The organism is Enterobacter soli ATCC BAA-2102 (assembly GCF_001654845.1).
Classification (GTDB): domain Bacteria; phylum Pseudomonadota; class Gammaproteobacteria; order Enterobacterales; family Enterobacteriaceae; genus Enterobacter; species Enterobacter soli.
In genome coordinates, this window is sequence record NZ_LXES01000024.1 from 1 (window position 1) to 57,122 (window position 57,122).

Genomic DNA, 57,122 nt, shown 5'->3' on the forward strand with positions numbered 1-57,122 from the left:
TGGAGAGGGAGCCGTCCGTGCTCGTATTTTTTGTGGGGATCCCTCAACCCTATGGGGGAGGGTTAGGGTGAGGGCATCAGGCTACACTCTGTGATCTTCTTCTTTTTATTCCGCTCCATAAGCAAAAACTCCTTCCCTTCACCTGCCGCTGGGGTTATGGTCGGGTAGTTTTTTGACCATTCGCTCAAAATAAAACGATAACAAACTGAATATTCAGGGGAAAATATGCGCAAGATCACACTGGCGCTCAGCGCCGCCTGCTTATTGTTCTCGCTTAATAGTGCCGTCGTTGCGCGAGCTTCCGCGCCCACACCGGTTTACACCGGAACCACCGCCGCCATCCTTGCTGAACAAGCACCGATCCACTGGGTTTCTGTGGCACAGATTGAAAACAGCCTGATGGGTCGCCCGCCGATGGCCGTGGGGTTTGATATCGACGACACCGTCTTGTTCTCAAGCCCGGGCTTCTGGCGCGGTAAAAAAATGTACTCACCAGACAGCGAAGCCTATCTGAAAACCCCGGAATTCTGGGAAAAAATGAATAATGGCTGGGATGAATTCAGCATTCCTAAAGAGGTCGCTCGCTCGCTAATTGCCATGCACGTTAAGCGCGGCGACAGCATTTTCTTTGTGACCGGACGCAGCCAGACCAAAACCGAAACGGTATCCAAAACCTTGCAGGACGATTTTCTGATCCCTGCTGCCAACATGAACCTGGTGATATTTGCGGGTGATAAACCCGGTCAGAACACCAAAACGCAGTGGCTGGAGCAGAAAAATATCAAAGTATTTTATGGTGATTCAGATAACGATATCACCGCCGCTCGTGATGTCGGTGCCAGAGGGATCAGGGTGTTACGCGCCTCTAATTCGACCTACCGACCGCTGCCAATGGCGGGGAGTTTTGGCGAAGAGGTGATTGTGAATTCTGAATACTGAGGTATGCTGATTTTTTGTACAAATCAGGCCTGCCGGGTTTACCTTTTGTCGTCTTGCTGCACACTTAAAGAGGCAGGTACTCAGGTCGCGTTCAACCCATTTACAGGTGAGCAAAGATGACAATCTCGGAGATACTTCAATATTGCATGAATAAGCCCGGCGCAGAGCAAAGCGTCCACAGTGACTGGAAAGCCACGCAGATAAAGGTTGGCGATGTGCTGTTTGCCATGGTGAAAGAGGTTGAAGGTCGCCCGGCGGCATCGCTGAAAACCAGCCCGGAGCTGGCTGAACTGCTACGCGAGCAGCACCATGATGTCCGGCCAAGCAAGCATCTCAATAAAGCCCACTGGAGCACCGTCTATCTTGATGGCTCGCTGCCCGGCTCGCAAATTTACTATCTGGTGGATGCGTCTTATCAGCAGGCCGTTGAGCTGTTGCCGGAATCGACCCGACAACAGCTCTCCGTGTGACGATTACAGCAAAGGCTTGAGGAAACGTGCGGTGTGCGACGCTTCGCACTCTGCAACGGTTTCTGGCGTACCGGATACAAGAATTTCGCCGCCGCCGCTACCGCCTTCCGGACCGAGATCCACAATCCAGTCTGCGGTTTTAATCACGTCGAGGTTGTGTTCAATCACCACAATGGTGTTGCCCTGATCGCGCAACTGATGCAGCACGTCGAGCAGCTGCTGAATATCCGCAAAGTGCAGACCAGTGGTCGGTTCATCCAGAATGTACAGGGTCTGGCCGGTGCCGCGCTTGGACAATTCGCGCGCCAGCTTCACGCGCTGCGCCTCACCGCCGGAAAGCGTGGTCGCTGACTGCCCAAGACGGATATAGGTCAGCCCCACATCCATCAGCGTTTGCAGTTTACGCGCCAGCGCAGGCACGGCATCAAAGAACTCGCGCGCCTCTTCAATGGTCATATCCAGCACTTCGTGGATGGTCTTGCCTTTGTATTTAATCTCCAGCGTTTCGCGGTTATAACGCTTACCTTTGCACTGGTCGCACGGCACGTAAATATCTGGCAGGAAGTGCATCTCTACCTTGATAACACCGTCACCCTGACAGGCTTCACAACGGCCGCCGCGTACGTTAAAGCTGAAACGTCCTGGCGTATACCCGCGTGAACGCGATTCCGGCACACCGGCAAACAGTTCACGTACAGGCGTGAATACACCGGTATAGGTTGCCGGGTTGGAACGTGGCGTGCGGCCAATCGGACTCTGATCGATATCGATAACCTTATCGAAATGCTCCAGTCCCTGAATATCGCGGTACGGTGCTGGTTCAGCAAGCGTAGCGCCATTAAGTTGGGTCTGCGCAATCGGGAACAGCGTATCGTTGATAAGCGTCGATTTGCCGGAACCGGAGACGCCGGTAATACAGGTGAACAGGCCAACAGGTAGCGTCAGAGTCACGTCTTTCAGGTTGTTGCCGCGAGCACCGGAGAGTTTCAGTACTTTTTCCGGGTTCGCCGCGACACGCTGTTTCGGCACCTCAATTTTGCGCTTACCGCTCATGTACTGGCCGGTCAGCGATTCAGGCACCGCCATAATATCCTTGAGCGTCCCTTCCGCCACGACCTGGCCGCCGTGCACGCCTGCGCCCGGGCCGATGTCGATAACGTGGTCTGCGGCGCGAATAGCATCTTCGTCGTGCTCGACCACAATCACCGTGTTGCCAAGATTACGCAGGTGGATAAGCGTACCGAGCAGGCGCTCGTTATCGCGCTGATGCAGGCCGATAGAGGGCTCATCCAGCACGTACATCACGCCCACTAAGCCCGCACCAATCTGGCTTGCCAGACGGATACGCTGCGCTTCACCGCCTGAGAGCGTTTCAGCCGAACGGGAAAGCGTCAGATAGTTCAGACCGACGTTCACCAGGAATTTCAGGCGATCGCCAATCTCTTTCAGTACTTTTTCTGCAATTTTCGCGCGCTGACCGGAAAGCTTCAGGTTAGTGAAGAAGTCCATAGCGTGGCCGATGCTCATGTCTGAGATGGTCGGCAGCGCGGTATTTTCGACAAACACATGACGCGCTTCGCGACGAAGGCGCGTGCCATCGCAGGTGGCGCAGGAGCGGTTGCTGATAAATTTCGCCAGCTCTTCGCGCACTGCGCTGGATTCCGTCTCTTTGTAACGGCGCTCCATGTTGTGCAGCACGCCTTCAAACGGGTGACGGCGCACGGAGGTATCGCCACGATCGTTCATGTATTTGAATTCGATGTTCTCTTTGCCGGAACCGTACAGCACCACTTTGTGTACCGTTGGGCTCAGGCTGGCCCACGGGGCTTCCACATCGAATTTATAGTGCTCAGCCAACGACTTGAGCATCTGGAAATAGTAGAAGTTACGCTTGTCCCAGCCGCGAATCGCCCCGCCAGCCAGCGACAGTTCCGGGTTCTGAATCACACGGTCTGGATCGAAATACTGCTGGACGCCCAGCCCGTCGCATGTCGGACATGCCCCCGCCGGGTTGTTGAACGAGAACAGGCGCGGTTCAAGCTCGCGCATACTGTAGCCGCAAATCGGGCAGGCAAAGTTCGCTGAGAAGAGCAGCTCTTCGGCTTTCGGGTCGTCCATGTCGGACACCACGGCGGTGCCGCCAGAGAGTTCGAGCGCTGTTTCAAAGGATTCGGCCAGACGTGTCGCCAGATCCTCGCGCACTTTGAAGCGGTCAATCACCACTTCGATGGTGTGTTTCTTCTGTAATTCCAGCTTCGGTGGATCAGACAGGTCACACACTTCGCCGTCGATACGTGCACGGATGTAGCCCTGGCTTGCCAGGTTTTCCAGCGTTTTGGTGTGCTCGCCTTTACGCTCTTTAATGATTGGCGCGAGCAGCATCAGGCGTTTGCCTTCCGGCTGTGCCAGCACGTTATCGACCATCTGGCTCACGGTTTGCGCGGCCAGCGGCACGTCGTGATCCGGGCAGCGCGGCTCACCTACGCGTGCAAACAGCAGGCGCAGGTAGTCATGAATTTCGGTAATCGTACCCACCGTTGAACGCGGGTTATGTGAAGTCGATTTCTGCTCAATAGAGATAGCAGGTGACAACCCTTCAATATGGTCAACGTCCGGTTTTTCCATTAACGACAGGAACTGCCGGGCATAGGCAGAGAGCGATTCAACGTAACGACGCTGTCCTTCGGCGTATAAAGTGTCGAAAGCCAGTGAGGATTTGCCAGACCCCGAAAGCCCGGTCACGACGATGAGCTTGTCGCGAGGGATAATGAGGTTGATATTCTTGAGATTGTGGGTGCGGGCGCCCCGAACTTCGATCTTATCCATTCACCTTTCCCGGTAGGAACACTGTTTGCCTGGTTTGTTTGAAGGACAACCGGCTGTCAGAAACGGCTAATTATGACACAAATTGACCTGTTTGAATATACAGTATTGGAATGCATTTTCTGATTCGCTGTGTAACAATGTTCAGTTCGCGAGAGAAGTCTGGAACGTGCTACGCAACTATCAAAGTGGCGTATGGAAATGGTACACTCGCGCGTTTACACTATTAAGAAACGTATTCAGGAGACACGAACATGGCCAGCAGAGGCGTAAACAAGGTGATTCTCGTCGGTAATCTGGGCCAGGACCCGGAAGTACGCTATATGCCGAGTGGTGGCGCAGTTGCCAACATTACGCTGGCTACTTCCGAATCCTGGCGTGATAAAGCGACCGGTGAAATGAAAGAGCAGACCGAATGGCACCGTGTTGTGCTGTTCGGCAAACTGGCTGAAGTGGCGGGTGAGTACCTGCGTAAAGGTTCTCAGGTTTACATCGAAGGCCAGCTGCGTACCCGTAAATGGACCGATCAGTCCGGCGCTGAAAAATACACGACCGAAATTGTGGTAAACGTCGGCGGCACCATGCAGATGCTGGGTGGCCGTCAGGGCGGTGGCGCACCAGCAGGTGGCGGCCAGCAGCAGGGCGGTTGGGGTCAGCCTCAGCAGCCACAGGGCGGCAACCAGTTCAGCGGCGGTGCACAGTCTCGTCCGCAGCAGCAGTCTGCGCCGGCGCCATCTAATGAACCGCCAATGGACTTCGACGACGATATCCCGTTCTGATTTCTGTCAGGCATAAAAAAACCTCGCAAATGCGAGGTTTTTTATTGTGCCCATCAGTACCCGCAGGAATGACTCTGTCAGGTAATCACCATCGGCCAGTCCGGCGGAGTGTGGCTCATTGCTTCAACCATGACGACTTTCACATTTTCCCAGATGGTTGCGATATCCAGCAGGGTGATGCCAAGCAAGCCCGTTGCAAACCAACATGCCGCGCCCAGTCCCAGCACGGTGCTGATCACCGCAAGGCCAGCGTAGTCAGATTTACGAAATTGAATGTTCAGCGTGCTGGCTAAAAACATCAAAACCGCACTGAACAACGGCCAGCGCAGGAGAACCATGCTGGTGGTAATGGTTGCCATAAACCTATCCTCGAAAAACAGACTAACGACTGAAACAGCGTTTTGAGTTACATAATATGTGTGAACTATATCACACTTGCTGTTTTATTCGCCAGTGTCAGGATGATGAAAATAGTCGCAGACATAGACACGAGATATGCTTTTGAACGCAAATGAAAATATATCTTTGCAGGCTAATGGTGGGCTTCCTTCACTCTTTGTAATGAATTCATTGAGATAGCCAAACCTCTGCAATATTTCAAAAGTTGTATAACGTTTACAGCATAAACCCTATAGATTATGCTTGAGTGGACAAATAAATGTACTCGTAGCTAATAATTCAGGTTTTTGAATTTTTTGGTTTTTTTCTGATGCGTATCATTTTCATTACACACAGAGTGTTATTTAATTATTCTGAATTTTTATTCAGTAATTAATGTTTTTTAATCTGAATATATGTTGCGGTCGGTCTATCATTTAATGACCTGCGAACAAATGATGAAAGAAAAACGACGCGATATTGTTAATGACAGTATGCAGGCGCTGCACGCACTGGCTAAGCTTATGCCACTGCTTAATTCTCAGTGCTCTTTATCGGAAATGCTGGGCACCATTAACCGGGTTTTAGGTTCAACACTTGCCTGGGTCAGCGTTGATGACGATGACGGATTGCAACGGGTGGTGTGCGCAGGTGACGTCACCTGTCACTCTTTTGAAGTAACTGATTTTCTTGCCAGTACCACGCTGCAACGCCATAACCGGTCATGGCGGGTGGTGTACTGGAAAGAGCATATCGGCCGCGCACTTTTTCCCCCTCAGCACCCGGGTTACACGCAATTACAAAGCGGTGTTTTATGCAAACTCTCTTCACACGACTGGCACTGTAGCGGCTATTTCTTTTTAGCGTTTGATGAACGACTCAATTCGCTCCCGATCCTTAAAAATATCGTGGTGGTGCTGGTTGAGAAGCTAAAAGACTATTTTGAAGAAATTATTGCGCGAGAAAAAACGGCGCAAGAAATGCAGCGGGTAGTCACGCAGTATAAAACCTTGTTCGAGCGAGCCCCGGTACTCATGAACTCCTTCGACAAACATAACCGTTGTGTATTGTGGAATGCAGAGTGTGAAAAAGTATTTGGCTGGAGTATGGCGGAGGTCGCTGCGCATTCCGATCCGCTGGTACTTTTCTATCCTGATCCTGAAGAGCGCCGACGGGTGCGGGAGTCTGTGCATGTTTCTCCCCTAAAAGACATGTATGAATGGCATCCTCTGCGCAGAGACGGGATGCAACTGACCATTCTGTGGTCTAACATCTTGTTACCCGACAACTCGATTCTGAATATTGGTCTGGACATTACCGAGCGGAAAAAAGCAGAGCTGCAACTGGCGGTTAAGGCTACCACTGACGATCTCACCGGCTGTTTTAACCGCTCAGCAATTTTGCAGAAGCTGAAATCGGCGCTGGCGGCGAATTCGCGACAGGATGCCGACAGCCAATTTTGCGTACTGATGTTCGACCTGGATTATTTTAAGCAAATCAACGATGAATGGGGGCATTTGGTTGGCGATGCCGCACTGATCCATTTTTGCGATCGACTACGGGAAATCAGCCCGGCCGGATCGGCTCTGGGGCGAGTGGGTGGTGAAGAATTTTTATTGTTGCTGGCGCGAACAGACGGCGATGCCGCAACACGACTCTCCAACCAGTTACGTCACATATTGAAGGCAAAACCCCTGCTGGTCGGCGACAGAAAGCTGGAGCTTGCTTTTAGTGCCGGTGTGGTTGAAGTGGGTCTGGGTCAACGCGATACCTCGGCATTACTCACGCGAGCAGATAAAGCATTATATGATGCGAAGCGTACCGGAAGAGGGAAAACAGTGCTGGCTTCTGATTATTTATAAATCGAATCAGGGATGACTTATCGCCAAATGGCATAAAATTTCATGTTCAACGCGTTCTTTTTTCATGCTGCCAATAGTTTAGCTTAATCACCGATCCTCTGTTGTGTTATCTTAAAACCTCCCGCTCAGACTGGATAATTATGTTCCTTAATAGAAACGGAACGAATACTTTCAGTTTGGCTTACGGGAGAATATTATCGGCATAACGAAAATTAAGATTTTTAATACTAAAAGTCAGTTGCTAACTTCGCATGATTCATGCAACGTAATCACCTGTTTATCAAAGCATCCGGCCTTCATTACTACAGGCGTGCAAAATGCAGGGATATAGGGCGGGAAATGAATCGTAGCGCACGGCGCAAGATGCTAAGAGTGGTAGGGATCATCATGGTAGTTCTGCTACCGGTGATGCTTGCGCTATGGTTTGCCCAGCTCAGAGCCGTAACCGAAACAAGTGCCCAATTACGAACATTTGCCGAGCTGGCGTTAGATAAAACAGAACTTGTAATTCAACAAGTTGACCTGGCGCGTGATGACGCCGAAAAATATCGGGGCAAATTGTGTACGCCAACACATCGTCAATATATGTTGAACGTTGTGCGTGGTCGTTTGTTCGTCGCTGATTTAATTTATGCCGAAGGTCAGAATTTTCTTTGTTCGACAGTTCTTACGCCTGAACACCCTTACTTAATATCTCCCGCCAATTACAAACGTAAGCCTGACGTTGCTATCTATTATTATCGCGATACGCCATTTTTTACCGGTTATAAAATGACGTATATGCAGCGTGGGAATTATGTCGTTGTGGTTAATCCACTTTCTTACAGCGAGGTGATGTCAAACGATCATTCGCTGTCGTGGGGAGTATATGACACCGTTACCAATGCATTTTTTTCAGTCAGTGCGCAGGCCAACGTTTCATTATTAAATTCGATGATTCGACATAAGGAATCGACATTTCAAAAAGATGAGCGTTTCTACACGATTGTAAATTCCGAAAAACGCCCTATTGCCGCCATCGTTTCGACATCGAATAAACGTTTTTATGAAACGCTCTATCATCAGGCAACTCTGACGCTGCCGCTGGGGATGATTTGCAGCATTATTATACTGCTGGTGTGGTCACGTACTCATCGTGAGCTCAATTCACCAGGGCGCTTGTTGCACCGGGCGCTGAATAAGCGCCAGTTGTGCGTTCATTATCAACCCATTATTGATATTAAAAATAACCGCTGCGTGGGTGCAGAAGCCCTGCTGAGATGGCCTGGGTTTAACGGTCAGATTGTGATGAGCCCTGCGGATTTTATTCCGCTGGCCGAAAAAGAAGGGATGATCGAACGCATTACCGATTACGTTGTTGAAGAGGTCTTTAGCGATCTGGGTAATTTCCTGGCTGCAAATCCTCATCTTTATATTTCGATCAACTTATCGGCTGCGGATTTCCACTCTTCGCGCCTGATCGCCCTGATCTCGGATAAGGCCCGCTTCCACTCGGTTCGCGCACAGCAGATCAAAATTGAAGTGACGGAGCGCGGGTTTATCGATGTCCCTAAAACGACGCCGGTTATCCAGGCGTTCCGCCAGGCGGGTTATGAAGTGGCTATCGATGACTTCGGTACAGGCTACTCGAACCTGCATAACCTCTATTCCCTGAACGTCGATATCCTCAAGATTGATAAATCTTTCGTCGACACGCTGACAACCAACAGTACCAGCCACTTGATCGCTGAGCACATTATCGAAATGGCACAAAGCCTGCGCTTAAAAACCATCGCGGAAGGGGTGGAAACGGCAGAGCAGGTGAGCTGGCTGTTAAAGCGTGGTGTACAGTACTGTCAGGGATGGCACTTCGCGAAAGCGATGCCGCCGCAGGAATTTATGACCTGGCAGCAGCAGCCTTTACGCTAAACGCATTAATTCAACTGATGGCGATAATCGCTCGGCGTGCGGTCGAACTCGCGACGGAACACGCGGGAGAAGGTCTGTTGCGATACATAACCCAGATCCATGGCGATATCAAAAATAGGCCGTTGCGTAGAGCGTAACGCCTGCGCTGCCAGCAGTAGTCTGCGCTGACGAATGTAATCGCCCAGCGTTTGATGCATGACTGTGCGGAACATTCTCTGTAAATACCATTTCGAATAGCCCGACTTCTTAGCGACCACATCAATGTTCAACGGTTGGTCGATATGTTCATCAATCCATTCAATAAGTGTCTGAATAATTTGCTGATGCGACATAAGGTTGCCCCTCTGTAGATACAACTATCTCTGTTGATTCGTCGTTTTCTCTGCGGGGGAGTATAATTCCTCAAGTTAACTTGAGGTAAAGAGGTTTTATGGAAAAGAGATTACCGCGCATCAAAGCGCTCTTAACCCCTGGTGAAGTAGCAAAGCGAAGCGGTGTGGCGGTATCGGCGCTCCACTTCTATGAAAGCAAAGGGTTAATTAAAAGTATTCGTAACGGCGGGAACCAGCGTCGCTACACGCGCGATGTGCTCCGTTACGTGGCTATTATCAAAATTGCGCAACGAATCGGAATTCCCCTGGCCACCATCGGCGATGCGTTTGGCGTTCTGCCGGAAGGGCACACGCTGAGCGCAAAAGAGTGGAAGGAGCTTTCCTCCCAGTGGCGTGACGAACTGGACAGGCGCATTCATACCCTGGTGGCATTGCGTGATGAACTGGACGGGTGTATTGGCTGCGGATGTTTATCACGCAGCGATTGTCCATTGCGTAACCCGGGCGATAAGCTCGGCGAGCAGGGGACAGGGGCACGGTTGTTGGAAGAGGATTGAGGATATTTGGGCAGTTCGCCAGTAACGCAGTGAATGTAGGCCGGGTAAGGCGCAGTCGCCACCCGGCAAAAACACCGCACCCTATAAAGAACTAAAGCGCCACATAAAGGGCGCTTTAGTTTTTCCCGGTCTTTGTCTTTCACTCTATCCCGCTGGTTCACGGGAGGGTTTCCCCCGACATCAGCACCCCTCATGTCGAGCAAGTTGGGGAGGTTCCGGATTGTGCTGACACTTTAATTCTATGCAAGGAGCTGATTTTCGCCAGTGCGGGAGTTCACTTTTTAGCCAAATTATTTTCGCGGTGTTATTCAATTTTCTATAGTTAATCAGTATGAATCACAGGAGAACATGATGCTCACCGTACACCATCTTAATCAGTCGCGTTCACAGCGTGTGATTTGGGCGCTGGAAGAACTTTCTTTGCCTTATCAGATAGTTCACTACCAGCGCGAAAAGAACATGCTGGCACCTGCGGCGCTGCGAAAAGTGCATCCGCTGGGTAAATCCCCGGTGATTGAAGATAACGGACTGATCCTGGCGGAGTCGGGTGCCATTCTGGAATATCTCCAGGAAACCTATGACGCAGAGTTTCAGCTTAAGCCGCGGGATCCGGCGCATAAAGTGCAATACCGTTTCTGGCTGCACTACGCAGAAGGTTCGCTTATGCCGCTGCTGTTGATGAAGCTGGTTTTTGCAAGCCTGGGAAAACCACCTATCCCGTTTGGACTGCGGGCACTGGGGAAGGTGCTGGGGCAAGGGGTACAAAAGGCCTGGCTCAATCGACAGCTGGAAACCCACGCGCGCTATATCGAATCTTATCTTAGCGAAAACAGCTGGTTTGCCGGTGAGCACTTCAGCATGGCTGATATTCAGATGAGTTTTCCGGTTTTTGCGCTGCTTGCGCGAGGTGGCGTTGAAAACCTGCCACATATTCATGCCTGGAAGAAAAGGGTGGAAATGCGCCCAGGATGGCAACGTACTCTCGAACAAGGCGGGCCGTTCGATATTCCAGGCGAAGGCTGAAATGTTACTAAATTGCGCATAGACGATAACGTTTGCGCATACTCTGGTTAATTCTTCAGCGTCATAAGCTAATTTTAGCGAAAAACGAGAAAGTTAAGTTGAAAAGGGCGGTGATTAGGCTAGATAATCGTTTGCCTTAATTTGACCACCCGTTTTGTAAGCGCGGAGCTAAACGTTTGCTTTTTTTGTGACGCCCCTATTCGTCACAAACGTAGCACAAGGATTTGACGTTTTGCTGGCAGTGGAGTCTCCACCACGTTTACGGACTTTCTATAAAAACTCTCAGGGGATGTTTTCTATGTCTACGCCATCTGCGCGTACTGGCGGTTCACTTGACGCCATGTTTAAAATTTCTGCACGCGGCAGCACCGTGCGCCAGGAAGTCGTTGCCGGTCTGACAACGTTTCTGGCGATGGTTTATTCCGTCATCGTTGTGCCGGGGATGCTCGGTAAAGCGGGCTTCCCGCCTGCGGCGGTTTTTGTTGCCACCTGCCTCGTGGCCGGTGTGGGTTCCATCGTGATGGGCCTGTGGGCGAACCTGCCACTGGCCATCGGCTGCGCTATCTCTCTGACCGCATTTACCGCATTCAGCCTGGTACTGGGTCAGCACATCAGCGTGCCTGTTGCGCTCGGCGCCGTGTTCCTGATGGGTGTCCTGTTTACGGTTATCTCCGCAACCGGCATTCGTAGCTGGATTTTGCGCAACCTGCCGCAAGGTGTGGCGCACGGTACCGGTATTGGTATCGGCCTGTTCCTGCTGCTGATCGCGGCTAACGGTGTCGGCCTGGTTATCAAAAACCCACTGGACGGCCTGCCGGTTGCCCTGGGTCACTTCGCCAGCTTCCCTGTTATCATGTCTCTGATTGGCCTTGCGGTGATTATCGGTCTGGAAAAACTGAAAGTTCCGGGCGGTATCCTGCTGACCATTATCGGTGTTTCCGTTGTTGGCCTGATTTTCGATCCGAACGTTCATTTCTCCGGTATCTTCGCCATGCCATCCCTGAGCGATGACAAAGGCAACTCCCTGATTGGTAGCCTGGATATCGTTGGTGCGCTGAACCCGGTGATCCTGCCAAGCGTACTGGCGCTGGTGATGACGGCGGTGTTTGATGCCACCGGTACTATCCGTGCGGTAGCAGGCCAGGCGAATCTGCTGGACAAAGACGGCCAGATTATCGACGGCGGTAAAGCACTGACCACCGACTCCCTGAGCAGCGTTTTCTCAGGCCTGGTAGGTGCAGCGCCAGCAGCGGTGTACATCGAGTCCGCAGCGGGCACGGCGGCAGGCGGTAAAACCGGCCTGACAGCCATCACCGTTGGCGTGTTGTTCCTGCTGATCCTGTTCCTCTCCCCGCTTTCTTACCTGGTACCTGCGTATGCAACGGCTCCGGCGCTGATGTATGTCGGCCTGCTGATGCTGAGCAACGTGGCTAAAATCGATTTCGCAGATTTCGTTGATGCCATGTCAGGCCTGATTACTGCGGTGTTCATCGTGCTGACCTGTAACATCGTTACCGGCATCATGATCGGTTTCGCATCGCTGGTGATTGGCCGCCTGGTATCCGGTGAGTGGCGTAAGCTGAACATCGGTACTGTGGTCATCGCAATTGCACTGGTCGCGTTCTACGCCGGTGGCTGGGCGATTTAAGTTATCGATTTATGCGAAAACGGGTGGCTTTGGCCGCCCGTTTTTATTTTCGGAACACACATCGTTGCCAATTGCGTTACTCTCTGGAAGATAGAATAGAGGCACGACGCCTTCCGTTGTACACAAGAATCATCGCAAACAGGGAACGCATGGAAATCTTCTTCACAATACTCATCATGACCCTTGTGGTCTCGCTATCCGGGGTTGTCACTCGCGTACTGCCCTTTCAGTTACCCCTGCCATTAATGCAAATTGCCATCGGCGCGCTGCTGGCATGGCCGACTTTTGGTTTACACGTCGAGTTCGACCCGGAGTTGTTCCTCGTACTGTTTATCCCGCCGCTGCTGTTTGCTGATGGCTGGAAAACCCCGACGCGCGAATTCCTGGAGCACGGGCGAGAGATCTTCGGCCTGGCGCTGGCGCTGGTGGTAGTAACCGTGGTGGGGATAGGGTTCCTGATTTACTGGGCGGTGCCGGGTATCCCGCTGATCCCGGCCTTTGCGCTGGCGGCGGTGCTATCGCCCACCGATGCCGTGGCGCTTTCCGGTATCGTAGGTGAAGGCCGTATTCCGAAGAAAATCATGGGCATCTTGCAGGGTGAGGCGCTGATGAACGACGCTTCCGGCCTGGTTGCCCTGAAGTTTGCCGTGGCGGTGGCGATGGGGACGATGGTCTTCACCGTGGGTGGCGCGACCCTGGAATTCTTTAAGGTGGCGATTGGCGGTATCCTGGCAGGCTTCGTGGTGAGCTGGCTGTATGGCCGTTCACTGGGCTTTCTCAGCCGCTGGGGCGGTGATGAACCTGCCACGCAGATCGTGCTGCTGTTCCTGCTGCCGTTCGCTTCTTACCTGATTGCTGAACATATTGGCGTGTCGGGCATCCTCGCGGCAGTTGCGGCAGGGATGACCATCACCCGTGCGGGTGTGATGCGTCGTGCACCGCTGGCGATGCGTCTGCGTGCAAACAGTACCTGGGCGATGCTGGAGTTCGTGTTTAACGGCATGGTGTTCCTGCTGTTAGGCCTGCAACTGCCGGGCATTCTGGAATCTTCACTGGTGGCGGCAGAAGCCGACCCTAACGTCGAAACCTGGATGCTGTTCACCGATATCGTGCTTATCTACCTTGCGCTGATGTTGGTTCGTTTTGGCTGGCTGTGGACGATGAAGAAATTCAGCGTGCGCTTCCTGACCAAAAAACCGATGGAGTTTGGCTCCTGGACCACGCGCGAGCTGCTGATTGCCTCCTTTGCCGGGGTGCGCGGGGCGATCACCCTTGCTGGTGTGCTTTCCATTCCGCTGCTGCTGCCGACGGGCGATGTCTTCCCGGCCCGTTACGAGCTGGTGTTCCTGGCGGCGGGGGTGATTCTGTTCTCGCTGTTTGTGGGCGTGGTCATGCTGCCGATCCTGCTCCAGCATATCGACACGGGCGACTCGACTCAGCAACATAAAGAGGAGCGTATTGCCCGCGCAGCAACGGCAGAAGTGGCGATTGTCGCGATCCAGAAAATGGAAGAACGTCTGGCGTCAGATGCCGAAGAGAACATCGACAATCAGCTGCTGACGGAAGTGAGTTCACGCGTTATCGGGAACCTGCGCCGCCGTGCCGACGGGCGAAATGATGTGGAGAGTTCGCTTCAGGAAGAGAACCTGGAGCGCCGCTTCCGCCTGGCGGCGTTGCGTTCAGAGCGTGCCGAGCTGTATCACCTGCGTGCCACGCGTCAGATAAGTAATGAGACGCTGCAAAAACTGCTGCACGATCTGGATCTGCTGGAAGCGTTGTTGATAGAAAATCAGTAGTCTGTGCGGGCTGATGCCCTCACCCCGGCCCTCTCCCACAGGGAGAGGGGGAAGGGGCACTATTCAGACTGGACCCAAAACCCCTCACAACACTTCAGCCACGCCTGCGCGCTGTGCGACAAATAAACTCCTTCGCGCCAAATCATTCCTAGCTGCCAGTGCAAATCGCTCTCCAGCGGGATCCAGCGCAGGGTGTTTTTATCCAGCCGCTCGCAGATAGGCTGCGGCAAAATCGCAATCCCCACGCCTGCCTGAACCATGGCCGCCAGAAAGTCCCACTGACCGCTGCGTACCGCAATGCGCGGTTTCACGTTGTGCTGGTTAAACAGCGCCATCAACTGACGGCTAAGGGCAAAATCTTCGTTGTAGATAAGCAGCGGGTGCTCGCCCAGCAGTTCGGGTTTTACCGAATCTATCTTCAGCCAGTCGCCGGAGCGTGGCACCAGCACGCATAGCGGATGACTAAAGAGCGGCAGGGTGGCCAGTCCGCTCTCTTCCTCAACGGGAAGCGCAGTCATCGCCACGTCCAGCTCACCGTTGGTGACGGCCTGCTGCACGGTTAAGCCGCCGAATTCGGAAATTTTCAGCTCCACGCCAGGGTAGCGCTGGCGGAACAGGCTGATGGGCCCGGCCATCATCATCCCCACCATGGGCGGGATGCCCAGACGAAGCAGCCCTTTGGTCAGATGGTTAATATCACCAAGCTCCGCTTCTAGCTGGCGAAACTCCGCCAGGATAGCCAGCCCGCGCTCAAACACCACGCGGCCGGTATCGGTCAGCAGCAGCTTGCGGCCATCGCGAATAAGCAGCGTACAATTCAGTTCATCTTCGAGGTTTTTCAGCATCTTGCTGATGGTAGGTTGGGTGACAAATAACTTCTCCGCTGCGCGGGTAAAACTCTGCTGGCGAACCACTTCGACAAAATAGCGCAGCGTTCTTATGTCCATGATTATTCCTCGAAACTATGCATTTGATGATTTTAATTCATTTCAGTCCATTACGTGCGGTCACTATACTGGCGCTTCATCGCATTTTTGAGGAAATCACCCATGGCCGTGGCGTTAAGTCGTGTTACGCCTGCCGTTATGCAACGACTTCAGGTATCGGTTCAGGTACTGCTCTATGCCGCGCTGTTTGTTTTCGCGGAATATCTTGTCAGCTGGTTACACCTGCCTCTGCCTGCCAATCTGGTCGGGATGGTGCTGATGCTGACGCTCATTCTTTGCCGCGTTGTTCCCCTCAACTGGGTCCGCGCCGGCGCACGCTGGTTGCTGGCAGAAATGCTGCTGTTCTTTGTCCCGGCGGTGGTGGCGGTAGTGAACTACGCGCAACTGCTGATGGTCGACGGCTGGCGCATTTTTGCTGTGATCGCCCTGAGCACGCTGATGGTGCTGGGCGCAACGGCCTGGGTGGTGGATAAAGTCTATCGCTTTGAAATCAGCAGGCAGAAGCATGACTAACTTTCAGATAAGCGTGCTGTGCCTGATTGCCACCCTGGTTATCTACTTTGCCAACAAGCGTCTGTATCGCCGCTTTCACGCCCTGCCGCTGATGCCGCTGGTATTCACGCCGATCCTGCTGGTACTGATGCTGGTGTTCGGGCACATCTCCTGGCAGAACTACATCGGTGAATCCCACTGGCTGCTGTGGCTGCTCGGCCCGGCAACTATCGCTTTTGCGGTGCCGGTGTACGACAACCTGGCGATCATCAAACGCCACTGGATGTCGCTGAGTGCGGGCGTGATTACCGCCACGGTGGTGGCGGTGTGCAGCTCGGTCTGGCTGGCGCGGTTGTTTACCCTGTCGGATGAAATTCAGCGCAGCCTGGCCGTGCGGTCGGTGACCACGCCGTTTGCACTGGCGGCGGCTAAACCGCTCGGCGGGCAGCCGGATCTGGTGGCGCTGTTTGTGGTCGTCACCGGAGTCTTCGGTATGGCGGTAGGCGATATGCTGTTTCTGCGCTTGTCTATCCGCGAAGGGATGGCAAAAGGGGCCGGGTTTGGCGCGGCTTCCCACGGTGCAGGAACCGCACGTTCTTACGAACTGGGTCAGCAGGAGGGCGTGGTGGCAAGCCTGGTGATGATGCTGTCGGGAGTGGTGATGGTATTGATTGCGCCGCTGGTGGCGTGGGTGATGTTTTAAACTCCCCGGCCGGATGGCCGGGGAGGAAGAGCAGGTTAGTGCGCGCGGCCTTGTTCGACGCCCAGGCCGGTTTGCGAACGGATAAACTGGGCGCGGAATTTTTCGCGTTCCAGGTTCCCCTCCACCGTGTTATCTGTTGCGGAGAAGACCCAGATACCGATAAACGCCACGGCGATAGAGAACAGCGCCGGGTACTCATACGGGAAGATGGCTTTCTCGTGACCGAGGATCTGCACCCAAATCGTCGGGCCGAGGATCATCAGGATCACCGCCGTCAGCAGACCCAGCCAGCCGCCAATCATCGCACCACGGGTGGTCAGTTTTGACCAGTACATAGAGAGCAGGATAATCGGGAAGTTGCAGCTTGCTGCAATCGAGAAGGCCAGCCCCACCATAAAGGCGATGTTCTGTTTCTCGAACAAAATGCCCAGCAGGATTGCCACAACACCCAGCACCAGCACCGTGATTTTGGAGACTTTCAGCTCATCGCGCTCGCTGGCCCCTTTACGGAACACGTTGGCATACAGGTCATGCGATACCGCTGACGCACCGGCCAGCGTCAGCCCGGCAACCACCGCAAGGATGGTGGCAAAGGCCACGGCAGAAATAAAGCCGAGGAACAGGTTACCGCCCACCGCGTCGGCCAGATGCACCGCCGCCATGTTGTTACCGCCAATCAGTGCGCCCGCAGCATCTTTAAACGCCGGGTTTGCCCCTACCAGCATGATGGCACCAAAACCGATGATAAAGGTCAGGATATAGAAGTAACCCATAAAACCGGTGGCATAGAAAACGCTCTTACGCGCTTCACGCGCATCTGACACCGTGAAGAAACGCATCAGGATATGCGGTAAACCCGCGGTACCAAACATCAAACCCAGGCCGAGAGAGAGCGCCGATATCGGGTCTTTCACCAGCCCACCCGGGCTCATGATCGCTTCCCCTTTCGGGTGCACCGCCATCGCTTCGGTAAACAGGTTATTGAAGCTGAAACCAACGTGCTTCATGACCATAAAGGCCATAAAGCTTGCGCCGAACAGCAGCAGCACGGCTTTGATGATTTGTACCCAGGTGGTCGCAAGCATCCCGCCGAACAGCACGTACATCACCATCAGCACACCGACCAGCACTACCGCAACGTGGTAGTTCAGGCCGAACAGCAGTTCGATAAGCTTGCCTGCACCCACCATCTGGGCAATCAGATACAGCGCCACAACCACCAGCGATCCGCAGGCAGAGAGGATACGAATCGGCCCTTGTTTCAGGCGATACGATGCCACATCAGCAAAGGTGAAACGCCCGAGGTTACGTAAACGTTCGGCAATCAGGAACAGAATGATTGGCCAGCCCACGAGGAAGCCGAGGGAGTAAATCAGGCCGTCATAACCGGAGGTGTAAACCAGCGCCGAGATCCCGAGGAACGATGCGGCAGACATAAAGTCACCGGCAATCGCCAGCCCGTTCTGGAAGCCAGTAATGTTGCCGCCCGCGGTGTAGTAATCATTTCGTGAGCGTACGCGTTTCGACGCCCAGTACGTGATATAGAGCGTCAACAGCACGAAAATCAGGAACATGATGATCGCCTGCCAGTTAGTTGGCTGGCGTTGGACTTCGCCGGTAATGGCATCGGCTGCGTTTGCCGCAAAGGGAAGTGTGGCGGCAAGCGCCGTCAGGACTCGCTTCATGATGCTTTTACCTCACGCAGGACTGCTTTATTAAGACGATCAAACTCGCCGTTCGCACGCCAGACATACACGCCGGTCAACACAAACGAAATGACAATCACGCCAATGCCAATAGGGATCCCGCGCGTGACGCTGGTCCCCTCATGCAGCGGGGTGCCGAGCCAGTGCGGGGCAAAGGCGATAAGCAGAATAAAGCCGACGTAAATAATCAGCATGATGATGGAAAGAAAGAAGGCAAACCGTTGCCGTTTATCGACGAGCTCCCTGTAGTGCGCACTATTCTCTATCTGCTGACAAATATGGTCATTCATCACAGAGTCTCCAGAGGTTCCCCTTCGTCTTTCGCGCCGCAGGTGCGTTGGCCGCACTCGACCACCCCAGTCACATAGTGAACTATGCTCCTGGGGATGTTCTCGCTTGCCGCCTTCCTGCAACGCGAAATCCTTTGGGGAGGGTTGTTTTTATTCCCTCTCCCCTATGGGGAGAGGGGTAGGGTGAGGGGTTACGATGGCATTGCGATGGCCTGCTTCTCTTCGAGCAGTTTTTCCACCACACCTGGATCGGCGAGCGTTGAAGTATCACCGAGGTTACTGGTGTCACCGGCCGCAATTTTGCGCAGAATACGGCGCATAATTTTGCCGGAGCGGGTTTTCGGCAGGGAGTCCGTCCAGTGCAGAACATCCGGTGTGGCAAGCGGGCCAATCTCTTTACGTACCCAGTTGCGCACCTCGGCATACAGCTCTGGCGACGGCTCTTCACCGTGGTTCAGCGTAACGTATGCGTAAATCGCCTGGCCCTTAATGTTATGCGGGATACCCACCACGGCGGCTTCGGCAATCTTCGGATGCGACACCAGTGCAGATTCAATCTCCGCCGTACCCAGACGGTGGCCGGAAACGTTCAGCACATCGTCCACACGTCCGGTTATCCAGTAGTAACCGTCTTCATCACGACGCGCGCCGTCGCCGCTGAAGTACATGTTTTTAAAGGTGGAGAAGTAGGTCTGCTCGAAGCGCTCGTGATCGCCGAACAGGGTACGCGCCTGGCCAGGCCAGGAGTCGGTGATGACCAGGTTACCTTCGGTTGCCCCTTCAAGCGGATGGCCTTCGTTATCCACCAGTGCAGGTTGTACGCCGAAGAATGGGTTGGTTGCAGAACCCGCTTTCAGCTGGGTCGCACCCGGCATCGGGGTGATCATGAAGCCGCCCGTTTCGGTCTGCCACCAGGTGTCCATCACCGGGCATTTCTCGTTACCGATTTTCTTCCAGTACCACTCCCAGGCTTCCGGGTTGATAGGCTCGCCCACGGAACCGAGAATGCGCAGGGAAGAGCGGTCAGTGCCTTCGATGGCTTTGTCGCCTTCCGCCATCAGCGCGCGGATCGCCGTTGGCGCGGTATAGAGAATGTTGACCTTGTGTTTGTCGACCACCTGGCACATACGCGCCGGGGTCGGCCAGTTCGGTACGCCTTCAAACATCAGGGTGGTCGCGCCGCAGGCCAGCGGGCCGTAAAGCAGGTAGCTGTGCCCGGTGACCCAACCCACATCGGCGGTACACCAGTAGATGTCACCCGGGTGGTAGTCGAACACATATTTGAAGGTGGTTGCCGCATAAACCAGATAGCCGCCAGTGGTATGCAATACGCCTTTTGGTTTGCCGGTAGAGCCAGAGGTATAAAGGATAAACAGCGGGTCTTCCGCGTTCATCTCTTCTGGCTGGTGCTGGTCGCTTGCGTTTTCAATCAGATCGCTCCACCACAGGTCGCGACCCTCTTTCCAGTCGATCTTGCCGCCGGTACGCTTGAGCACCACAACGTTGCTGACGCTTTTCACGTTCGGGTTTTTCAGCGCTTCGTCGACGTTTTTCTTCAGCGGAATACCGCGACCGGCGCGCACGCCTTCATCGGCGGTGATCACCAGTTTAGAATTTGAATCGACAATACGACCGGCAACCGCTTCTGGCGAGAAGCCGCCGAAGATGACGGAGTGAATGGCGCCGATGCGCGCGCACGCCAGCATGGCCACCGCCGCTTCCGGTACCATTGGCATATAAATCGCCACGACGTCGCCTTTTTTAATGCCCTGCTCCAGCAGCACTTTGGCAAAGCGGCACACGTCACGGTGCAACTCTTTATAGGTAATGTGTTTGCTCTGAGAAGCGTCGTCGCCTTCCCAGATGATAGCCGTCTCGTTCCCACGTTCGGCAAGATGGCGATCCAGACAGTTCGCCGCCAGGTTCAGTGTGCCATCTTCATACCATTTAATGGAGACGTTACCTGGCGCAAAGGAGGTGTTTTTCACCTTCTGATAAGGTTTGATCCAGTCAAGAATATGACCCTGTTCACCCCAGAAGATATCCGGGCTGGAGACGGATTGCTGATACTTCTCGTGGTACTGCTCCGGGTTGATCAGGCAACGGTCCGCAATATTTGCGGGAATGTCGTGTTTATGGATTTGGCTCATGGCTTTTTTTCTCCTTGTAAGATGTTAATAATATGTCGCAAAAACGTTAATTGTAGGGGCTTTACAAGCTTTGTTTATTATTTGGGCGGCAGATCACGCATTGTTTGAATAGTGTGAAAAATGAGCGAATGAAACTTTGAAGGGAAATAATTTAGTTGAAGGATTATTTACATTTGTGCGGAAAAAAGCGTTTTTATAACAAAAGGTTATTTATAAGAATTATTACAAATTAGCGTCATAGCACCTTTTTGTAGTGAAAAGCCTCGTTCTTTAAGGCTTGCGCAGGATGCCGTACAAATGATACTCATACGCCGCGTTAAAAAATCCCATAAACCAACGCAACACAATTCATACCCTTTCAGTATGTTTCCATATTCATGCAGTTTTGGTGAACTGGATGCTTCATTGAGGAAGTCTGTTTCTATGAAAAACGTTAAAGTCAGCCTGGCCTGGCAAATCTTGCTAGCCCTTGTGCTGGGTATCCTGCTGGGGAGTTACCTCCATTATCATAGCGACAGCCGCGAGTGGCTGATTGCGAACCTGCTCTCTCCGGCAGGCGATATCTTTATTCATCTGATCAAGATGATTGTTGTGCCTATTGTTATCTCTACGCTGGTGGTTGGCATTGCGGGCGTGGGCGATGCAAAACAGTTAGGCCGTATCGGCGCGAAGACCATCATTTATTTCGAAGTGATCACGACGATAGCCATTATCCTGGGTATCACCATGGCGAACGTGTTCCAGCCAGGCTCCGGGATCGACATGTCGCAGCTGGCGACCGTGGATATTTCGAAATACCAAAGTACGACCGCGGATGTGCAAAGCCATGCCCACGGGCTGATGGGGACTATTCTGTCGCTGGTGCCGACCAACATTGTGGCATCGATGGCGAAAGGCGAAATGCTGCCGATCATCTTCTTCTCTGTGCTGTTTGGCCTGGGGCTCTCTTCCCTGCCAGCAACGCACCGTGAACCGCTGGTGACGGTATTCCGCTCTATCTCTGAAACCATGTTCAAAGTCACCCACATGGTGATGCGTTACGCGCCGGTAGGGGTGTTTGCCCTCATCGCCGTCACGGTAGCGAACTTCGGTTTTGCTTCCCTGTGGCCGCTGGCGAAGCTGGTTATCCTGGTGCACTTCGCGATCCTGTTCTTCGCGCTGGTGGTGCTCGGGATTGTGGCGCGCATTTGTGGGCTGAGTATCTGGATCCTGATCCGTATTCTGAAGGACGAGCTGATTCTGGCGTACTCTACCGCCAGCTCTGAAAGCGTGCTGCCACGTATTATCGAGAAGATGGAGGCCTACGGTGCGCCAGCGTCTATTACCAGCTTCGTGGTGCCGACCGGTTACTCCTTCAACCTGGATGGCTCAACGCTGTACCAGAGTATTGCCGCCATCTTTATTGCCCAGCTGTACGGTATCGATCTCTCGCTGTGGCAGGAAATCGTACTGGTGCTGACCCTGATGGTGACCTCAAAAGGTATCGCAGGCGTGCCGGGCGTTTCATTTGTGGTGCTGCTGGCAACGCTGGGCAGCGTCGGTATTCCGCTGGAAGGCCTGGCCTTTATTGCCGGTGTTGACCGTATCCTCGACATGGCGCGTACGGCGCTGAATGTGGTGGGTAACGCGCTGGCGGTGCTGGTTATCGCCAAGTGGGAACACAAATTCGACCGCAAAAAAGCGCTGGCGTATGAACGTGAAGTGCTGGGTCGTTTTGATAAGACGGCCGATCAGTAATGTAACGTATTCTTCCCTCTCCCCTTTGGGGAGAGGGTTAGGGTGAGGGGATTTTACTCCCCGCTCAACGCATCAAACTCTTCACACCCCGTATCAAACCCTTCGGAACAACTCAGGTTTAACCAGTACAGCGCCTTCTGTTTATTCGGCGTGATAAAGCCTTTTTCGCCCTGCTGGAACAGCATTCCCGCCCAGTATTCGGCATATCCGGTGCGCGACAAAGACGAACTGCGTTTGAACCAGGATGCCGCTTTTGCATCGTCCTGAGCCACTTCAACACCGTTGGCATAAATCAGCCCCAGCAGCAGTTGGGCGTCGACTGCGGAGTCGCTATCAATATCTTCGGTGGCGGTTTGCAGCAATTTGATCGCCTGTGGGTAATCGGTTTTACCCGCCTGAGTGTTCACCAGCACGCGCGCCAGCATAATCGCACCGCGCTTACTGCCCGCAATGGTGGCCTGCTGGGCCAGCGCTTTGGCATGAGCGTAATCGCCATGGGTAAACTGGATTTGGGACAGTAACGCCATCGCATCGATATCCCCGCCTTTTGCCGCTTTCTCTGCCCAGAACGTGGCCTGCTTGCTATCGCCAGAACTGAAGTAAGTATCGGCCAGATAATACTGGGCATGGGCATCACCGGCCTCGGCTTGCTCTTTGTATTGATTGCCAATTTCATCTGCGTAAGCGAATGACGTAATAAGGAACAACAACAGAAAAAGTGGTTTCATGGATCGTTATCATCTGGGTACATGCCGCGCAGTATAATCGTGCGCACAAAATAAAAAAACGGGTGCATTAAGACCTCAGCATCCGACAAGCCGGGCGGAACAGATGTTCCGCCCGATGAGGTTAGCCTGCGAGGCAGGCTAATTTCGCCGCCACCTCCTGATGTTCACTCTTTATTGTCAGCTCGCACAATCTTCCGCGATTAATAAAGGTAAAAATCACGATGGTCAGGCAGATAATAAAGACAATGCCTGACACAGTTTTTAATGGCGTCATGCCTTTTACTCCTTGTGTAAAAAAGAATAAGAGGCTACCCTCAACTTGTTGGGAGTTGAGGGGGTAGCCTCGGGTGAATGAAGATTTCCCGGGGCTTTCCACTTTCTGTCCCTCAACAATGCTTAAGACAGAAAGTCTTAAGCACCCGCAGCACATCTTATCTCTCTGAAATAAAATGCAAAGATGTAATTCTTTTTTGCGTTAATTACATTATTTCTGCGAAACGCATTCCGTAATGAATATTGATAAAATAAATATATATATTTGAAATATAAAAGGGGTGAATATATCACCCCTTTTATTCACCGATTAATTAACGGCTTCACCCCATTGCACTTTCACGCAGACGGGCTTTCAGCTTGTTATATTCGTCGATGACATACTGTTCGGCAGCATGTTGATCGACAATCGGCTCTACGCGCACGGCGCAGTATTTATACTCCGGCGTTTTGGTTATCGGGCTTAAGTTCTCCGTCACCAGTTCGTTACAGGCACCGATCCACCACTGGTAGGTCATATAGACCGCCCCTTTGTTGGGTCGGTCACTGACCTGCGCGCGGGTGATGATGCGGCCTTTGCGTGAGTTCACCCACACCAGCGCCTCATCCTCAATGCCAAGGCGTTCAGCGTCGGCGGTGTTGATCTGTGCATAGCCTGGTTCATCCGCCAGAGCGGCCAGAGCAGCACAGTTGCCGGTCATCGAACGACAGGAGTAGTGACCCACTTCACGTACGGTGGAGAGCACCATCGGATACTCGTCGGTGAGTTTATCGATTGGCGCGACCCAGTCGCAGGTGAAGAACTGTGCCAGTCCGTTCGGGGTGTCGAATTTCTCCTGGAAGAGATACGACGTCCCCTGATCGGCTTCTGACTCATCGCGGCAAGGCCACTGGATATACCCCAGTTCACCCATTTTGTCATAGGTGGCCCCGTAGAAGTCCGGGCACAGATGACGCAACTCGTCCCAGATTTCCTGGGTGTTGTTGTAGTGCATCGGATACCCCATACGGGTAGCGATTTCGCTGATAATCTGCCAGTCGGTTTTCAAATCCCACTTCGGCTCTACCGCTTTAAAGAAGCGCTGGAAGCCACGGTCTGCCGCCGTATAGACACCTTCATGCTCGCCCCATGACGTTGACGGTAAAATCACATCCGCCGCCGCCGCGGTTTTGGTCATAAAGATATCCTGGACAATCACCAGCTCCAGATCCTCAAACCCTTTACGCACCGCTGATAACTCGGCATCGGTCTGGAGCGGATCTTCACCCATGATGTAGGCCGCACGCACTTCGCCATGCGCCGCACGATGCGGCAGCTCGCTGATGCGATAGCCAGTGTGTTCAGGCAGGCTTTCCACGCCCCAGGCCTTCGCGAACTTGGCACGGTTTTCCGGGAACTTCACGTACTGATAGCCCGGATAGGTATCCGGCAGCGCGCCCATATCACACGCACCCTGCACGTTATTCTGACCACGTACCGGGTTCACGCCGACATGCGGTTTACCAAGGTTGCCGGTCAGCATGGCGAGGCTCGTCAGGGAACGGACGGTTTCCACGCCCTGATAGAACTGGGTCACACCCATCCCCCACAGAATAGCGGCGGTTTTTGCTGCCGCGTACATCCGTGCAGCCTGGCGGATCTCCTGTGCGCTGACGCCGGTTATCGCTTCAACCGATTCTGGCGTATAGCCTTCGACAATTTTCTTATACTCTTCAAAGCCTTCCGTACGGGTGGCGACAAACGCCTGGTCGTACAGATTCTCCTCAATAATGACGTGGCCCATCGCATTCAACAGCGCAATGTTCGAGCCGTTTTTCAGTGCGATGTGCATATCCGCAATGCGCGCAGTTTCGATTTTGCGTGGATCGCAGACGATGATTTTCGCCCCATTACGTTTTGCATTAATCACGTGATTTGCAACGATAGGGTGAGAATCTGCCGGGTTATAGCCAAAAATAAACACGAGATCGGTGTTATCTATCTCGTTGATCGCATTACTCATTGCGCCGTTACCGACCGACTGGTGCAGACCTGCAACCGATGGGCCGTGTCAGACGCGAGCGCAGCAGTCGACGTTATTGGTACCAATAACGGCGCGCGCGAATTTTTGCATTACATAGTTGGTTTCATTACCGGTCCCGCGTGATGAGCCGGTAGTCTGAATCGCATCCGGGCCATACTTGGCTTTGATGGCGCTCAGGCGCGTGGCGACGTAATCCAGCGCTTCGCTCCAGGAGACGGATTCCAGCTTGCCACCGCGTTCGCGGCGGATCATCGGGGTTTTCAGGCGCGGGGTCAGGATCTGGGTATCGTTAATAAAATCCCAGCCGTAGTAGCCTTTCAGGCACAGCGTGCCCTGGTTGGTTTTCCCCTGTGCCGCCTCCGCCCGTACGATTTTACCGTTATCGACCACCAGGTGGATCTTGCAACCTGAGGCACAATAAGGGCAAACCGTGACGACTTTTTTCATCGCTTTTGCTCCAGTTAAACAGTTCTTTGCACCTATTATGCAGCTTCTATGCCATGTTTTTATTGTGGGTATACCCAGACTTTACGGCCTATTTCTGGACAAAACGCTGACGAAAAACAGGCAATCGTCAAAATTGACGTGTCGAAGGGGCAGGGGATGTGACCTGGATTGAAATTCCATCACGAAAAAATGGAATTGGCTGGAGCCGATTGCAGAATGGATCAGACTTAACTCTACTGCTCTGATGGAAGATGCGATGAAACCGGCGATTCTGGTGGTTGATGACGATACCGCAGTGTGCGAACTGCTACAGGACGTGCTTAACGAGCACGTCTTTACGGTGTTGGTTTGTCATAATGGCCAGGATGCCCTGAGCCTGGCGCAGCAGGAACCCAACATTGCGCTGGTATTGCTGGATATGATGTTGCCGGATATCAACGGCTTGCAGGTGTTATTGCAGCTACAGAAATTGCGCCCGGAGCTGCCCGTTATCATGCTGACGGGGCTTGGCAGTGAGTCCGATGTGGTGGTTGGCCTGGAGATGGGGGCTGACGATTACATCGGTAAGCCGTTTAACCCGCGTGTGGTGGTGGCCCGCGTCAAAGCCGTACTGCGCCGCACTGGCGTGCTGGCAACTGAAGCCGCTGCTCCGCGCGCGCCGGGGATCGCCTTTAACGGCTGGACGCTGGATACCACCCGTTGTGAACTGAGCGATCCGCAGCGCAATACCGTGTCGTTAACGCAGGGTGAGTACGGCCTGTTGCTGGCGCTGACGCAAAACGCCCGCCGGGTACTGAGCCGCGAGCAACTGCTTGAGCTTACCCACAGCGAAAGCGCCGAGGTGTTCGACCGCACTATCGACGTGTTGATTATGCGTCTGCGGCGTAAAATCGAGGCCAACCCGCATCAGCCAGCGCTGATTAAAACCATTCGCGGGCTGGGTTATGTCTTTGCCACCGATGTTTCCCACAACGAAAAAGCCGCTTAACGGTTCTCTTTGATAAACATCTGCAACTCTGCCAGCGTCTTCGCGCCATCAATGGCGTTGGCGGCCAGCAGGCTCGCCCGTGCACAGGCGTGGGCCAGATAAATACTCTCTGCCAGCGGCAGCGATTCATGACAGCCATATAAAAAGCCCGCGCAAAACGCATCGCCTGCGCCCACGCTGCCAATGATCTCTTCTTGTTCCAGCATCCATGACGGGATCCAGCGACCCGCTTCACCCGGGGTTTCACCCCAGGCGCCTTCCGGACAGTGGATCACCACGCGCTGCCTGACGCCAGCCGCCAGTAATTGCGCAGCCGCGTCTGCAATGTGGGCGATATCCGGGGCATCGTTGCTGTCGCGCATCTCCAGACCGCTAAACTCGCCGGCTTCCAGTTCGTTAATGACCAGATAGTCGAGATGGCGCAGGGCAGGGAGCACCAGCGGCTGATAGCGTGGATCGCCCTTACGGGAGACGAGGTCGAGCGAGGTTTCATATCCCTGGTCGCGCATCTGAGCCAGCAGCCGCGCGCTGCGCGTGCCAAATTCATCGTCCGGCATATCCAGGCTGTCGAGCAGCAGCAAATACCCCAGATGGAAGATTTTCATTGTGCCATCAAGCCGGTCGAAAGCGGGGAGATCCAACAGGCGGTTTGCCCCAGGCGAGTGAAAGAAGGTGCGCTGCCCGCTGGGGTCGGTCATCACCTGCGACATCGAGGTTGGGGCAAAGGTGGTGCGCTGTACCCGCTGACGGTTGACGTGATACTGGTCGAGCATCGCCAGAATGTAATCCCCGTCGCCATCTTCGCCAATCAGCCCCACCGCCTGTAGCGGCAGGCCGACATGCATTTTTGCCAGCGTCAACAAAACGTTTAGCGGCGCACCGCCGGTTGAGCGCTCGCTGTGGGTAATTTCCGCCAGCCAGCCGCGCTCCGGCCATTGCACTATCTGGTGAACATGATCCACCAGCATATTACCTGCGGCGATGATCCCTTTACGTTCCATTATGCCCGCCCCGCGCTACCGAAGATGCGCATCTGTTCGGCCACCGTGTCGGTAATGGCCTCTTCTATGCCCAACAGCAGCTCGGCAAATTCATCATACAGTGGCTGTCGATGTGACATCCGGTGTTCCACCGACGCCAGTGCCGCCTGAGACATACCGGTGTAGAAATTGATTTTGTGGATCCCCAGCTCGATGGCGCGGCGGAAGTCGGCATCGCTAATGCCAGAGCCGCCGTGCAATACCAGCGGCAGACCGGTTTGCTGGCGAATGGCATCCAGACGCGGGAAATCGAGTTTGGGCTCGCCTTTGTATTTGCCGTGCGCATTGCCGATCGCGACCGCCAGCGCGTCGATGCCGGTCAAATCGACAAATTCCCGCGCCAGGTGTGGATCGGTAAAGAAGGCTTCATCTGCGTGGCCATATAGCGCGCCACCTTCATCGCCGCCCACGGCACCCAGTTCGGCTTCAACGGAAACCCCCACCGCATGACACATCTTCACCACTTCCCGGGTCTGGCGAATATTTTCTTCGTAGCTCAGGGTGGAGCCATCGAACATCACCGAGCTAAATCCTAAGCGCAGGGCACGCACAATCGCGTCAAAGTGCAGTCCGTGGTCGAGGTTAAGCACCACGGGGATGTCGTGCCGTGCGGCCTCGAATTTGACCGCTTCGACAAGCGAGTCCAGCGACACATATTTAAAATGCACTTCCGCGATGTTGATGATAAAAGGCGACCGTTCCTGCTTTGCCGCGGCAAACAGCGCGCGCAGGAAGTGGGAGTCGAGAACGTTAAATGCACCCAGCGCGTAATGGTGTTCCCTGGCGTGCTCAAGACCGTCGGCAAGAGAAATTAATGGCATCATTCACTCCTTAAATCCGAAACAGGTTGTATTCGTTGCACAGCACCAGCACCGCCGGTTCGTCTTCTTCGATATTGTTGTAGCGGGCGACCGGCTGTAAAAAGTGATTGTCGTGTTCATCGTCATTGACCGACGACACTTCGCCGACCAGCACATCACCAAAACCGCGCTCGCCCCAGAAGCTGTGGTACAGGCAGGGCGTCAGGCAGATGCTCTCCCCTGGTGCCAGACGCAGCTGGCTGCCCGGCGCGTGGGTCTGAAGGCAGCCATCGATGGTCACGGTAACGTCGGTATTTTCGGTTTCTTCATGCACGCCGGCATTCCATAACTCAATAATCAGATTGCCACCGCCGCGATTAATGATGTCCTCGCGTTTACGCCAGTGAAAATGCATGGGAGTGACCTGGCCGTCGCGCACGTGCATGATTTTTTCGGCATAGCATTTTTCATACGGCATACCGTTGGGGGAGCCGTTGCGCAGCGTAAACAGCGTTAACCCCTGGGCGGCAAAATTGTTACCGCCAAACGCGGTGACGTCCCAGCCGAGCTTGAGGTCGAATACTTCACGCCATGCACCCTGATCAAGCTGCTGCCATTGGGTTGGCGGGAAGCTGGCAAAGGGCGGCAGGTGAACATCGTGCATGGAAAAGAACTGCCGCGTATGGCCGAGGATTTCATTGATTTCGGAGCGTTTCATGGGGACTCCTTGAGTTATGTGCAAAACCTTGCCCCTCACCCTAGCCCTCTCCCCATAGGGGAGAGGGAACTTGAACACCCTCTCCCCTATGGGGAGAGGGCAGGGTGAGGGGTTTACTTAACCGTCCATCCCTTATACGAACCGACGTTCTTTTTATCGATCATCGTCACCGGGATCAGCACAGGCTCTTTCGGCGCAGGTTTGCCCTGTAGAATGTCATAGCCGATTTCTACCGCTTTTGCCGCCATCACCTGTGGATCTTGTGCCGGGGTCGCCACAAACAGAGAATTTTCCCGTTTCAGCGCCTCTTCACCATCCGGCGATCCGTCAACGCCAACGATAAAGAACTCACTGCGTTGCGCCTGTTTTGCTGCCAGATCGGCCCCGATCGCGGTTGGATCGTTAATCGCGAACACGCCGTCGATCTTCGGATTGGCGGCCAGCAGAGAGGTCATCACCTCCAGCCCGCCTTCACGGCTGCCTTTGGCGTTCTGGTTGTCCGACAGCACTTTGATATCCGGGTGGCGCTTAAACTCGGTCTGGCAGCCTTCCACACGGTTTTGTACCGCAGAAACCGGTGGTCCGTTGATGATCACCACATTGCCTTTGCCTTTGAGGCGATCGGTAATGTACTTACAGGCCATTTCCCCCGCCTGGGTGTTATCGGAGGTGATCGTTGCATCAGCCCCTTCCGCCGCCACGTCAACCGCCACCACGACGATCCCGGCATCTTTCGCGCGTTTTACCGCCGGCCCGATCCCTTTGGAATCCGCCGCGTTGAGGATGATCATGTCGACTTTTGCGGCGATAAAGTTATCAATCTGCGCCACCTGTTGACCCAGATCGTAACCGCTGGATACCAGCGTCACTTTGACGTTATCACCGGCCAGCTTACGCGCTTCCAGCTCGGCACCTTTGGTGATCTGCACGAAGAACGGGTTGGCCAGATCACCCACCGTTACGCCGATGGATTTCAGGTCTTTCGCCTGCGCAAACGGAGCTGCGGCAAGCAGTGCGCCAGCACAGAGCGCGGTCACTAAGGGCTTCAATCTCATGCTGTATTCCTCACTCGTAGGGTTTTGTTGTTATGCACTTTGATGGTGTCGGGTACGGTATTTGTCGATCAGCACCGCAATGATGATCACCGCCCCTTTGATCACCAGTTGCCAGAAATAGGAGACGCCCATCAGCGTCATGCCGTTGTTAAGCGTCGCGATAATCAATGCGCCCACCAGCGTGCCGGTGATCGTGCCGATCCCGCCGACAAAACTGGTGCCGCCGAGGATCACCGCGGCAATCGCGTCCAGTTCATAGCCCATGCCTAAGTTGCCGTTGGCGCTGTAAAGGCGCGACGCGCTCATCACCCCGCCTAAGCCCGAAAGCAGCCCGCTCATGCCATACACAAACAGCAGTACCAGCCATACCTTGATACCGGTTAAGCGTGCCGCCTGCATGTTGCCGCCCACCGCGTAGATATGAACGCCCAGCGTGGTCCGGCGCAGGATGAACCAGCAAATCGCAATGACGGCCAGCGCGATCACCACCAGCCACGGTACGGGGCCGAGATAGTTATTGCCGATCCACTCAAAGTTGATGTTCGAGTTGATCACCGTTGTACCGTCGGCCAGCAGATAGGCCGCGCCGCGCAGGGCCGTGTAGGTGCCGAGGGTGACGATAAACGGCGGTAGTCCGGCAAAGGCCACCAGCGCACCGTTGAATAATCCCAGCACCATACCCAGCATCAGCGCCGCCGGAATCGACAGCATGGCGAACTCAGGGATCAGCGACACCACCATGGCGACCACCGCCGTGGTGCCCAGAATCGACCCCACGGAGAGGTCAATCCCGCCGGTTAAAATGATGAAGGTCATCCCCGCCGCCAGCACAATGTTGATAGACGCCTGACGGGTGATGTTGAGCAGGTTGCTTTCGGTGAAGAAGTTAGGCGCGATAACGCCAAATACCGCCACAATCAGAATTAATATCGGCAAAATCCCGACCGTTTGCATCAGATCGCTCATCAGCATTTTTTTAGCGGAGGCGGATTTCGCCACCTGTTGCGGATTGGTTGAATTGGTCATGATTACACCGCCTGATGATGAGAGTCGTTCACGCCGGTTGCCAGCGTCATAATGTTTTCCTGGGTGATGTCGTGCCCGTGCAGCTCGCCCGCAATGCTGCCTTCGCGCATCACATAGACCCGGTCACTCATGCCCACTACTTCCGGCAGCTCGCTGGAGATCATTAAAATGGCCACCCCCTTGCGCGCCATCTGGTTCATGATGCGGTAGATTTCGCTTTTAGCGCCCACGTCCACGCCGCGCGTCGGTTCATCCAGAATCAGAATGCGCGGGCCAATCGCCACCCAGCGCGAGATCAGCAGCTTTTGCTGATTCCCGCCGGACAACCCACCCGCCCGCACCTGGGAGTGGGGCACGCGAATATTGAGCAGGGCAATGGCATCATCGGAGATGGACTGGGCTTTTTTACGATTCAACATGCCGAAGGTGGCATCGCGTTCAAGCGTCGCCATGGTGATGTTCTCCTGCGCCGCCAGCTCCAGGAACAGCCCTTGCTCCTTGCGGTTTTCGGTCAGAAAACCGATGCCGTTTTCAATGGCGGCGCGCGGGGAGTGGATCACCACCGGTTCGCCGTCCACTTCGATCATCCCGCCTGTGGCTTTGCGCACACCAAAAATCAGCTGTGCCAGCTCGGAACGCCCGGCACCCACCAACCCGGCCAGGCCGACAATTTCGCCGGAACGGACCTGAACGCTACAGGGCTGCACTTTTTTGCCGTCGGTCAGGTGGTGCACGTTAAGGCGAGGGCTGCCGAGCGGGATATCGCGCTCTTTGTTGAACAGGTCGCTTAACGGGCGCCCTACCATCATCCTGACCAGCTCAGAGGCGTTGAGTTTGTCGCGTGTCAGGCTGCCGACGTACTGCCCGTCACGCAGAACGCTGACGCGGTCGGAGAGTTCATACACTTCCGCCATGCGGTGGCTGATATAGATAATCGCCATCCCTTCATCACGCAGGCGCAAAATCAGCTCAAACAGGCGATGGGTTTCGCGCGAGGAGAGGGCGGCGGTGGGTTCATCCATTACCAGAATACGGCTGTTGCGGTGCAGAGCGCGGGCGATCTCCACCTGCTGCTGTTCGGCGATGGTGAGTCTCATCACCAGGTCAGTCGCTTTGAAGTGTGCACCCAGGCGGTCAATAACGGCCTGAGCCTGGGCGGCCATCTCTTTACGCTGCACCAGCCCGCCGCGCGACAGTTCGCTGCCAAGAAAGATGTTTTCGGCAACGGTCAGGTTGGGAGCAAGCTGCATCTCCTGATAAATCAGGGTAATGCCTGCGGCCAGCGCATCTTTTGGACCTTTGATATGGAACGGCTGGCCGTCGATCAGGATCTCGCCGCTGGTGGCGGTGTAGGCCCCGGCGAGGATCTTCATCAGCGTGCTTTTACCTGCGCCGTTTTCACCCATTAACGCGTGGATCTCACCGGGGAAAACCGTCAAATCCACACCCTTGAGCGCGTGGAAATTGCCAAATGTCTTGGCAATGTTGCGCATCTCTAATACCGGGGTTCTGCTCATGGCGGATCTCCTGCAAATGTCGATATCCGCACTTCATCACAGGTTCGTAAATGCAAAATGTCAGAAGCTGTTCATATTTGTCATAGTTATGAATAGCTAATCGCCGTCACATTTTTCTTTTCCCTCTCCCCGTGGGAGAGGGCCAGGGTGAGGGCATCAGACCGCAAAGGAGCCTAAACAGATGCCATCACGCCGTCCCCCGTTCTTCGCCAGTGCCCGCGGACGCCTGCTGATTTTTAATCTGCTGGTGGTCGCGGTGACGTTAATGGTCAGCGGCGTGGCGGTGCTTGGCTTTCGCCATGCCAGCCAGATCCAGGAGCAGGTGCAGCAGCAAACGCTGGATGACATGACCGGCAGCATGAACCTTGCGCGCGATACGGCGAATGTGGCCACGGCGGCAGTGCGGCTCTCTCAGGTGGTGGGGGCGCTGGAATACAAAGGTGAAGCCGACAGGCTGAAGCAAACGCAAATGGCACTGCGTCATTCGCTGGAGCAACTTGCCGATGCGCCACTGGCCCAGCAGGAGCCGGCGCTGGTGGCGCGAATTATTCGCAGGAGCAATGAATTACAGCAGAGCGTGACGGGGATGCTGGAGCGCGGGCAGCGCCGGCATCTGGAGCGTAATGCGCTGCTCAGCTCGCTCTACCAGAGCCAAAGCTACCTGCGCCATTTGCAGGACATTAACCGCCGCTTCGGCAGCAATGTGCCGGATGCGCAGCAGCTTATGGAAATGGACCGGCTTATCATCGCCGCCATCGAAACGCCTTCGCCGCGCGCCACGGTTCAACAGCTGGATGCGGTAACGGCAACCTTACCCCGCAGTGCCGCACAGCCGGTGGTGAACATGGTACTGCCCGACTTTGTCAACGAACTGCGCAAGCTCGGCCCGTTGTCTAACCAGCTGGAAGAGAGCGATTTGTCTATCAGTTGGTATATGTTTCACATCAAGGCGCTGGTGGCTATTTTAAACAGCGACATCAATCAGTACGTTGAGCAGGTCGCGCAAGCCTCCACCCTGCGTACCGCCCAGAGCCATCAGGAGTTGCGCTCCATCAGCGTTTTTATCAGCGTGTTTGCTCTGCTGGCGCTGATTATCACCGGCTGCGCCTGCTGGTATATCTACCGCAATCTTGGCACTAACCTGACGGCGATTTCCAGAGCGATGTCGCGCCTTGCCCACGGGGAGCAGGATGTCTCTGTTCCCGCACTGCAACGGCGCGATGAGCTGGGGGAGCTGGCGCGCGCGTTTAACGTTTTTGCCCGCAACATGGCGTCGCTTGAGCACACCACCCGGCTGCTGAAACAAAAAACCTCGCAGATGGAGATAGACCGCATAGAGCGTCAGGGGCTGGAGGAGGCGCTGCTGCACAGCCAGAAGATGAAGGCCGTCGGGCAACTGACGGGCGGGCTGGCGCATGACTTTAACAACCTGCTGGCGGTGATTATCGGCAGCCTGGAATTAACCGATCCCGCCTCGCCGGATGCGTTGCGTATCAACCGGGCGCTCAAGGCGGCCGAACGCGGGGCATTGCTGACTCAGCGTCTGCTGGCGTTCTCCCGCAAACAGTCCCTGAATCCCCACGCGGTTGAGATGAAACCGCTGCTGGAAAACCTCGGCGAACTGATGTGTCACTCGCTGCCCGCCACCATCACGCTGGATATCGAAGCGCAGTCCCCGGCCTGGCCGGCGTGGATTGACGTCAGCCAGCTGGAAAACGCCATTATCAACCTGGTGATGAACGCCCGTGATGCCATGGAAGGGCAATCTGGGGTGATTAAGGTTCGCACCTGGAACCAGCGCGTCACCCGCAGCGACGGACGCAGGCAGGACATGGTAGCGCTGGAGGTCATCGATCATGGCAGCGGGATGTCGCAGGAGGTGAAATCCCAGGTCTTCGAGCCGTTTTTCACCACTAAACAGACCGGCAGCGGCAGTGGGTTGGGGTTGTCGATGGTTTACGGATTTGTGCGCCAGTCCGGGGGGCGCGTGGAGATAGAAAGCGCGCCGGGGCAGGGAACCACGGTGCGGCTACAGTTGCCGCGTTCAACGCTTGCGCCCGTTCCCCGGGATGAGACGCTGGCGGCTGCCACCGCAGCAGACAGCGATCGGCTGGTGCTGGTGCTGGAAGATGAGAGTGATGTTCGCCAGACCCTGTGCGAGCAGCTTCACCAGCTAGGTTACCTGACGCTTGAAGCCGAAAGCGGTGAGCAGGCGCTGGACATGCTGAATGCTTCGCCGGATATTGGCATGTTTATCAGTGATTTAATGTTGCCAGGCGGCTTAAGTGGCGCAGAGGTGATTAACCAGGTGCGAACCCAGTTCCCGCAGCTACCGGTGCTGCTGATGAGCGGCCAGGATCTCCGTCCGGCGCATAACCCGCAGCTGCCGGACGTGGCGTTACTACGTAAACCTTTTACCCGTGTACAGCTGGCACAGGCGTTACGTAAGGTGACGGCATAAACTGGCTGCGTGCGAGAGCGGCGGCCCCTTGTGCCCCGTTAAATGCGGACGATGAAGCAGTAATAAACCGCATGGCTTCATAAGGCAGAGGACGACGCAGAAGACGCTTAATGCTGCTTATCAACGCCTCGCGTGGAAAATCGGCCATATCCATCACTCCACCGCCGAGGATCACCGCATCCGGGTCGAACAGGTTCACGCTGGTGGCAATGGCGCGTGCTGCATGGTCGAGCAGCTGCTGAACAAAAGGTTCATCGCGAGCGGCGGTAAAGATATCGCCAATGGCGTACTCACGCGGCTCTTGCTCATACCACTGTTTCAGGGCAATACCCGAACAGACGGTTTCCAGACACCCGGCGTTACCGCAGCCGCACTGGCGCGACATATCACCCTGCGGAATATGGCCGAGTTCACCCGCCACGCCGTGCGCACCCGTCCAGGGGGCGCCATTAAGCCACACGGCAAACCCCATTCCCGTCCCGAGATAAGCCGCCAGAACCTGTTGCTGCTGTAAGTTGTGTTGTACCACGTCATACGAGAGTTGCAGGTTAACGTCGCGGGAAAACTCCACCGGACAGCCCAGGGCCGCTTCCAGTTTCCCGGCCAGGTCGAGCAACGCATTTGCCTGAAGTGGTAAGTTTGGCGTTGAGATAATGGTGCGTTTGTCTTTGCCAACCAGTGCCGGGAACCCCATCACCAGGCCCCGGCAGCAAACCTGACAGTGCCGAAGCTGCGTATGAATCAACTCTGCCACGCCATTCACCACACCTGTGCGAATGACATCGGCCGTGCGCTGTTTTTCGCAGTGCAGCACGGTGCCATCGCCTGCCAGCAGGCAAAATCGGATATGGGTTGCCCCCATATCCACTCCGGCTACGACATCAGGCTGATTTTGCATGAGGAACGACCTCGTTTCTTGCCGACAGGATCTGCCCGGCCATCAGCTGCCATGCATCGCCGATATTCTCAGCGTGGTTAAACAGACCCGAAGTGCCGACGATAAACACATCTGCGCCTGCGGCCATCAGTTTGTGATAGGTGCCCTGGTTACAGGAGCCGTCGATCTCTATTTCGTAGCTCAGCCCTTCGCGCTCGCGCCAGGCCTTCAGCTCGGCGATTTTGTCCAGCATTTCCGGGATAAATGGCTGTCCGGCAAAGCCTGGATCTACGGTCATCACGGTAATTTTGTCCGCCTTATGAATATAGTATTTCATTGCCTCAACCGGGGTTTCCGGGTTGAGGATCAGGCCCACTTTCATGCCGTGACGGCGGATTTCGTCAATCAGACGAAACGCCTGGCCGTTGATGGTTTCCGGGTGCAGGGTGATGAAATCGGCCCCGGCTTGTGCCAGCTGGCTGATGTAATCCTGCGGGCGGGTCACCATCAGGTGACAATCCAGCGGTTTGGTGGCGAGCTTCTTCACCTGGCTGACAAAAAACGGTGACAGCGTCAGGTTAGGCACAAAATGGCCATCCATGATGTCGATATGGAAGTAGTCCGCGTGCTGGTCAATGAATTCGATCTGTTCTTTGAATTTCAGCAGATCCATACACATCAGGGAGGGTGAAATTTTCATAGTGAATTCCTTACTTACTGATCAGTCTATCGAGGGCGACAGCGGCGATAATCAACCCGCCCATCACCACCAGCTGGTAATAGGTTTGTACTTGTAAGATGTTGAGTCCGTTATTGATGGTGCCGATGATAAGACCGCCAATCACGACCGAGAAAATGCGACCCTTGCCACCGAAGAAGCTGGTGCCGCCGATAATGGCGCTGGCAATGGCATAGGTTTCAAAACCCATCCCGGCCAACGGTTCAGCAGCGCCCAGGCGCGCGGTTGAGACTACGCCCGCAAGCCCGGCACACACGCCGGAGATAATGAACACCACCAGAATGTGAAACTTCACATCGATACCGGAGTAAAACGCTGAATTCTTATTACCGCCCAGGGCGTAGATGTTGCGTCCGAGCCGCATTCGGGTGGTGAGAAACCACAGGATCACCGCCACAATCAGCGAGAAGATAACCGGCACCGGGATACCTAACACGCTGGCGGCAAAGAAGTTCACGAAGTCGAACGAGAAGCCGTACACCGAGTTAGCATCGGAAATCACTAGCGTAATGCCACGGAAAATGGCGTTAGTGCCGAGGGTGATAATGAACGGATGTAGTCCGGTCCAGTTCACCAGACAGCCGTTAATCGCCCCCAGCGCACCGCCGACCAGCACGCCGCCAATCAGTGCCGCGAGGAATGGGTCGACGCCAGCCAGCATTAGCTTGGCGGTCACCATGCCGGACAGCGCCAGAATGGCACCCACGGACAGGTCGATGCCCGCGACCAGGATGGCAAAAAACTCACCCATCCCAATCAGCACCGTCACCGAACTCTGGACAAAAATCTGGGTGATGTTGTTGGTGGTCAGGAAATATTCCGTCGACAGCGTGCCAAAGATGGCCACGATAATCGCGAGGATGAAAAAGGTGCCGTATTTGTCCCAGAACAACGCGAAGTTGAACGGCTTTTTCTCGGCCATATCGCTTTTCACTCTTGTGGTAATGCCCATGCCATGATCTCCTCTTCGCTGATGTTGTCGCGATTGGTCAGGATTTGCGTGAGTCGCCCTTCGCAGAACACGGCGATGCGGTCGCAGACGGCGATAATTTCAGGTAATTCAGATGACACCATCAGGATGACCTTGCCTTCGTCGGCCAGCCCGCGCATCACCTTGTAGATTTCGGCTTTTGCGCCGACGTCGATGCCGCGGGTGGGTTCGTCAAAAATAATGACGTCCGGGTTGCAGCACAGCCATTTGGAAATCAGTACCTTTTGCTGGTTACCGCCGGAGAGCTCGGTAATGTTTTGCTCAACGTTATGGCATTTCAGCGCCAGCAGCTGCCGCTGTGCTTCGGCAGTTTTACGCTCCTCGCTTTCGCGAAATAGCCCCATTGCCCCTTTGTAGCCCCCGTTCTTCAGGCTATGGCTGATGGCCATGTTCTGGGCGATAGAGAAGTTGGGGAAAAAGCCGTTATCCCGGCGGCTCTCGGTGATGTAAGCCATCCCTTTTTTCAGTGCGTCCAGCGGCGAGCGTGGGGAGATGGTTTTGCCATTAAGGCGGATTTCACCGCTTGCACGTTTATCCACACCGAACAGGCAGTTCATCAACTCGGTACGCCCAGAGCCGACCAGCCCGGCAAAGCCGAGGATTTCACCGCGATTCACGCTGAACGAAATATCGCGCACTTTTTTCTTGTCGCGACTGGTGACGTTTTTCACCTCAAAGACCGTGTCGCGCTCGACGTTGCCGGTGCTTTCTTTCATGGCGTTAAAGCGGTTTTGCAGCTCGCGGCCCACCATCAGGCGCACGATATCGTCGTTGGAGACGTCGCTTACCATGCCACTGCACACGCTGCTGCCGTCTTTCATGACCGTGTAGCGGTCGCAAATGCGGCGAATTTCCGCCAGCTTATGTGAGATATAGACAATGGCCGTGCCTTCTTTGCGCAGTTGATTCATGATCAGGAACAGATAATCGACTTCTTTATTGGTTAACGAAGAGGTCGGTTCATCCATAATGATCACTTTGGCATCGAGCATTAAGGTTTTGGCAATTTCCAGCATCTGTTTGTGGCTGATGGATAAATTCGCCACTTTCTCATCTAAATCCACTTTTAGCCCGATGCGTAATAACATCATCGCGCCACGAATACGCATTTCTTTCCAGTCGATAAGATTGATGCCACAGACTTTTTTCGTCAGATGACGGCCGATATATAAATTCTCCAGCACGGTTAATTCATCAATGACGCTGAGTTCCTGATAAATAATGCCGATGCCCAGTTGTGCAGCCAGTTTATGATCGAGTTTGTCGTAATGGGTTTCATTAATAGTAATCGTGCCTTTGGTCGGTTCATGTATTCCCGACAATACTTTCATTAAGGTTGATTTACCGGCACCATTCTCCCCTAATAACGCGTGGATCTCGTGGGGATATATAGTTAAATCAACCGATTTTAATGCGTGAACCGGACCAAAGGATTTGCCGATCCCCGCCATGGATATATATGGCGTGACCATGTTTACTTCCTTCTCTGTTCACCCTCTCCCCGTGGGAGAGGGCTGGGGTGAGGGCTTTATTATTTCGTCACCAGAATTGAATCCACCAGCTTGAATTCAGGCGCTTTTTCCAGCGGGATCACCTTCCCGGTCTTTGCGGCATCGACCATCAGCTTCAGACCGGTTGCCCCAATATCCGCCGGGTTTTGCGCCACGGTGGCGGTCATCTGTCCGGCATCCACCATTTTGCGGGCTTCCGGGATACCGTCTGTGCCAACGACCAGCACCTGACCTGTTTTACCGGCATTCGCCACGGCCTGTGCCACGCCCATGGCCATGGTATCGTTTGCGCAGTAGAACGCTTTCAGATTCGGGTTTCGTTGCAGAACGTTTGTCGCTACATCCAGGGCTTTAATGCGATCCCAGTCGGCAGGCTGGCTGGCAACCAGCTTGATTTGGCTTGCTTTTTTGAAGGCTTCCGTCGCGCCGTTGCGGCGTGCTTCGCCTGATGCGTTACCGGCTTTCCCTTCAATAATAGCGACTTCTCCCCCCTGCGCACCGAGCTTATCGATAATAAAGCCGGCGCCTTTTGCGCCTACGGCCACGTTATCTGTGGTGACGAAACCTTCGACGTTACCACCGGCTTTTTTCAGGTTATCCATATCTATTTTTTCATCGAGGTTCACCAGATAAATACCCTTTTGCCAGGCGCGGGCCACGGGCATCACCAGATTCACGGACGAGAGAGGGGCAAAGGCAATGCCTTTATAATTTTTATTACTCAGGTCTTCAAAAAGCTGCAACTGAGACTGGAAATCACCTTCAGAAGGGGAGGCAAAAATATCGACACTGACGCCAAGGGTTTTGGCTTCATCTTCAATCCCTTTCTTCATATCCACCCAGAATGGATTGGAGAGTGTTTTTAACACCACCGCGTAATCGGCGGCAGCAAACGCGCTGGTGGATAACATTAAGCCCATAGCGGCGCCGCTGAAATATTTCAGATATTTATTCATAGCAGTGTTCTCAATGTAGGGTCTATTTTTGTTGATCCCGTTTTTAAACGGGATCAACATTTTTATTTACTTCAGCGCACCCGGGGAAAAGAAATCCACAATTGCGCCCGTTTTTTGCATGTTTAGTGTGGCCTGTTCAATATTCTGTTGTGCTACGGAAACAAATAACGCATCTAATAATGTGAGTTGTAATATACGCGCGGAGGCGTTTCGCCCTAATAAAGGCGTCTCTGGTGCTGGCGAACAAATAATATAATCGGCAAGTTTCGCAATCGGTGAATGGTAGCTATGGGTAATACAAATAATTTTTGCCCCATTTTTTTTCGCTAACTCGACTGCGGCTTTCACATCGCTGGTACGCCCGGAGTGGGAGACAACCAGTACCACGTCACCTTCTTTCAGCAGCGATGCGGACATCATCATGATGTGCGCGTCCTGGTAGGACTGACAGCGCACGCCGATGCGTAAAAACTTGTGCTGGATGTCGGCACAAATGGCGTTGGAGCCGCCGACGCCGTACAGATCGCGCTGGTTTGCCTGAGCAAAGAAACGCGCCGCGCGGTGAATTTCATCCACGTTAACAATCGACTGGCCTTCCATAATGGTGCGCAGCGTAATGTTAAACACTTTATTGACCACATCCTGTGGCGCTTCATCGAAAGCGAGCTCGGCAGGCAGCACCTGTTCGGATTGCGAAAAGTAGTCGATCAGCGCCGCGCGCAGGTTGCGAAAACCGCTAAAGCCCAGCAGCTTTGCCACTTTCACAATCATGGCTTCAGATACCAACAGCGTTTCGGCCACATCTTTGATAGCCGATGCACCGCTCATATTGCCTGGCTGAAGCAGCCAGTCGACGATACGGCTTTCGTTATCCGTCATTCCTTCCTGCTTCATACGCAGGTAAGGCGCAAGGCCGATGCCATTGGGTAACTCTTTTTCAAATTCTGACTGGCTCATCGCTCTCTTTTGTCCTTAAAAATGAAGACGACACTATATCACCACATCCGCGCGGGGAAATATGCTGATTACTTCACAATAATTATAAATTCATAAAGTTTTATTGTTTGTGAAGTTCCTGCGTAATGCTGTTTTATTAATTCGTTTAAAATCATATTGTTGTATTGTTTTTCTTTCAATCGCTTTACACAAGAGAAGGCGAGAGGATTCAGATTCGCTATTGAAATGTGAAAATCAGGGGTGTAGAACACGGACAGAACTCGATGGTTTTGGGGTTTTCTTGCACAACAAACCGGTCTAAATCACAAAACTCATCGAGTTCGTAAAGTTAACCCATAGCGAGGCATATCATGAGAAGGATTGCATTTGGCTGCGATCACGTTGGTTTTATCCTGAAAGAAGAGATCATGGCCCACCTGAACGCCCGTGGTGTTGAGGTGGTGGATAAGGGGACGTGGTCACAAGAGCGAACGGATTACCCACATTATGCCAGCGCTGTTGCCCAGGCTATTATCAATGGGGAGGCTGAAAGCGGTATTTTGATCTGCGGGACTGGCGTTGGGATCTCTATCACTGCCAATAAATTTCCCGGCATTCGTGCGGTGGTCTGTAGCGAGCCGTATTCCGCACAGCTTTCCCGCCAGCATAACAACACCAACGTGCTGGCATTTGGCTCGCGCGTGGTTGGGCTGGAGCTGGCAAAAATGATTGTCGATGCCTGGCTTGATGCAGAGTTTGAAGGCGGGCGGCATCAGACCCGGGTAGAGGCGATTGCGGCGATTGAACGCGAGAAGAATTGAGATTCCTCCGCTACCTCCTGCTCCTGCCGTTCAATACAGTAAAGCCAGCCCCCCTGCGAGACTGGCTTTATGAAACGTTACTCTACTGCTCTGTTATTGAGTTTGCTGTCCCTGACCAGCCCGCTGGCTCACGCCGATATCGTTGATGATGCCATTGGCAACATTCAAAAGGCGATTAATGACGCCTATAACCCCAGCAGCAGTAGCAGCGATCGCAGCAGTGATGACGACGATCGTTATGACACCCGTCGTTCCACGGATAGCCGTCAGTATGACGACCGTCGCAGGCTGCTTGAGGATCAGCGTCGCCGTCTGGATGAACGTCAGCGCCAGCTTGATGACGACAGACGTCGCCTGGAAGATGATGAGCGGCGATTAGAAGAAGATTACGATCGTTGATTGGGTGCGGTCTGGTGCCCTCACCCCGGCCCTCTCCCACAGGGAGAGGGAGAAAGCCTTAATCCAGCACCAATACCATTCCGTCATACCCTGCCTCAACCCCGTCCGGCAGGGGGTTATCCATCATCCATACGTCGAACTGGTGGCTGATGTGCGTCAGTATCACCTGTGGACAACCAATCACCTCATTCAGGGCGATCACTGTGTTTAAATCACTGTGATTACGTGGCGTCTCTTCACGCGGCGCGTGGCTACAGTCGATGATGATGACCTGCGGCTGGTTGTTGAGCAGAAACTTCACCGTTTTATCCGGCAACCCGGCGGTATCCGACAGCCACGCCACGCGGCTGTGCGCGCTTTCCAGCAGATAGCCGAAGGTCAGTTTTGAGTGATTGAGCGGCAGCGGGGTGACCCGCAATCCCTGAAGTTCAAACACCACGAACGGCGCAACGGTGCGGCTAAAATCGAGCAGCCCAGGGTGTTTGAAAAGATCGTCGCATCCTTCTTCATCCGGCGGGCCATACACCGGAATGGTGGCTCCCACCCCCCAGCGCAGCGGGAACAAGCCCTGGACGTGATCCATATGATAGTGAGTGAGTAAAAACTGCTGGAAGCTGCCAGCTGGCCAGTCGTCCATCAGGTGCGGGATCCCCGCATCCAGCAGCGTTACCGCGTCATTGAATTTGACCACCGCGCTACAGGGGCGGCGGCGGTGTTCATCCTGCAAACGCGCCCGGCGACAGGCCGCGCAGTCACAACCAAACACCGGCACCAGCTGTGCCCCACCTGTACCCGTCAGCGTGATTGTCAGACTCATAACGCACCTCTACAGCGGTTTAGTGAACCGGAAATGGCTCTGGGTATATCCTTCACGAACGTAAAAGCGGTGCGCATTAGTACGCTTCACGCTGGTGGATAACTCGGTCAACTCGGCACCCACGTGGCGAGCGTAATCTTCCGCCCACGCCAGCAGCTGGCTGCCAATTCCCAGGCTTCGCGCCTGGGGCATCACCACCAGCTCCTGGATCTCACCAATCCATCTGGCGTGGTGCAGATGAAACTGCATATGCAACCCAATCATGCCGATAATCGTTCCGTCGAGCACCGCCAGCTGATAGTGCATATTACGGTCCTGAAGATTGGCGAGAAACCCCGCGTGAAACGCCTGATGGTCGAACTCGCTCTGTTTTAGCTCGCAAATCAGGCCGTAAACGGCGGAAGCATCATCAGGTGTGGCAGGGCGAAGCTGGCACTCAGGCATGTTGTTTTTCCTTTTGACGGATAAGTGAGAGGAAATTATCCACTGACTGTAACAAACTTCCGTCGTTGTTGAGGATATGACATTGCGAAGGGGTATACCGCGCCGCCCGCTCCAGCCGCAGGTCTATCTCCCGTGCGTTTTCACGCCCACGGTTTTGCAGCCGGCTTCGCAGAATATCTGGCGATACCTGTAAGCACACCGGAAGCAGCGCGGATTCGTATCTGGCGCGGGCCTGAGTCAGGTGTGCACGCGAACCGTTGACCAGCACGTCAAACCCGGCGTGGAGCCACAAATCTATCTCCACGCCAACGCCGTAGTAAAAGCCGTTAGCGTGCCAGCTCAGCGCCAGTAAATTCTGCCCGGCGCGGGTAAAAAATTCCTGCTCGCTCAGTGAGATATGGTTCTCGCTTCCGGCGTTTGCCGCGCGGGTAATGTAACGATGCGCGACCAGCAGCTGCGAATGTTCCCGCTGGCGTAACGCCGACAGCAGGCTGTCTTTACCGGAGCCCGAAGGCCCCATTAACCAGATTAATCTTCCCATCAGAACACCCGTTTTCCCTGACGCCATACATGGTCGATATGGATGTGCTCGCCCTTACGATGCGCCAGCACCAGATCCGCCCGTTTACCTTCACCAATCACACCGCGATCCTGAAGATGTAAAGCGTCGGCCGGGTTCTTCGTCACCAGACGGATCGCCTGCGACAGGGTGAAGGTGTTGCTCTCGTCATCCGCCACCCGGAACGCCGCATCCAGCAGGCTGGCGGGGTAGTAATCGGAAGAGAGGATATCCAGCAGGCCGAGCGAGGCCAGTTTGCTGGCGGCCACGTTGCCGGAGTGGGAACCTCCACGCACGATGTTTGGCGCGCCCATCAGCACGTTCATACCATGCCTGCGCGAGGCCTCTGCGGCATCGAATGTGGTCGGGAATTCGGCGATCACACTGCCAAGCTGATGAGACTCCGCCACATGCTCATGCGTGGCATCATCGTGGCTGGCCAGCGCAATATTACGGTCACGGCACATGGCCGCAATGGAAAGGCGGTTAGGCTGTGACCAGCGGGCAGCCAGTGCGAGTTGTTCTTCCTCGTAACGCGCCATCTCTTCATTGGTGAGGGAGTATTTTCCCTGGTAGTACTCGCGATATTTTTCGATATTGGCAAACTGGCGCTGCCCCGGCGAGTGATCCATTAACGACACCAGGGTGACGGGCTCGCGCCCGACCAGCTTCTCAAACAGCGGTAAGGTGGTGTGGTGCGGCAGTTCGCAACGCAGATGCAGACGATGCTCAGCGCGATTAAGACCGCGCTTTTGCGTCTCTTCCACGGCGTTGATCATCTTTTCCAGATTCTCCAGGCGATCGCCACCGTCGCGCACGTCACCAATTGCTACCGCGTCCAGCACGGTCGTGATCCCGCTGGCGACCATCAGCGCATCGTGGCTGCTCATTGCCGAATGGGCGGGCCAGTCAACCTTTGGCCGTGGGGTAAAGAATTTATCCAGATTATCGGTATGCAGCTCGATAAGCCCCGGCAGCAGCCAGCCGCCTTCACCGTCCATCGCTTCAGGCGAACGGCTCTGGGTTTCAGCAAACGCGCGGATCACCCCGTCCTGGATTTCAATCGAGCCGCCAACCACTTCATTTTCCAGCACCAGCTTTACGTTATTAACGATCATGCGTTGGTCCCCATCGGGTGCAATCTGTCTGCCACGCGCGAACGCACGGTTTCGTCGTGGAAGATCCCCACGATCGCCGCGCCGCGTGCTTTGGCCTGTTCGATCAGTTCAACCACGGCTGCGCTGTTCTTGGTGTCCAGCGAGGCGGTAGGTTCATCAAGCAGTAAAATCGGGTAATCGACGATAAACCCGCGCGCAATGTTCACGCGCTGCTGTTCACCACCGGAAAAAGTCGAAGGGGCGAGATGCCACAGGCGTTCCGGCACGTTGAGGCGCGTCAGCAGGCTCGCGGCTTTGGCGGCGCAGGTTTCACGCGGCACGCCCAGATCCAGCAGCGGCTGCATCACCACGTCCAGCGCGGAGATCCTGGGGATCACCCGCAGAAACTGACTTACCCAGCCGATCGTTGAACGGCGGACTTCCAGCACCTTGCGTGCCGGGGCTTGCACCAGATCCACCCACTCATCATTGTGGCGGATGTGAATGTGGCCTTCATCCGGCAGATAGTTGGCATAAAGCGAGCGCAGCAGGGTGGATTTACCGCTGCCGGAGTGGCCGTGCAGCACCACACATTCGCCATTGCTGACCTCCAGAGAGGCATTTTGCAGGACAGGCAGGCGCACGCCGTTTTGCTGGTGGAGCACAAAGGTTTTACTCACGTTTTCTACGCGGATCATGTTGGCCTCTTAATTCTGCAATACCGACGACACCAGCAACTGGGTGTACGGATGGTGAGGATCGTCCAGCACGCGGTCGGTTAATCCACTTTCCACCACCTGACCCTGTTTCATCACCAGCAGGCGGTCGGCCAGCAGGCGCGCAACACCCAGATCGTGGGTAACAATCACCACGGCAAGGTTCAGCTCTACCACCAGGCCGCGCAGCAGGTCGAGCAGGCGAGCCTGCACAGAAACGTCCAGCCCCCCGGTTGGCTCATCCATAAATACCAGCTTCGGGTGCGTGACCAGGTTGCGGGCGATTTGCAAACGTTGCTGCATCCCACCGGAAAAAGTTGTCGGCAGGTCGTCGATACGCGAAGCCGGGATTTCAACTTCTTCCAGCCAGTGCTGCGCAGTGGCGCGGATATTGCCGTAGTGGCGCGCGCCGGTTGCCATCAGCCGCTCGCCGATGTTTCCGCCTGCGGATACCTGGCGGCGCAGGCCATCCATTGGGTGCTGATGTACCACGCCCCACTCGGTGCGCAGCAGGCGGCGGCGTTCGGCTTCGCTCATGCCGTACAGGGATTGGCCTTCGTATAAAATGTCGCCATTCTGCGGCGTCAGGCGCGCAGAGATAGACTTCAGCAGAGTGGTTTTGCCCGAGCCGGACTCGCCGACAATCCCGAGCACTTCCCCCGGCCATAGCTCAAAAGAGACATCGCTGAAGCCTTTGCCAGGCGCATAAAGGTGGGTCAGATTGTTGACCGAAAGCAGCGGTTTCATTGGCCTTTCGCCTCGCTCTGTTGGCGGCAGAAATCGGTGTCGGAACAGACAAACATCCGTTTGCCGGTGTCATCCAGCACCACTTCATCCAGATAGCTGTGTTTTGACCCGCAGATGGCGCATGGCTCATCCCACTCCTGCACCGTAAACGGGTGATCGTCGAAATCGAGGCTTTCCACCCGGGTGTATGGCGGCACGGCGTAGATGCGCTTCTCGCGCCCCGCGCCGAACAGCTGGAGTGCAGGCATCATGTCCATTTTCGGGTTATCAAATTTCGGGATTGGCGACGGGTCCATCACGTAGCGACCGTTGACTTTTACCGGGTAGGCGTAGGTGGTGGCGATATGGCCGAAGCGGGCGATATCTTCATACAGCTTCACCTGCATGATGCCGTACTCTTCCAGGGCGTGCATGGTGCGGGTTTCCGTTTCGCGCGGCTCGATAAAACGCAGCGGCTCCGGGATAGGAACCTGGAAAATCAGGATCTGATCTTCGGTGAGCGGTGTTTCGGGAATGCGGTGTCGGGTTTGAATAAGCGTTGCGTCTTCCGTGCGCTCGGTGGTGTTTACGCCCGTTACGCGCTTAAAGAAGTGACGAATCGACACGGCGTTAGTGGTGTCGTCCGCGCCCTGGTCGATGACTTTCAGCACGTCGGCTTCACCAATCACGCTGGCCGTGATCTGAATACCACCGGTGCCCCAGCCATAGGGCATCGGCATTTCGCGGCCGCCAAACGGCACCTGATAGCCCGGGATCGCCACGGCTTTTAAAATGGCGCGGCGGATCATGCGTTTGGTTTGCTCATCCAGATACGCGAAGTTGTAGCCATTTAAGTTAGCCATGCGATCGCTCCCGTTGCAGGCGTTTCAGCAGTTCCAGTTCGGCCTGGAAATCAACGTAGTGCGGCAGTTTGAGGTGCGAGACAAAGCCTGCGGCCTCCACGTTATCGGCATGAGCCAGCACGAACTCCTCGTCCTGTGCCGGGCCGGAAATATGTTCATCGTAGTCCGGGGCCTGCAACGCGCGGTCGACCAGCGCCATGGCCATCGCCTTGCGTTCGCTCATGCCATACACCAGGCCGTAGCCGCGCGTGAAGTGCGGCTCGTCGTCTTCTGGCGCCACAAAGCCGTTGACCATTTCGCATTCGGTCATCAGCAATTCGCCGACGTTCACCGCAAAACCCAGCTCTTCCGGCACAATTTCCACATCGATATAGCCGCTGCGGATCTCCGCGGCGAACGGGTGGTTACGCCCGTAACCACGCTGCGTAGAGTAGGCGAGCGCCAGCAGATAACCTTCGTCGCCGCGCATCAGCTGTTGCAGGCGCGATGAGCGTGAGCAGGGGTAAACCGGGGGCGTGCGGGTGATGTCGTCTGGCGTGCTGCCGGAATCTTCTTCGGCTTTTGCCAGCCCCTGACGTGCCAGCAGGCTAAACACGTGCGGAGAGGCATCCTGCTGTGGCTCGGCTGTGTTCAGGGAGGGTGTTTCACCATTTGCCAGCAGCGTGAAATCCAGCAGACGGTGGGTGTAATCGTAGGTCGGGCCAAGTAGCTGGCCGCCGGGGATATCTTTGTACACCGCAGAGATACGGCGCTCTAAGCGCATGTCGGCTGAATTAATGGGCTCGCTTACCGCCAGTCTGGCAAGGGTGGTGCGGTAGGCGCGCAGCAGGAAGATGGCTTCGATGTTATCACCGCTGGCCTGCTTGAGTGCCAGCGCGGCCAGTTCGCGGTCTGCAATACCGCCTTCGGTCATTACCCGGTCGACGGCCAGATTCAGCTGTTGTTCTATCTGGGCAACGCTCAGCTCGGGAAGCTGCTCATCACCCCGTCGTCTGTGTTCCTGCAACGCATGGGCGGCGGCTATCGCCTTTTCGCCCCCTTTAACGGCAACGTACATCAGCACACCTCCACATGGGTGGTTCTCGGTATCGCCAGCAGGCGCTCGCCGCAGGTCAGGATCAGGTCGATACCCAGCGGGAACGGGTGCGGGCGTTCCGTCAGCTCATGGATGATGCACTCCGGCAACTGTGGCGCGACCATGCGCTCGTCGGCGATCCCCGCCCCGGTCAGGCGTAACATGCGACCACCGCTCAGGCTGGATACCTGCAAAATCAGCGTGGCGCTGGTTTCCGGTGCCACGACGCTGCCTTCGCTCAGGGCGTTGAGCTGCTCGTGGCTTATCTGCTCATCCGCCACGGCAAATACCGCCTGATGCGGCTGCTCTACCAGCGTGGCATTGGTGTGAAAACGCAGGTTCTGGCAGGCGATGTCGTTCGACATCCGCCCAGAAAGCCACACCGGGGTGTCGTTATCGGCAAGGGTCAGCAGCACGCTGGTGGTGGCCAGGTTTAGCGGCAGCCAGCCTTGTGAAAGCTGATGCAGCGACACGATAACGCCCGGCTCGCTCATGGCTTTCAGCAGGCGACGAAAACTGTGTTGGGCATCCTGGACGGCCAGGGTAAAAGCGGGTTGAAGCGTCATGCGTTATCTCCGCGAACGAGCGTAAAGAAGTCGACCCGGCTGGTATTCACTTCGGCCTGACGCGCGGCAAGGCGTGCGGCACGGTCAGCTTCCAGCGGGGCAATGAGGGTTTCCATTAATGACTGGAAATGAGGTTGTTCCTGCAACAGGGCGTCGATGACCGCACAGCGTTCGGCGTGCGCTTTATCGCGCCCGAGCACGTAGCTGTAGCCGAGCGTGCCGCTACTCAGGCGAATGACCGCGCGGGTGAGCGTGGCGTCTCCGGCAAAAAAGCGATCGCCGGTTCCGCCCATGCGCGCCTGGATCTGCACCAGGCCAATCTCCGGCGCGCGGATGGCTTCGTAATCTGGCGTCAGGCTGAGCGCATTCATGCGGCCACACAGCGCGACAGGCTGACTATGAGCGAGCACGCGCATCCAGCGCTGGCGGGTGGAGGTATCAAAGTGCATTCAATGCTCCATTGTGAATTCAATCATGTCGGCGCGGGTCAGGCTGACGGAGTATTCCGTTGCGTTGATCTCACCGTCACGGTGGTTAAGGGTGCGCACGCAAAGCAGCGGGGCCATGTTGGGGATCTCCAGCACTTTGCTCTCTTTGGCCTGTGCGCGGCGGGCGCTGATGCGCGTCTGGGTGCGCTTAAGCGCAATACCGGTGGCATCGCGCAGGAAGTCGTGCAGCGAGCCGCTGGAAAAGTTTTGCAGTACTGGCCAAAGGCTCAGGTCGGCGAAGTAATGGTCTATCTGGCAGACCGCCACGCCGTTGACCCGGCGCAGCGTGCGCAGGTGCACCACGTTGTCGCCTTCCTGAATGCCCAGCGCGTCCGCCACGTGGCTGGAGGCCGGGCGCAGTACCGACAGCAGTTTTTCGCTGGTGGGATGACTGCCCTGATCGAGCAGATTCTGGCTAAAGCGGGCCTGCGCGTTGAGCGGGTAGTCGAACGGGCGCATCAGCACCAGCACGCCCACGCCTTGACGGCGCTGAACCCATCCGCGCTCGACCAGCTGATCGATGGCACGGCGTAAGGTATGACGATTCACTTCATAACGGTCGGCAAGCTGTTGTTCGGCAGGCAGGTAATCCCCGCAGCGGTAGTGGGTGCGCAGTTCCACTTCGAGCTTTGCCGCAATCTCTTGCCAGCGGGTAGGGTAACTGGTCGGATGTCTGGATAAGTGCATAGAAATCAAAGCCTCGCTTCTCAGATGAAGTGCTTACGCAAACGTTGAGAGAGGAAATCCAGCAGGCTGACGGTGATGATAATGAGCACCATCAGGGCGCAGGTTTGCTGGAACTGGAAACCGCGAATCGCTTCCCATAGCGTCACGCCAATACCGCCTGCGCCAACCATACCCACCACGGTGGCGGAGCGGACGTTGGATTCGAAGCGGTACAGGGAGTAGGAGATCAGCAGCGGCATTACCTGCGGCAGCACTCCGTAAAGAATTTCTTCGATTTTGTTGGCGCCGGTCGCGCGGATGCCTTCAACCGGGCCGGGTTCGATGGCTTCAACCGCTTCCGAAAGCAGCTTGGAGAGCACGCCGGTGGTGTGAATGAACAGCGCCATTACCCCGGCAAACGGGCCAAGTCCCACGGCGACCACGAACAGCATCGCGAAGACCATTTCGTTGATGGCGCGGCAGGCATCCATCAGGCGACGCATCGGCTGGTACACCCACCACGGCACGATGTTTTCGGCGCTCATCAGGCCAAACGGAATGGAGAGAATGACGGCAAGGGCGGTACCCCAGACGGCGATTTGCAGGGTGATGGCCATCTCGCCGAGGTAGTCCTGCCACTGGCTGAAGTCCGGCGGGAAGAAGTCGGCGGCGAAGGTTGCCATGTTGCCGGAATCTTTGAAGAGCAGCAGCGGATCCATTTCCGCGCCCTTCCAGGAGATAACGAGCACCGCCAGCAGAATGGCCCAGCTAAAGAGCGAGAACCAGCTGCGCTTTGGTGGCGGGACGGTGATGGTTTGCATGATAACTCCGTTGGTTTATGTCCCCTCACCCCGACCCTCTCCCCAAAGGGGCGAGGGGGAAAAGACCGCACCGGGCAGTCCCCTCTCCCCTATGGGGAGAGGGTTAGGGTGAGGGGTAGAAAAGCGTTACTGAACCGCTTTATTCACGCTGGTCATCGCGCTCAGCGCCGCAGTCAGGCGGTCCAGGTCTTCCAGCTTGGCCTGAATTTCAGACACTTTGCTGGTCTTCTCTTCGTCCTTCAGACCTTTGTTGTCCTTCACGCCCTGCATCTCTTTAAACAGTGCCAGCTGGCGAATCGGTACCAGTTGCAGGTCGCTTGAGGCGCGGAACGGCGCCCAGCCCAGACGTTCCAGCACGGTTTTCTCTTCCGGCGTTTTGCCGTAGTTCATGAAGAAGTCGTACACCTTGTCCTTGGTGCTTTCGGAGAGGTTTTTACGCCACACGATGGGGTCGCCCGGGATCAGCGGGGACTTCCAGATAACCTTCAGCTCTTTCAGCTTGTCCGGCGCGGAGGTCTTCAGCTTGTCGAGGTTTTCGGTGTTGTTGGTGGCAACATCCACCTGCTTGTTCGCCACAGCCAGCGCGTTGGTTTCGTGGCTGGCGTTGACGGTGCGCTTAAAGTCGCTGGCAGACGCATTGTTCTTGGCGAAGACGTAATAGCCAGGGACCAGGAAACCAGAGGTGGAGTTCGGGTCGCCGTTACCAAACGTCAGATCTTTGCGTTTGGCGAGCATGTCGTTGAGGTTATTGATTGGGCTGTCTTTATTGACGATCAGCACGCTCCAGTAACCCGGGGAGCCATCTGCCGCAACGGTCTGGGCAAACACCTGGCCGTTCGCGCGATCGACCGCTTCCATCGCAGAGAGGTTGCCGTACCAGGCGATGTCCACTTTGTTAAAGCGCATCCCCTGGATGATGCCCGCGTAATCCGGGGCGAAGAAGGCGTTCACTTTGATCCCCAGTTTGGTTTCCATATCTTTCAGGAACGGTTCCCACTGAGGTTTGAGATTCTGCTGTGATTCCGTCGAAATAATGCCGAAGTTCAGTGCTTTTTCCTGTTCTTCCGCGTACGCAGGGCTTAACAGGGTGCTGATGCTGAACATGCTGGTGAAGGCCAGCGCGGCAACGGCTTTGTAGCTCATGTACTTTCCTCGGATCGGGTTGGGTTATGCAGCCTGCGCGTTCTCATCGACGCGATTAATGCTGCGGTAGAGATGGTCGAAACGGTCGTTATCAAACTGATGACTTGCGCCATCAAAGAACACATGCCCCTGACGCAGCGCGACGATGCGTTCGCAGTAGCGCAGGGCGTAATCAACCTGATGCAGCGTCACCACCACGGTGATGCCGTCGTTCTGGTTAATGTCGCGCAGGGTTTCCATCACGATGCGGGCGGATTCCGGGTCGAGCGAGGCAATTGGCTCATCGGCCAGGATCACTTTGGCTTTTTGCATCAGCGCACGGGCAATCGCCACGCGCTGCTGCTGGCCACCGGACAGGGTGGACACGCGCTGGTGGGCGAAATGGGCCATACCGACGCGGGTCAGCGCCTGCAACGCCTGTTGTTTCTGTGAAGGGGAGAACCAGCGCAGACAGGTACGCCAGAACGGGGTGCTGCCGAGTGCGCCAATCAGGACGTTTTCCAGTACCGTCAGGCGATTTACCAGGTTGAACTGCTGGAAGATGTAGCCTGTTTGCGCCCGGCTTTTGCGAATATCACGCGCCAGACGGCCCGCGCGCTGCACGGTGTTACCCAGCAGTTCGACGTGGCTTTCAGGGGTTTTATCGCAGGTGATAAGGCCGCTCAGGTGACGCAGAAGGGTGGATTTACCTGAGCCGGATGGGCCCAACAGTGCCACCATTTCGCCCTGCTGGACGGTCAGATCAACGGCATGAAGAGCCTTATTGTGATGAAAGGTCTTGCTCAGTTTCTCGACGCGGATGACAGTTTGCATGTGCACAGGCCTCAGAATAAATGTGGCCTCATGCTGGCGTATCAATGTGACATTTGGGTTAAGTGCAGGTTGCGGGAAGTTGAAGAGTTGAGCGGAATTTGATGACAGGCGGAGGCAGACTGCCCACCGCCACAGGTTTACTGTTGTTTGATGACGTTAATCATCCATGGCACACCGTATTTGTCGGTGACTTTACCGAAACCGTGCGCCCAGAAGGTTTCCTGCCAGGCCATTTCAACGTTGCCGCCGGCGGCCAGATTATCGAACCAGCGTTTGCCTTCCGCCACGTCCTGGGTGTCGAGGACAAGGGTAAAGCCGGCGTACTGCGCTTTACTTCCAGGCGGTAGCCCGTCGCTCATCATGATATCGCTGCCCGCGATGCGGACATTCGAGTGAGCGATTGCGGAATCCGGGAATTTCATCCCTGACGGACAGCCTTCTTCACTGTTTTCGTCTTTTGGCATTTCGCCGAAGGTGATTTTGTAGAGAACGTCTGCGCCTACGGCCTGCTGGTAGAAGGCGCTTGCCTCTGCACAGTTGCCGGCGAAAGAGATGTAGGGACTTAATGGCATATTCTTTACCTCAGGTAAGAGAAGCCCAATAAGTGTAGTTTCAGTAGGCCCGGTAAGCGAAGCGCTACCGGGCAGGTAAATCAGTTCTTTTTCACGAATTCAGATTTCAGCTTCATTGGGCCAAAACCATCAATTTTGCAGTCAATATTATGGTCGCCTTCGACCAGGCGGATATTCTTCACTTTGGTGCCAATCTTCAGCATTGAAGAGCTGCCTTTCACTTTCAGATCTTTAACGACGGTAACACTGTCGCCATCGGCCAGCAGATTACCGTTAGCATCTTTAACGATCAGCACATCGCTATCCTGTGAAGGTTCTGCATTGTTCCATTCATGGGCGCATTCCGGGCAGATGAACATGCCATTATCTTCGTAAGTGTATTCAGAATTGCATTTCGGGCAGTGTGGGAGTTGCATGTCGGGATCCTCAAAAAAGTGCTTAACAGGCTGGAAAGTGCCAGCTAAATGACGGCATGGTGCCGAAAAAGGCGGCAAGTATAGCGCAAATCCACAATCTTGTCGGTGATATTCCATAATAAAAAAATGCAAAATTTCTGTCGGGAATGACACTTCCTGTCAGTCAGATAAGCGATTCTTACTGCATTAAGACCGTGGAAAACGTTGATGTTAAATATATCGATTATTTGATTACATCAAATTGCTACGCACCTTCATTTCGGATAAGGTTAAGCAGTAACTCGTTATTTATCCACAGTCTCTACTGCCATGCAGCAAATGGCGGCGGTGAATTACCTCTCTTTTTAGGTGGGTAAATAATGAGGATATATCCTGAAATTTCCTAAAAATGCACTACGCTTTTTATCTTTTGGTTATCTGACCAAGAGGGGAGTTTTACACGCAATACAATGATAAGAATATAATTCTGATTATCATCAATCAGTTATATTTAAATGACCATGTTTTCCACACGTGATCATATAAGCCGAAACAGCATAATTAAAACGAAGTGGCTTAATAAAAGTAATAAATTTGCGTTAAGGAAAGGCTTTTATCATGCACACACAGACCATTTTTGAATTAAGCCAGGAAGCGGAGCGCTTGCTCCAGCTTGCTTTGCAGAATCTTGATACGTTGAAATCAATGCCAGTAGCAATGCTGGATAGTGCGACTGCCGCTATATCTGGTGGAAATAACAACGTTTTACCTTTGCATTTCAGCGCGCGTGGCGTCGACGCTCAGCAGGCGATGCTGAATAATGAATTACGGAAAATAACCCGTCTTGAAATGGTATTGGCAATTGTTGGAACCATGAAGGCGGGTAAGTCGACAACCATTAATGCGATTGTGGGCACGGAGGTCTTACCGAACCGCAATCGCCCGATGACGGCACTGCCCACGCTGATTCGCCATACCCCTGGCCAGAAAGAGCCTGTGCTACATTTCAGCCATGTTGCGCCTATTGATGCCTTGATCCAGCAGCTTCAGCAAAAGCTGTGTAACTCCGATCGCGGCAAACTGACGCGTCGTCTTGAAATTGATAAAGATATGAATGCGCTCCTGGAGCGCATCGAAAAAGGCGAAGCGTTTGAAAAACACCATCTGGGTGCACAACCTATATTTCATTGCCTGAAAAACCTGAACGACCTGGTGAGGTTATCGCAGGCGCTGGGCGTTGATTTTCCGTTTACCGAATATGCCTCCATTGAATATATTCCGGTGATTGAAGTGGAGTTTGTGCATCTTGCCGGAATGGATCCCCATCTGGGGCAATTGACCCTGCTGGATACCCCGGGGCCGAACGAGGCCGGGCAGCCCCATCTGCAAAAAATGCTCAGTGAGCAACTGGCGCGCGCGTCCGCGGTGCTGGCGGTGATGGATTACACCCAGCTTAAATCGATTTCCGATCACGAGGTTCGCCAGGCGATTTCCGCGGTTGGAAAATCGGTGCCGTTGTACGCCCTGGTCAATAAGTTTGATCAGAAAGACCGCAACAGCGACGATGAAGAACAGGTCAGGGCGATGATTTCCGGCACGCTGATGAAAGGGAATATCTCACCGGGGCAGATTTACCCGGTTTCTTCAATGTGGGCCTACCTTGCAAACCGCGCGCGTTTTGAGATGACAGCAAACGGCTGCCTGCCGAATCATCAGGAGCAGCGTTGGGTGCAGGATTTTGCCGAAGCGGCGCTGGGGCGGCGCTGGCGTACGGCTGATTTGGACAATGCCGAACATATTCGCCATGCGGCGGATCTGCTGTGGGAAGACTCGCTGTTTGAGCAGCCTATCCGTAAGCTGATTTATGCCGCCTATGCTAATGCGTCACTCTTTGCCCTGCGTTCGGCCTCCCATAAGCTGTTGAACTATGCGCAAAACGCCAGGGAGTACCTCGAGTTTCGCTATCAGGGATTGACGGTTGCTTTTGAGGCGCTGGAGCTGAACATTGCGCGCCTCGAAGAGGATATGGCACTGCTACAGACCCGGCAGAATGTGGTCAGCGATGAAGTACAACATGAGGTCGGCCAGGCGCTGTGCGCTACCGACTACTCTATCGCTCAGCAAAAACTCTGGCTGCAAACGTCGATTGAGCATGTCTTCAGCAACGGCAATATTCTTGATTTGGCTGGGATTGATTCGCGCGATTTACGCCACAAAGCCGAGGAAGGGCTGCAACAGCTGGTGCTGGAAGATGAAGGCCAGGCCCAGATTGTCCTGAGTAAAATCCGCTCGTCCTGCGAACTGATTATGCTGGATGCGCAGAGTAAAATTAGCCGGGAGCTGGCGCTGCGCTTTGATCAGCTGGAGTCCACGCTGGCACGTTCGCTCAATGAGGCGATGCGTCCTATCGAAACGCGTATTAAAGAACAGCTGAGCCACGCCGGGTTCCGCGCACGGATCAGCTTCCCGGCGTTTCAGGCAAACCAGCTGAATTTCAATACCCGCGCGCTCTTT

At 54.8% G+C, this 57,122-nt stretch carries 55 protein-coding genes (1 of these 55 running past the window's edge); 17 read left to right on the top strand and 38 right to left on the bottom strand.

Annotation, left to right across the window (positions count from 1 at the left end; genetic code table 11):
* Nucleotides 1-225 precede the first annotated feature (225 nt).
* Nucleotides 226-939, top strand: a complete 714-nt coding sequence (gene aphA, locus M987_RS07385) for an acid phosphatase AphA (protein ID WP_014068523.1) — start codon at nt 226-228, stop codon at nt 937-939.
* A 116-nt stretch (nt 940-1,055) separates the two neighbouring features.
* The gene (locus M987_RS07390) at nt 1,056-1,409 is read left to right on the top strand and encodes an MmcQ/YjbR family DNA-binding protein (protein ID WP_014068524.1); all 354 of its coding nucleotides are present in this window, start codon (nt 1,056-1,058) and stop codon (nt 1,407-1,409) included.
* Nucleotides 1,410-1,412: 3 nt separating this feature from the next.
* Here the strand turns inward: M987_RS07390 and uvrA are convergent, their stop codons facing one another.
* Nucleotides 1,413-4,235 (bottom strand): excinuclease ABC subunit UvrA, encoded by a 2,823-nt coding sequence (uvrA, locus tag M987_RS07395; protein ID WP_014068525.1) that lies wholly within the window; start codon nt 4,233-4,235, stop codon nt 1,413-1,415.
* A 251-nt stretch (nt 4,236-4,486) separates the two neighbouring features.
* Here uvrA and ssb1 point away from each other — a divergent pair, with 251 nt between their 5' ends.
* Entirely contained in the window at nt 4,487-5,011 is a 525-nt protein-coding gene (ssb1, locus tag M987_RS07400; RefSeq protein WP_014068526.1) for a single-stranded DNA-binding protein SSB1, read from the top strand.
* A gap of 77 nt (nt 5,012-5,088) precedes the next feature.
* Here the strand turns inward: ssb1 and M987_RS07405 are convergent, their stop codons facing one another.
* Nucleotides 5,089-5,370 carry a YjcB family protein gene (locus tag M987_RS07405; RefSeq protein ID WP_014068527.1) on the bottom strand — a complete coding sequence of 94 codons (282 nt, stop codon included), beginning with the start codon at nt 5,368-5,370 and terminating at the stop codon, nt 5,089-5,091.
* Between the two features lie 477 nt (nt 5,371-5,847).
* On the opposite strand from M987_RS07405, the gene M987_RS07410 reads away from it, so the two are divergent.
* Both M987_RS07410 and M987_RS07415 read left to right on the top strand, forming a co-directional pair.
* Nucleotides 5,848-7,251 carry a diguanylate cyclase gene (locus tag M987_RS07410; RefSeq protein ID WP_041162174.1) on the top strand — a complete coding sequence of 468 codons (1,404 nt, stop codon included), beginning with the start codon at nt 5,848-5,850 and terminating at the stop codon, nt 7,249-7,251.
* A 339-nt stretch (nt 7,252-7,590) separates the two neighbouring features.
* On the top strand, nt 7,591-9,159 hold the full coding sequence (locus M987_RS07415; RefSeq protein ID WP_014068529.1) for an EAL domain-containing protein: 1,569 nt from the start codon (nt 7,591-7,593) through the stop codon (nt 9,157-9,159).
* A gap of 5 nt (nt 9,160-9,164) precedes the next feature.
* On the opposite strand, the gene soxS is transcribed toward M987_RS07415, so the two are convergent.
* Nucleotides 9,165-9,491 carry a superoxide response transcriptional regulator SoxS gene (gene soxS / locus M987_RS07420; protein ID WP_003860277.1) on the bottom strand — a complete coding sequence of 109 codons (327 nt, stop codon included), beginning with the start codon at nt 9,489-9,491 and terminating at the stop codon, nt 9,165-9,167.
* Nucleotides 9,492-9,589: 98 nt separating this feature from the next.
* Between soxS and soxR the strand changes: the two genes are divergently transcribed.
* The 4 genes from soxR to M987_RS07440 all read left to right on the top strand — a co-directional run bounded on the left by soxR (nt 9,590) and on the right by M987_RS07440 (nt 14,515).
* Complete coding sequence (gene soxR, locus M987_RS07425; protein WP_014068530.1) at nt 9,590-10,048, top strand: redox-sensitive transcriptional activator SoxR; 459 nt, start codon at nt 9,590-9,592, stop codon at nt 10,046-10,048.
* A 351-nt stretch (nt 10,049-10,399) separates the two neighbouring features.
* On the top strand, nt 10,400-11,071 hold the full coding sequence (locus tag M987_RS07430) for a glutathione S-transferase family protein (protein WP_014068531.1): 672 nt from the start codon (nt 10,400-10,402) through the stop codon (nt 11,069-11,071).
* Between the two features lie 298 nt (nt 11,072-11,369).
* Complete coding sequence (ghxP, locus tag M987_RS07435; RefSeq protein WP_014068532.1) at nt 11,370-12,719, top strand: guanine/hypoxanthine transporter GhxP; 1,350 nt, start codon at nt 11,370-11,372, stop codon at nt 12,717-12,719.
* A gap of 149 nt (nt 12,720-12,868) precedes the next feature.
* The gene (locus M987_RS07440; RefSeq protein ID WP_014068533.1) at nt 12,869-14,515 is read left to right on the top strand and encodes a Na+/H+ antiporter; all 1,647 of its coding nucleotides are present in this window, start codon (nt 12,869-12,871) and stop codon (nt 14,513-14,515) included.
* 59 nt (nt 14,516-14,574) lie between these two features.
* Here M987_RS07440 and M987_RS07445 read toward each other — a convergent pair whose 3' ends face one another.
* Nucleotides 14,575-15,462 (bottom strand): LysR family transcriptional regulator, encoded by an 888-nt coding sequence (locus M987_RS07445; protein ID WP_014068534.1) that lies wholly within the window; start codon nt 15,460-15,462, stop codon nt 14,575-14,577.
* 102 nt (nt 15,463-15,564) lie between these two features.
* Here M987_RS07445 and M987_RS07450 point away from each other — a divergent pair, with 102 nt between their 5' ends.
* Nucleotides 15,565-15,975: a CidA/LrgA family protein gene (locus tag M987_RS07450; RefSeq protein ID WP_014068535.1), complete on the top strand. Its 411-nt coding sequence runs from the start codon at nt 15,565-15,567 to the stop codon at nt 15,973-15,975.
* Nucleotides 15,968-16,657: an LrgB family protein gene (locus M987_RS07455; RefSeq protein ID WP_014068536.1), complete on the top strand. Its 690-nt coding sequence runs from the start codon at nt 15,968-15,970 to the stop codon at nt 16,655-16,657. The genes M987_RS07450 and M987_RS07455 overlap by 8 nt, the downstream gene beginning before the upstream one ends.
* A 35-nt stretch (nt 16,658-16,692) precedes the next feature.
* On the opposite strand, the gene actP is transcribed toward M987_RS07455, so the two are convergent.
* The 3 genes from actP to acs all read right to left on the bottom strand — a co-directional run bounded on the left by actP (nt 16,693) and on the right by acs (nt 20,803).
* Nucleotides 16,693-18,342: a cation/acetate symporter ActP gene (gene actP, locus M987_RS07460; protein WP_014068537.1), complete on the bottom strand. Its 1,650-nt coding sequence runs from the start codon at nt 18,340-18,342 to the stop codon at nt 16,693-16,695.
* Entirely contained in the window at nt 18,339-18,653 is a 315-nt protein-coding gene (locus M987_RS07465) for a DUF485 domain-containing protein (protein ID WP_014068538.1), read from the bottom strand. The genes actP and M987_RS07465 overlap by 4 nt, the downstream gene beginning before the upstream one ends.
* A gap of 191 nt (nt 18,654-18,844) precedes the next feature.
* The gene (gene acs / locus M987_RS07470) at nt 18,845-20,803 is read right to left on the bottom strand and encodes an acetate--CoA ligase (RefSeq protein WP_014068539.1); all 1,959 of its coding nucleotides are present in this window, start codon (nt 20,801-20,803) and stop codon (nt 18,845-18,847) included.
* A gap of 423 nt (nt 20,804-21,226) precedes the next feature.
* Between acs and gltP the strand changes: the two genes are divergently transcribed.
* On the top strand, nt 21,227-22,540 hold the full coding sequence (gene gltP, locus M987_RS07475; protein WP_041161982.1) for a glutamate/aspartate:proton symporter GltP: 1,314 nt from the start codon (nt 21,227-21,229) through the stop codon (nt 22,538-22,540).
* 53 nt (nt 22,541-22,593) lie between these two features.
* On the opposite strand, the gene M987_RS07480 is transcribed toward gltP, so the two are convergent.
* The 3 genes from M987_RS07480 to M987_RS07490 all read right to left on the bottom strand — a co-directional run bounded on the left by M987_RS07480 (nt 22,594) and on the right by M987_RS07490 (nt 26,012).
* Nucleotides 22,594-23,268, bottom strand: coding sequence for a tetratricopeptide repeat protein (locus tag M987_RS07480; protein ID WP_014068541.1), 675 nt, complete (start codon nt 23,266-23,268; stop codon nt 22,594-22,596).
* Nucleotides 23,269-23,389: 121 nt separating this feature from the next.
* Entirely contained in the window at nt 23,390-23,542 is a 153-nt protein-coding gene (locus M987_RS07485) for a Hok/Gef family protein (RefSeq protein ID WP_014068542.1), read from the bottom strand.
* Between the two features lie 322 nt (nt 23,543-23,864).
* Nucleotides 23,865-26,012, bottom strand: coding sequence for a formate dehydrogenase H subunit alpha, selenocysteine-containing (locus M987_RS07490; protein WP_014068543.1), 2,148 nt, complete (start codon nt 26,010-26,012; stop codon nt 23,865-23,867).
* Nucleotides 26,013-26,268: 256 nt separating this feature from the next.
* Here M987_RS07490 and M987_RS07500 point away from each other — a divergent pair, with 256 nt between their 5' ends.
* Entirely contained in the window at nt 26,269-27,000 is a 732-nt protein-coding gene (locus tag M987_RS07500; RefSeq protein WP_014068544.1) for a response regulator, read from the top strand.
* On the opposite strand, the gene M987_RS07505 is transcribed toward M987_RS07500, so the two are convergent.
* The 6 genes from M987_RS07505 to M987_RS07530 all read right to left on the bottom strand — a co-directional run bounded on the left by M987_RS07505 (nt 26,997) and on the right by M987_RS07530 (nt 33,156).
* Nucleotides 26,997-28,004, bottom strand: coding sequence for a carbohydrate kinase family protein (locus tag M987_RS07505; protein WP_088201845.1), 1,008 nt, complete (start codon nt 28,002-28,004; stop codon nt 26,997-26,999). The genes M987_RS07500 and M987_RS07505 overlap by 4 nt on opposite strands.
* A complete protein-coding gene (locus M987_RS07510; protein WP_014068546.1) occupies nt 28,001-28,861 on the bottom strand; it encodes a ketose 1,6-bisphosphate aldolase in 861 nt (286 codons plus the stop codon). Before M987_RS07510 ends, M987_RS07505 begins: the two co-directional genes overlap by 4 nt.
* A gap of 10 nt (nt 28,862-28,871) precedes the next feature.
* A complete protein-coding gene (locus M987_RS07515) occupies nt 28,872-29,558 on the bottom strand; it encodes a D-lyxose/D-mannose isomerase (protein WP_014068547.1) in 687 nt (228 codons plus the stop codon).
* Between the two features lie 113 nt (nt 29,559-29,671).
* Nucleotides 29,672-30,613 carry an ABC transporter substrate-binding protein gene (locus M987_RS07520; RefSeq protein ID WP_014068548.1) on the bottom strand — a complete coding sequence of 314 codons (942 nt, stop codon included), beginning with the start codon at nt 30,611-30,613 and terminating at the stop codon, nt 29,672-29,674.
* 30 nt (nt 30,614-30,643) lie between these two features.
* Nucleotides 30,644-31,639: an ABC transporter permease subunit gene (locus tag M987_RS07525; protein ID WP_014068549.1), complete on the bottom strand. Its 996-nt coding sequence runs from the start codon at nt 31,637-31,639 to the stop codon at nt 30,644-30,646.
* 2 nt (nt 31,640-31,641) lie between these two features.
* Nucleotides 31,642-33,156: a sugar ABC transporter ATP-binding protein gene (locus M987_RS07530; protein ID WP_014068550.1), complete on the bottom strand. Its 1,515-nt coding sequence runs from the start codon at nt 33,154-33,156 to the stop codon at nt 31,642-31,644.
* Between the two features lie 181 nt (nt 33,157-33,337).
* On the opposite strand from M987_RS07530, the gene M987_RS07535 reads away from it, so the two are divergent.
* On the top strand, nt 33,338-35,617 hold the full coding sequence (locus M987_RS07535) for a hybrid sensor histidine kinase/response regulator (protein WP_014068551.1): 2,280 nt from the start codon (nt 33,338-33,340) through the stop codon (nt 35,615-35,617).
* On the opposite strand, the gene alsK is transcribed toward M987_RS07535, so the two are convergent.
* The 6 genes from alsK to M987_RS07565 form a co-directional block, all read right to left on the bottom strand.
* Nucleotides 35,571-36,515, bottom strand: a complete 945-nt coding sequence (alsK, locus tag M987_RS07540) for an allose kinase (RefSeq protein ID WP_014068552.1) — start codon at nt 36,513-36,515, stop codon at nt 35,571-35,573. The two genes, M987_RS07535 and alsK, sit on opposite strands and share 47 nt — an antisense overlap.
* Entirely contained in the window at nt 36,499-37,194 is a 696-nt protein-coding gene (gene alsE, locus M987_RS07545; protein WP_014068553.1) for a D-allulose 6-phosphate 3-epimerase, read from the bottom strand. Before alsE ends, alsK begins: the two co-directional genes overlap by 17 nt.
* A gap of 10 nt (nt 37,195-37,204) precedes the next feature.
* Nucleotides 37,205-38,185, bottom strand: a complete 981-nt coding sequence (alsC, locus tag M987_RS07550; RefSeq protein ID WP_014068554.1) for a D-allose ABC transporter permease — start codon at nt 38,183-38,185, stop codon at nt 37,205-37,207.
* Nucleotides 38,164-39,696, bottom strand: coding sequence for a D-allose ABC transporter ATP-binding protein AlsA (gene alsA / locus M987_RS07555; RefSeq protein ID WP_014068555.1), 1,533 nt, complete (start codon nt 39,694-39,696; stop codon nt 38,164-38,166). Before alsA ends, alsC begins: the two co-directional genes overlap by 22 nt.
* A gap of 59 nt (nt 39,697-39,755) precedes the next feature.
* On the bottom strand, nt 39,756-40,691 hold the full coding sequence (gene alsB, locus M987_RS07560; protein WP_014068556.1) for a D-allose transporter substrate-binding protein: 936 nt from the start codon (nt 40,689-40,691) through the stop codon (nt 39,756-39,758).
* 66 nt (nt 40,692-40,757) lie between these two features.
* Nucleotides 40,758-41,648, bottom strand: coding sequence for a MurR/RpiR family transcriptional regulator (locus M987_RS07565; protein WP_014068557.1), 891 nt, complete (start codon nt 41,646-41,648; stop codon nt 40,758-40,760).
* A 350-nt stretch (nt 41,649-41,998) separates the two neighbouring features.
* Here M987_RS07565 and rpiB point away from each other — a divergent pair, with 350 nt between their 5' ends.
* Both rpiB and yjdP read left to right on the top strand, forming a co-directional pair.
* On the top strand, nt 41,999-42,448 hold the full coding sequence (gene rpiB, locus M987_RS07570) for a bifunctional allose-6-phosphate isomerase/ribose-5-phosphate isomerase RpiB (protein ID WP_014068558.1): 450 nt from the start codon (nt 41,999-42,001) through the stop codon (nt 42,446-42,448).
* Between the two features lie 69 nt (nt 42,449-42,517).
* Nucleotides 42,518-42,847, top strand: coding sequence for a DDRRRQL repeat protein YjdP (gene yjdP, locus M987_RS07575; RefSeq protein WP_014068559.1), 330 nt, complete (start codon nt 42,518-42,520; stop codon nt 42,845-42,847).
* A gap of 58 nt (nt 42,848-42,905) precedes the next feature.
* Here the strand turns inward: yjdP and phnP are convergent, their stop codons facing one another.
* The 16 genes from phnP to M987_RS07655 form a co-directional block, all read right to left on the bottom strand.
* Nucleotides 42,906-43,664: a phosphonate metabolism protein PhnP gene (phnP, locus tag M987_RS07580; protein WP_014068560.1), complete on the bottom strand. Its 759-nt coding sequence runs from the start codon at nt 43,662-43,664 to the stop codon at nt 42,906-42,908.
* A 9-nt stretch (nt 43,665-43,673) separates the two neighbouring features.
* Nucleotides 43,674-44,108: an aminoalkylphosphonate N-acetyltransferase gene (gene phnO / locus M987_RS07585; protein WP_014068561.1), complete on the bottom strand. Its 435-nt coding sequence runs from the start codon at nt 44,106-44,108 to the stop codon at nt 43,674-43,676.
* Complete coding sequence (phnN, locus tag M987_RS07590) at nt 44,101-44,652, bottom strand: ribose 1,5-bisphosphokinase (protein ID WP_041162175.1); 552 nt, start codon at nt 44,650-44,652, stop codon at nt 44,101-44,103. Before phnN ends, phnO begins: the two co-directional genes overlap by 8 nt.
* Nucleotides 44,649-45,785, bottom strand: a complete 1,137-nt coding sequence (gene phnM / locus M987_RS07595) for an alpha-D-ribose 1-methylphosphonate 5-triphosphate diphosphatase (protein WP_014068563.1) — start codon at nt 45,783-45,785, stop codon at nt 44,649-44,651. Before phnM ends, phnN begins: the two co-directional genes overlap by 4 nt.
* Entirely contained in the window at nt 45,782-46,462 is a 681-nt protein-coding gene (phnL, locus tag M987_RS07600; RefSeq protein ID WP_014068564.1) for a phosphonate C-P lyase system protein PhnL, read from the bottom strand. Before phnL ends, phnM begins: the two co-directional genes overlap by 4 nt.
* Nucleotides 46,463-46,471: 9 nt before the next feature.
* On the bottom strand, nt 46,472-47,227 hold the full coding sequence (gene phnK / locus M987_RS07605; protein WP_014068565.1) for a phosphonate C-P lyase system protein PhnK: 756 nt from the start codon (nt 47,225-47,227) through the stop codon (nt 46,472-46,474).
* A complete protein-coding gene (gene phnJ, locus M987_RS07610; RefSeq protein WP_014068566.1) occupies nt 47,224-48,069 on the bottom strand; it encodes an alpha-D-ribose 1-methylphosphonate 5-phosphate C-P-lyase PhnJ in 846 nt (281 codons plus the stop codon). The genes phnK and phnJ overlap by 4 nt, the downstream gene beginning before the upstream one ends.
* A complete protein-coding gene (locus M987_RS07615) occupies nt 48,062-49,126 on the bottom strand; it encodes a carbon-phosphorus lyase complex subunit (RefSeq protein ID WP_014068567.1) in 1,065 nt (354 codons plus the stop codon). Before M987_RS07615 ends, phnJ begins: the two co-directional genes overlap by 8 nt.
* Complete coding sequence (gene phnH / locus M987_RS07620; protein ID WP_014068568.1) at nt 49,126-49,710, bottom strand: phosphonate C-P lyase system protein PhnH; 585 nt, start codon at nt 49,708-49,710, stop codon at nt 49,126-49,128. The genes M987_RS07615 and phnH overlap by 1 nt, the downstream gene beginning before the upstream one ends.
* Nucleotides 49,707-50,159, bottom strand: coding sequence for a phosphonate C-P lyase system protein PhnG (gene phnG / locus M987_RS07625; protein WP_014068569.1), 453 nt, complete (start codon nt 50,157-50,159; stop codon nt 49,707-49,709). The genes phnH and phnG overlap by 4 nt, the downstream gene beginning before the upstream one ends.
* The gene (phnF, locus tag M987_RS07630; RefSeq protein ID WP_014068570.1) at nt 50,160-50,885 is read right to left on the bottom strand and encodes a phosphonate metabolism transcriptional regulator PhnF; all 726 of its coding nucleotides are present in this window, start codon (nt 50,883-50,885) and stop codon (nt 50,160-50,162) included.
* A 20-nt stretch (nt 50,886-50,905) separates the two neighbouring features.
* Nucleotides 50,906-51,685 carry a phosphonate ABC transporter, permease protein PhnE gene (gene phnE / locus M987_RS07635; protein WP_014068571.1) on the bottom strand — a complete coding sequence of 260 codons (780 nt, stop codon included), beginning with the start codon at nt 51,683-51,685 and terminating at the stop codon, nt 50,906-50,908.
* 126 nt (nt 51,686-51,811) lie between these two features.
* A complete protein-coding gene (phnD, locus tag M987_RS07640) occupies nt 51,812-52,828 on the bottom strand; it encodes a phosphonate ABC transporter substrate-binding protein (RefSeq protein ID WP_014068572.1) in 1,017 nt (338 codons plus the stop codon).
* A 24-nt stretch (nt 52,829-52,852) separates the two neighbouring features.
* A complete protein-coding gene (gene phnC / locus M987_RS07645) occupies nt 52,853-53,641 on the bottom strand; it encodes a phosphonate ABC transporter ATP-binding protein (protein ID WP_014068573.1) in 789 nt (262 codons plus the stop codon).
* Between the two features lie 137 nt (nt 53,642-53,778).
* A complete protein-coding gene (yjdN, locus tag M987_RS07650) occupies nt 53,779-54,213 on the bottom strand; it encodes a VOC family metalloprotein YjdN (protein ID WP_014068574.1) in 435 nt (144 codons plus the stop codon).
* Between the two features lie 80 nt (nt 54,214-54,293).
* A complete protein-coding gene (locus M987_RS07655; protein ID WP_014068575.1) occupies nt 54,294-54,629 on the bottom strand; it encodes a zinc ribbon domain-containing protein YjdM in 336 nt (111 codons plus the stop codon).
* Nucleotides 54,630-55,226: 597 nt separating this feature from the next.
* Between M987_RS07655 and crfC the strand changes: the two genes are divergently transcribed.
* Nucleotides 55,227-57,122, top strand: the 5' portion of a protein-coding gene (crfC, locus tag M987_RS07660) for a clamp-binding protein CrfC (protein WP_014068576.1). It continues 459 nt past the right edge of the window; the window shows 1,896 of its 2,355 coding nt (coding positions 1-1,896); the start codon lies at nt 55,227-55,229; its stop codon lies beyond the right edge, outside the window.

Coding starts and splice junctions, on each gene's coding strand:
- aphA (WP_014068523.1), top strand. CDS start 226: ATGCGCAAGATCACACTGGCGCTCAGCGCCGCCTGCTTATTGTTCTCG.
- M987_RS07390 (WP_014068524.1), top strand. CDS start 1,056: ATGACAATCTCGGAGATACTTCAATATTGCATGAATAAGCCCGGCGCA.
- uvrA (WP_014068525.1), bottom strand. CDS start 4,235: ATGGATAAGATCGAAGTTCGGGGCGCCCGCACCCACAATCTCAAGAAT.
- ssb1 (WP_014068526.1), top strand. CDS start 4,487: ATGGCCAGCAGAGGCGTAAACAAGGTGATTCTCGTCGGTAATCTGGGC.
- M987_RS07405 (WP_014068527.1), bottom strand. CDS start 5,370: ATGGCAACCATTACCACCAGCATGGTTCTCCTGCGCTGGCCGTTGTTC.
- M987_RS07410 (WP_041162174.1), top strand. CDS start 5,848: ATGAAAGAAAAACGACGCGATATTGTTAATGACAGTATGCAGGCGCTG.
- M987_RS07415 (WP_014068529.1), top strand. CDS start 7,591: ATGAATCGTAGCGCACGGCGCAAGATGCTAAGAGTGGTAGGGATCATC.
- soxS (WP_003860277.1), bottom strand. CDS start 9,491: ATGTCGCATCAGCAAATTATTCAGACACTTATTGAATGGATTGATGAA.
- soxR (WP_014068530.1), top strand. CDS start 9,590: ATGGAAAAGAGATTACCGCGCATCAAAGCGCTCTTAACCCCTGGTGAA.
- M987_RS07430 (WP_014068531.1), top strand. CDS start 10,400: ATGCTCACCGTACACCATCTTAATCAGTCGCGTTCACAGCGTGTGATT.
- ghxP (WP_014068532.1), top strand. CDS start 11,370: ATGTCTACGCCATCTGCGCGTACTGGCGGTTCACTTGACGCCATGTTT.
- M987_RS07440 (WP_014068533.1), top strand. CDS start 12,869: ATGGAAATCTTCTTCACAATACTCATCATGACCCTTGTGGTCTCGCTA.
- M987_RS07445 (WP_014068534.1), bottom strand. CDS start 15,462: ATGGACATAAGAACGCTGCGCTATTTTGTCGAAGTGGTTCGCCAGCAG.
- M987_RS07450 (WP_014068535.1), top strand. CDS start 15,565: ATGGCCGTGGCGTTAAGTCGTGTTACGCCTGCCGTTATGCAACGACTT.
- M987_RS07455 (WP_014068536.1), top strand. CDS start 15,968: ATGACTAACTTTCAGATAAGCGTGCTGTGCCTGATTGCCACCCTGGTT.
- actP (WP_014068537.1), bottom strand. CDS start 18,342: ATGAAGCGAGTCCTGACGGCGCTTGCCGCCACACTTCCCTTTGCGGCA.
- M987_RS07465 (WP_014068538.1), bottom strand. CDS start 18,653: ATGAATGACCATATTTGTCAGCAGATAGAGAATAGTGCGCACTACAGG.
- acs (WP_014068539.1), bottom strand. CDS start 20,803: ATGAGCCAAATCCATAAACACGACATTCCCGCAAATATTGCGGACCGT.
- gltP (WP_041161982.1), top strand. CDS start 21,227: ATGAAAAACGTTAAAGTCAGCCTGGCCTGGCAAATCTTGCTAGCCCTT.
- M987_RS07480 (WP_014068541.1), bottom strand. CDS start 23,268: ATGAAACCACTTTTTCTGTTGTTGTTCCTTATTACGTCATTCGCTTAC.
- M987_RS07485 (WP_014068542.1), bottom strand. CDS start 23,542: ATGACGCCATTAAAAACTGTGTCAGGCATTGTCTTTATTATCTGCCTG.
- M987_RS07500 (WP_014068544.1), top strand. CDS start 26,269: ATGAAACCGGCGATTCTGGTGGTTGATGACGATACCGCAGTGTGCGAA.
- M987_RS07510 (WP_014068546.1), bottom strand. CDS start 28,861: ATGCCATTAATTTCTCTTGCCGACGGTCTTGAGCACGCCAGGGAACAC.
- M987_RS07515 (WP_014068547.1), bottom strand. CDS start 29,558: ATGAAACGCTCCGAAATCAATGAAATCCTCGGCCATACGCGGCAGTTC.
- M987_RS07520 (WP_014068548.1), bottom strand. CDS start 30,613: ATGAGATTGAAGCCCTTAGTGACCGCGCTCTGTGCTGGCGCACTGCTT.
- M987_RS07525 (WP_014068549.1), bottom strand. CDS start 31,639: ATGACCAATTCAACCAATCCGCAACAGGTGGCGAAATCCGCCTCCGCT.
- M987_RS07530 (WP_014068550.1), bottom strand. CDS start 33,156: ATGAGCAGAACCCCGGTATTAGAGATGCGCAACATTGCCAAGACATTT.
- M987_RS07535 (WP_014068551.1), top strand. CDS start 33,338: ATGCCATCACGCCGTCCCCCGTTCTTCGCCAGTGCCCGCGGACGCCTG.
- alsK (WP_014068552.1), bottom strand. CDS start 36,515: ATGCAAAATCAGCCTGATGTCGTAGCCGGAGTGGATATGGGGGCAACC.
- alsE (WP_014068553.1), bottom strand. CDS start 37,194: ATGAAAATTTCACCCTCCCTGATGTGTATGGATCTGCTGAAATTCAAA.
- alsC (WP_014068554.1), bottom strand. CDS start 38,185: ATGGGCATTACCACAAGAGTGAAAAGCGATATGGCCGAGAAAAAGCCG.
- alsA (WP_014068555.1), bottom strand. CDS start 39,696: ATGGTCACGCCATATATATCCATGGCGGGGATCGGCAAATCCTTTGGT.
- alsB (WP_014068556.1), bottom strand. CDS start 40,691: ATGAATAAATATCTGAAATATTTCAGCGGCGCCGCTATGGGCTTAATG.
- M987_RS07565 (WP_014068557.1), bottom strand. CDS start 41,648: ATGAGCCAGTCAGAATTTGAAAAAGAGTTACCCAATGGCATCGGCCTT.
- rpiB (WP_014068558.1), top strand. CDS start 41,999: ATGAGAAGGATTGCATTTGGCTGCGATCACGTTGGTTTTATCCTGAAA.
- yjdP (WP_014068559.1), top strand. CDS start 42,518: ATGAAACGTTACTCTACTGCTCTGTTATTGAGTTTGCTGTCCCTGACC.
- phnP (WP_014068560.1), bottom strand. CDS start 43,664: ATGAGTCTGACAATCACGCTGACGGGTACAGGTGGGGCACAGCTGGTG.
- phnO (WP_014068561.1), bottom strand. CDS start 44,108: ATGCCTGAGTGCCAGCTTCGCCCTGCCACACCTGATGATGCTTCCGCC.
- phnM (WP_014068563.1), bottom strand. CDS start 45,785: ATGATCGTTAATAACGTAAAGCTGGTGCTGGAAAATGAAGTGGTTGGC.
- phnL (WP_014068564.1), bottom strand. CDS start 46,462: ATGATCCGCGTAGAAAACGTGAGTAAAACCTTTGTGCTCCACCAGCAA.
- phnK (WP_014068565.1), bottom strand. CDS start 47,227: ATGAAACCGCTGCTTTCGGTCAACAATCTGACCCACCTTTATGCGCCT.
- phnJ (WP_014068566.1), bottom strand. CDS start 48,069: ATGGCTAACTTAAATGGCTACAACTTCGCGTATCTGGATGAGCAAACC.
- M987_RS07615 (WP_014068567.1), bottom strand. CDS start 49,126: ATGTACGTTGCCGTTAAAGGGGGCGAAAAGGCGATAGCCGCCGCCCAT.
- phnH (WP_014068568.1), bottom strand. CDS start 49,710: ATGACGCTTCAACCCGCTTTTACCCTGGCCGTCCAGGATGCCCAACAC.
- phnG (WP_014068569.1), bottom strand. CDS start 50,159: ATGCACTTTGATACCTCCACCCGCCAGCGCTGGATGCGCGTGCTCGCT.
- phnF (WP_014068570.1), bottom strand. CDS start 50,885: ATGCACTTATCCAGACATCCGACCAGTTACCCTACCCGCTGGCAAGAG.
- phnE (WP_014068571.1), bottom strand. CDS start 51,685: ATGCAAACCATCACCGTCCCGCCACCAAAGCGCAGCTGGTTCTCGCTC.
- phnD (WP_014068572.1), bottom strand. CDS start 52,828: ATGAGCTACAAAGCCGTTGCCGCGCTGGCCTTCACCAGCATGTTCAGC.
- phnC (WP_014068573.1), bottom strand. CDS start 53,641: ATGCAAACTGTCATCCGCGTCGAGAAACTGAGCAAGACCTTTCATCAC.
- yjdN (WP_014068574.1), bottom strand. CDS start 54,213: ATGCCATTAAGTCCCTACATCTCTTTCGCCGGCAACTGTGCAGAGGCA.
- M987_RS07655 (WP_014068575.1), bottom strand. CDS start 54,629: ATGCAACTCCCACACTGCCCGAAATGCAATTCTGAATACACTTACGAA.